The organism is Geobacter grbiciae, assembly GCF_018531165.1.
Classification (GTDB): Bacteria; Desulfobacterota; Desulfuromonadia; order Geobacterales; family Geobacteraceae; genus Geobacter; species Geobacter metallireducens.
Map to the genome: position 1 here is coordinate 114,476 of NZ_JAHDIW010000002.1, position 57,285 is coordinate 171,760.

Sequence of the window (57,285 nt, forward strand, 5' to 3'; positions counted from 1 at the left end):
CGCCTGGTACAGGGGGACGTGGGAAGCGGCAAGACCCTCGTGGCGCTCATGGCGGCCCTGGTGGCGGTGGAGAACGGCTACCAGGTGGCGATCATGGCGCCCACCGAGATCCTGGCCGAGCAGCATTATCTGAATATCCACCGCTGGTGCGACGAACTGGGCATTTCGGTGACGCTCGTTACCTCGTCGTTGAAGGGGAAGGCGAAGAAGGATGCCCTGGAACGGGTCGCCGGTGGGGAGGCACAGATCGTCATCGGCACCCATGCGGTGATCCAGGACAAGGTGGAGTTCCTTCGGCTTGGCCTCGGCATCGTGGACGAGCAGCACCGTTTCGGTGTCCTGCAGCGGGGGCTTCTGAGGAAAAAAGGTGAGAACCCCGACATCCTTGTCATGACCGCCACCCCCATCCCCCGAACCCTTGCCATGACCGTCTTCGGCGACCTTTCACTGTCGGTCATCGATGAATTGCCGCCGGGGCGGACCCCCATCGAGACGCGGATCTGTTTCGAGTCGCGCCGGAAGCAGGTCTACGGCATCATCCGCGACGAGGTGACCAAGGGGCGTCAGGCGTACGTCATCTACCCCCTGGTAGAGGAGTCGGAGAAGTCGGATCTCAAGGCCGCCACCCAGATGGCCGAGCACCTGGCCAACGACATCTTCCCGGAGTTGAGGCTCGGCATCCTTCATGGCCGGATGAAGCCCGAGGAGAAGGAGGCGGTGATGCGCTCCTTCAAGGCGCGGGAGATCGATATCCTGGTGGCCACCACAGTCATCGAGGTGGGGATCGACGTCCCCAATGCCACGGTGATGGTCATCGAGCATGCCGAGCGGTTCGGCCTGTCGCAACTCCACCAGCTGCGGGGAAGGGTGGGGCGGGGGAGCGAGAAATCCCGCTGCATCCTCATGGCCGGCGAGCGCCTTTCCGAGGACGCCGAGAAGCGGCTCCGGGTCATGGAGTCCACCACCGACGGTTTCAGGATTGCCGAGGCCGATCTGGAGATCCGGGGCCCCGGCGATTTCCTCGGCACCCGCCAGGCGGGAATTCCCGATTTTCGCGTCGCCAACATCCTGCGGGACGGTCGTATCCTGGAAGAGGCCCGACAGGAGGCCTTCGCTGTGGTGGATTTGGATTCGGAGCTGCGGTTGCCCCGGCACGAAAAGCTCCGGACGGAGCTGGCCCGGCGTTGGGGAGGCCGGCTTGAACTGGCGGGAATCGCATAAAAAAACAGTGCTGCACCAATTTCAGAATGGAGGAAATATGTCTGAATTCACCAACGTAACCGTAGTCCGGGAGGCAAACGTATTCTTCAATGGCGGCGTCGTGAGCCGCACCGTCATCTTCCCCGACGGCACCAAGAAGACTCTCGGCATCATGCAACCGGGGGAGTATACCTTCAATACCGGCGCCCCGGAGATCATGGAGATCCTCACCGGCGAACTGGATCTCAAGCTTCCCGGCAGCGATCTGTGGGGCCGGATCGGAGGCGGGGAATCCTTCGAGGTGCCGGCCAATTCCTCCTTCACTATGAAGGTCATCTCCCTCACCGATTACTGTTGCTCTTTCCTCGGTTAGGTGTTGTCCGTGCTGTTAGCCCCGTCCCCTAAGGACGGGGTTTTTCGGTCTGTCGACTCATCCGGTGTGCAACCACTGCGATGATGGCCGTGACGCTGAGGGCCACCGTCATGAGGACCAGCGAAGCCAGGGCATTATTCAAGAGGGTCGGCTTCAGCAGGATGACTAGGCCGAGCATGAGCATCATAATGCCGGAGAGGAGCTTCAGGACCCGCCCCTGCCACTCCGTCAGTTTGCGACTGCCGAGTGTCGCGGTAAAGATGGCGACGATGACGGCAAGGGGAATCACATAAATCAGGTTGTAAAAGGCCAGGTAGAGGTAGTATTCGGAGGAGGGGAGGGCGCGCAGGGTCAGAAGCCGGGTGTAGACCATGGGGAATCCGGCGGTGCAGAGAAGTTCGTAACTGTTGGCCGCCACAGCCAGAACCACCGTCCCCGCCAGCATTGAAGGGAGCGTTCCGGTGTGGACGAGATGACGCATCCGCTCGAAGAGTTTTGGCTTTTTCTCCTCAGGGATGACAAGGGATATCCCCTTTTCGAAGAAAAAAAAGTCCTTGATGTTGATGACAGCCACCATGAGGGCGATGATTCCCGCTGCCGTTGTGACAGCGGCCAGGGTGCCGGTCAGCAGGAAGAGGTTGAGCCAGGCTGCCATGAAGAGGAAGTACACGAGCCCCGAGAACAAGACGAAGGTTCCTCCCACAAGCACCATGCGGTTGCGGGAATGGGCGTGGATCATGAGGCTCAGGAGAAAAAGCAGCACGAAGAAGGCGCAGGGGTTGAAGCTGTCAAGGGCCGCGATGACGACGGTGAAGACCGGCAGCGACATGGCGGCAGGGTTCACGGTGCAGATACCGGGGATGGTGATGGTTTCCCCTGCCGGCGGCGAGTTTGTTGCAGGTGGCGCCGTAGCCTCCCGGCCCGCCAACTCTACTGAGACCTTTTGTTCGATGTCCCGCGCTTTTTCTTCGGAGAAGCCAGCAATGACGTGATTGCCGATGATGAAGACAGGGACACCGGTTGCCTCAAATCCCCGCTTCTTGGCCATGTCCATGAGAATATCGACGTTCTTGCGATTGGATAGGACTTCATAGTCGCAAACCTGCAGATCGGGATGTATCCGCCGGAGGCCATCGAGAAATGGTCTTGCCTTGGCACAATGGGGACAACCTTCACCCCAGAAAAAGTAGAGCGTTACCTCGCCTTTGGGGCCGATAGAACCGGCCGCACCGGTGGCGGTCAGGGTCATCAACAGCACGATCAGAACACCGGCCAGTATGAAAAGTCGAACCACTCCTCTCCCCATGGCAGCCTCCTGCCTCAAGTTTATCGCACCTGAAGGGATTCTCATCAAGGGTTGGTCCGTATTCGTATGATGTCTGAACAGATACCTGATAACCGCAGCGTTGTGGGACGCTTCGCCCCGTCTCCCACTGGTCCCCTTCACCTGGGTTCCCTGGTGGCCGCCGTGGGTAGTTATGCCATGGCGAAGCGGGCGGGGGGGCTTTGGCTCCTCCGGATGGAGGATCTGGATACCCCTCGGGTCGTGCCTGGGATGGCGGATGACATGTTCCGCACCCTCGAAGCCCTCGGTTTTGCCTGGGACGGCGAGGTCATGTGGCAGAGCCGCCGGTCTGATGCCTATAGTGCCGCCCTCGAGCGCCTTCTGGCGACCGGCGAGGCCTATCCCTGCGGCTGCTCCCGGGCCGAGATCGCCCGAGCCGCCTCGGCCCCCCACGACGGCGAAGGGGAGGTGGCCTATCCCAATATCTGCCGCAACGGCCTGCAGCCGGGGAAAGAGCCGCGCTCCTACCGCGTGAAGGTGGGGAGCGAACCCATCGTGATACGGGATCTCGTCATGGGGGAGAAGCGGTATGACCTGTCACAAATTTGCGGAGATTTCGTGGTGAAGCGGGCCGACGGGCTTTTCGCCTACCAACTGGCCGTGGTCGTGGACGACGCCGACCAGGGTGTGAACCAGGTGGTGCGGGGGGCAGACCTTCTGTCATCAACTCCGCGGCAGATCCTGCTCCAGAGTCTCCTCGATTACGAAACACCGGTCTACGCCCATCTTCCCCTGGTTACCGCCGCCGGCGGGGGGAAGCTCTCCAAGCGGGACAATGCCGTGTCCCTTGCCACCGGCCTTGACCTGGCCGTCGAAGGGGGGAGGCTTATCCTGGCCGCGTTACGCTTCCTGGGGCAGCGTCCTCCTGAATCCCTCGCAGGATCCAACGGAACGGAGGTTCTTGCCTGGGGGGCGGCCAACTTTGATATCACCCTTGTTCCCACGGCGTCCGCCCCCCTCTCGGTTCAGTCCTGATTACCCTCGCACTGACCAGGAATCCCCAACCAACCGGTGCCGAGAATGCCGAGTAGCGCAGAGGTGATCAGTAGTCCGCCGATGGAGCCGTTGAAGAGGGAAACCATAAGGGTTGCGATGGGGAAAAGAGCGACGTGGAAGAGCATCTCCGCGGTGGACATGGGACGCGTTCCAAAGGAGAGATGAAAGTAGATGTAATAGAGGGGGCCGGACACCCAGATCCCCGTTGCCATGGCCATGGCGGCGCCCATGAGGAGGTCCTGGCAGGAGAAAAGCTTCACCATCTGCCAGAAGGCGCTGCCGCAGGCCACGGGGAGGGCAATACTCTTGACGGTGATCCAGGCCGCCGTGGACCATGTGCCATGGTGCGCCATAACAAGTGCATCAATCCCCCAGAAGAGGATCGCTCCCATCAGGGGAAACACCATCCAGATAAAGGTTTTTTTCATGGTGTCCCACCGGTAACAGAGTAATTACAACACAGTCTACCAGAGAGCGGATCAAAAGTGAACGAGCCTACCGTTCCTCCTCCAGGTACGGCTCATGGAGCTTCACAGGCTTGCCTTTGGCGCGCATCCGCATGTTGAGCATCTCGACCCCCACGGAGAATGCCATGGCGAAATAAATATATCCCTTGGGAATGTGCATTTCGAGTCCGTCTCCGATGAGGGCAACACCGATAAGGATCAGGAAGGAGAGTGCCAGCATTTTTATGGTGGGATGCTTATGCACGAAGGCACTGATGTTTCCCGAGAAGAACATCATGAAGCCCACTGAGATGATGACCGCCAGTACCATGACCGCCAACTTGTTGGCCATGCCGATGGCGGTGATGATGGAGTCGAGGGAGAAGACAATGTCCAGGAGGAGGATCTGGACGATGGTCCCGGCGAAGGACGCCGCGGCCCTGGTCGAGGAGTGGCCTTCGTCGCCTTCCAGTTTTTCGTGAATTTCCATGGTGCTCTTGGCCAGAAGAAACAGGCCGCCGGCGATGAGGATCAGATCGCGGCCCGAAATCTCTCGGCCCACCACGGAGAAGAGTGGTGCCGTGAGCCCCATGAGCCAGGTGAGGGAGAAGAGGAGCCCCACGCGGGTGAACATGGCAAGGGCAAGACCGGTGACGCGGGCTTTTTCCTGCTGCTCACGGGGGAGTTTCCCCGCCAGGATGGAGATAAAAATTATATTGTCGATGCCGAGGACGATCTCGAGTGCAGTAAGGGTTGCAAGGGCAATCCACGCCTGGGGGTCGGTAAGCCATTCCATCTGAAGAACTCCTTGATAGCGTAATGTGAAGGAGCACACATATACCGAGAGGGGTTGGCACTGTCAACCGCAATCTCCCGGAGCGCCGAGAGGTCGTTATCTTTACCGATCAGCTGTTTGTCTCACTAGAGTTAATGATCGCCCTCGTCGCCAGCACCATCCACTTTCCACAACGGCCTCATTGTCAATGAGATCACTTCCGCCGTAACTGCGCGAAGTACCGTCTGAATCTCGGAGAGCATCCCACTGGTTTTCATTTTTGCGAAAAAAAAGAGTTGACTCTCCCGGGGACCGTTTGCTATATAACGGGAACTTGTTGCGCGGGAATAACTCAGTGGTAGAGTGCAACCTTGCCAAGGTTGAAGTCGCGGGTTCGAATCCCGTTTCCCGCTCCATTAAAAACCGACTGCTTTCAAGCGGTTAGCCCCATCCGGCCCTTGTGTCTCACTGAAAGTCTCACTGTGAGTTGCAAGGGCCGAAGCTTTTTCAGGATTCAGGAAGTCCTCCCCGAGATAATCCAGGATCTGCTGCTTCTCCTCCACCAACCCCTCCCGGTAGCGCCCATAGACCTCAAAAATCATCTTCTTGTTGCCGTGGCCCATGAGTTCCACCAGCCGCACCGGGTTTACCCCGATGAGGAGCGACCATTCCGCCAGGGAGTGTCGGGCAGAGTAGGGGACTTTGTTGGTGATCCTGGAGGCTGTTAGCGCCCGATTCCAGACGACCTTGCGGTAGGAACCGAAATCGAAGAGGCTGCCGTCCTGCATGGTAAAGACATACTCGCTCTTCGAGGCCGACATGGCCGCCATGAGCCGTTGCCTGATGGCGGCGGTAATGGGGATGTCCCGTTTGCGGTACTGGGTCTTGAGCGTCCCCTTTTCCTTCCCCTTCACCACGGAACTGCGAACATGGATATACTTGACCGAGATATCTGTTTTCCTAAGCCCCAGGATTTCCGAGGCGATCATGCCGGTCATCAGCATGATCTCCGTCACGGGGTGGTAGAAGCTGTCCATGTTGTCAAGGAACCGCTGCCATTCGTCGAACAGGAAAATTTCCCGCTCTTTCTTCTCCTTTTGCCCCGCATCCTCGCGAATCCGCTTTTTCGCCGCCCGGAACGGGTCCCTTAACTCCCACTGATACTCGTCGCAGGCATCCTCCCAGATGGCCTTCAGCGGAATGAGGATATTGCGCTTTCTGTGGGGCGACAGGGGCTGCCCCTTGTTCTTCCCATCCTTCCACACAAGTCCGTCCACGAATTCCCGCAGCTTCACCCCGGTAATCCGGGCAAAGGGGAGCTTGCTGAAGAAGGGGAGGAGTCGGTACTCGATGTCCTTCTGGTAATCGTCCCGCTTTCCCGCCGAGAACCGGGGCAGGACATCCTTCAGCCACCGTTTGGTATATTGGCCAAAGATTACATGCTCCGGTTCAGGGAGAATCTGCCGCTGCTCTTTTCCCGCAAAAAAGCGTTTCAGCTCGTTGTCGGCACCCGGAAAAGCTTCCGCAAAGCAGAAGGTGCGCTGTTCGATCTTTTCGCCCACCTTGTTCAGGAACTTCGTTAACTTTTCCCGGTTTTCCCTCGTGTCATCAAGGCCGGACGACATCCGGACTCGCCGTTCGTGGTAATAGATGTCCACGTACAGAAACGTGGAGCGCTTCATTTTGACAATGGAGCCGAATAACGGCTTCACGTCCAGGGTTTCCAGATTCATCGTCTTCGTCGGTCTCTTCATTTAGCTTCTCTCCATAGGCATCCTCCTTTCTATCCGGCTTCAGTGCCGGTAAGAGGATGCCACAAGAGTGGTAAAAAGTCAAAAAAGTTAGTATGTTAAGTTTATTGCACCCTGTCCGTTCCGGACAGGGTGCCGCTTATTATTTTCCTCTTGGGCTGGATCGTTCTTGTCCGCCTGTTGCGATTCCAGGCAGTCCTCATGGAGCCGATTAATGAGTTCCGGTCCCCAGGAAAAACGAATGACCCGGTCGATCTGGATGAAATGCCGGCCAGGTTTGAGTCTGCCGATTCTGATCCATTTATGGATCGTTGTTTCAGCTACCTGCATCCGCTCGGCGAAGGTTGCCAAATCAATTATCTCGAGGGGTTGATGATGCATGATGCAATCCTGAGTTTACTGTTCCAGCGCGACCGAGTTCCACGCGCCATTGGCCGGGCGGCTCTATTGCTTTCCCAAGTATGCTGAGGGCGACCTGTCCCGGCCATGCCCGAGCTGCGCCATGATTTCACCTTTGGTGGCTCCATCGGTAGCAAGCTGTCGGGCGTAGATGTGGCGCTCCCCATGCATGTTGGCTGCGGCGCTACGGGTTCCTCCTAGAGCCCGCCAGAGATTTCGCTGGGCGTCATAGGCCTGTTGCAACGACATATCGACGGGAATGATTCTTCCCGTTCCGGACCCCAGTGCTCGCGAGGTTTCCTTGATCAGATTGACTGCCTGCAGTTTGTTGGCGGTATTCACCTCCAACTCCCTTGGCCGCCCTCCCTTGGTGCCTTCCACGACCAGAAACCGTTTACCGTCGCGTTCTACAACGTTTTGTGACATCAGCGACTCCTTCGCCCGAAGCCCAAACGCTTCCCTCAGCGAATCTGCCGCTCTCACCATCATGGCTACCTGATTCCCGGAGGCGGCCCGCCGCTCGATCTCTGCCCTGATCTCAGCCAGTTTGGTGTGATCGACCGGCTGGGGGTTAACTCGCACCCTAAGGATTCCATAGGACTTGTTTTCGCGGTCGACGATGTTCTTCTTGCCAATGGCGTCAGCCACAACTCGGATCGCTGTCAGCTTATCCGCCATGGTGGAGGGCTTCAATCCCCGTGCCTCCAGGTCCTTCAGGTAGGCTTCGATCATCTTAGGTTTGATGTTCTCTATCCGATCGAGACCATAGTTTTTAGCGCAAAATCCCGCAAATTCCCTGATATTGGAATGCAGTTTTTGCCTTGTGAGGGAGCTCTTGCTCCAGTTTTTCCCCACCTTTTCCAGGGCCTGCCTTTCGAGGGGCTTGCCTTCCATAATCTCCTCCCTTTAATCCGTAATTTTTTCCCGTCTGAACGCGACGGCATTCTTGAGTGTCATAAGATGAATGCGCTGGGGGTATGACAAAACAACGGAGGAAGTTTTTAACTTGCCGGAATAGAATAAAAAAAACCCCCTGGAGTGCCTGCTCCCGCGAGGGGAGTACTGGGCGCTCCAGGGGGTTTTCTTCCGGTGGCCGACCGGGGCAATGGATATAGAGGGTCCGAGGGGACGAGAGTGACCGTCTCTCAGACCTGAGCCGCTGCAAAGTTTTTGCTCGTCTCGTCGGGCAGTATGGTTATCAGATTGCGGGTAGCCTTGATGCAGAGCTCCCGGGAATCCGATCCTCACTGCCATCGTGGGTGATATACGTCCAATGGCGCCCCAATCAGTCGAGTGTGGTCCTTTGTGGGCGCCGCTGCTAATTATCGATAATTGTGTGCCTCTCCTCCCTTGTGGCCGCCGCGAGCGACTGGATTAATGGTGAGTGTAAGGGCCGCGCAGCAATCTGTTGCTGCGTCCGAACGACACGCCAGCCCGCAGGCTGGATATCGCGTCGGAGCCATCTCGGTACGCGACCCCGCAGGATCGCGGCGCTCTTTCGAGCGCAAAGATGGTGGCCGTACCGGGTGCCAGGGCAACCCGGTCGCGGTGGGACAGAGTGGTGGGATGGTGGGGGAGGGTCTGGTGGGTGATAGCATTTCCTGTCGCACTAGGATCGCATGCTATAACCCAATCAATGCGCGATAAATCGCGAACTTAGAAGCGCGTCTCTTGCTATGGAGGCAAGAGACGCGCTTGAACGGTGGTTAATGACTGGCCGTTTCCCTAGGTAAGGGACAGTTTAGTTCAGAGGCCAGTCGGGCTGCTCCGCTCATGGTATCCCTTTGCGGGGGGGCAAGAGGGAGCGAGGGTAGTGGTCGCTTCGGAAAGATGGTGTATGGGCGGCAGTGCGTGACGGTGGCGCACGGACCTTTCCGTGACTGCGTGCCATGCCTGCCAGCGACTCATTCCATCTTTCGACCTGGTGATTGTTGGTACAGAGGCTCAAATCTCCAGCGGTGCGGGCTGATTGGGGAGATCTTTGCTCTCTCGTGGGGGAAATTCCCTGACAAGGAGGTGGACGGCCAGAGGGGCAGATGAGGGATGGGCTATACCAAGGTGGGCTTGTGCCTGGGCTCTCCCCAGCGACTACGTACCCTGCCTTGGTTACGGCGGCTCATATCATCTAGTGCTGGCTTGCTGAATAAAAGGCATGAAAAAACCCATCTCGCCTGTGGCGGTATGGGTTAGCGGTGGTCGACGTCTGGGCACAATTCTCCCGTAAACGTACTATTAGGATAGGTGATCGGTTTTGGAAAAAACCTTGGTTCCCAGCAGACAGATTCCCTTGATGTAGACGGGTTTGTCCGCTTCGTTAAGCCGTTTGCCAGACGGGATGAAGACTCCGGGGCGGTGCGGAGAATTTGTCCTCAAATTTGAGGATCGGAGAGAATTATGAGCTTACGTTAGCGAGGTGGATTGGGGTTGTCAAGGATTATTTTGGCTCTTTTACAGTAGATTGCAGGTGGGTTGCAATATTAGCCTTCAAGTTCTTCTACCGCCTTGATGATCTCGGAAGGGGATACGTTCAGGGCTCGGGCGATCTGAAAAATAGTGATGAGGGTCGGTTGTTTACGACCACACTCCAGCAGCGAGATAAAGGACCGATCAAGGTGGCTGTTAAAGGCGAGGGTTTCCTGGGAAAGATGCCTTTCCTTTCGCATCCGTCGTACTACTTGGCCAAATGCATCTTCGATCCCCAATGTTACCCCCTGAATCGTGGGTAACATAGCAGAACAAATACAAATATTCTGTTGACTATAGTCAACAAATAATGTATATTTTAATTAGTCTTGACATTCAGTGAGGTGTCTTTAGTCGAGGTTTGACGAGGCGAATGGGCCTCGATAAAGAGCCGTTATGGCGATCTAGGGGAGGAATAGTGGGAATGTATAAGATTAATAAGCCGTCTGTGGTTGCAATGGCATTATTTCCCATGATTATGACTGGCTGTGGCGGACCGACGTTTGTCCGTAAGGACGCCGCACAAGACCTCGCCCAGGTGAAGCGGTACGGCGTCACGGTGTCGGATTACACTATCAATATCCAAGACGTGAAGGGGGCCAAGGCTGTTATGGTCCATGATCTCCAGCAGGCTGGCACTACAAATGGGCTTGTGGCGAAGGTTCTACCAGAGGACAATTTGGGTAGTGTCCCTGCGCAATATAAGGCCGTACCCGAGAACTGGCGCGGTGTAAAGCAACTCACCGATTCCTCTACTATTGGTGATGTGCAATCGGTCTTTAGTGGGCAAGATATTGATGCTCTTATCTTGCTGACAGGGAGTTCTTCTCTTTGTGGCAACAGATGGGTTGGTACCGCCATGGCGGGGGGGAGTATTGGGCTCACCGCTCTCACTGGCGCCATTATTCCGGTGGTTGGGTGTACGCCAACTACGATTGCTTTTCTTACCGTCATCACCCCTGACGGCAAGATTGTCTACCACGACCGAGAACAGTTTACCCGGAGTGGCAACATGGCGGATCCGGGTGAACGGCAGGCGATGATGAAGAGCCTGGTCGGCCGGTTCGTTAAAACTGTGAAGGAATGATGAAAGGCTGGCTATGCCACCCTTTTATATGTACCAAGGATAACCAGAGGTGTTAATCATGAAAAAACAGATAGTTACAGTTTTTGCCGTTATGGTGACACTTGCAACTTCGGTTCACGCTTCTAGCGAGTTTACCGAAGAGCAGAACCGGCAGATATGCTCCGATGGAGCGGATATTTTTGTGAATGCCATGGGGTTCAAGTGCTTTCCCGCTGGCCACCCTGACCCGGTTGGCAATGCAAAAGCCTATGTTGCCGCGTTCAAGCAAGACACTCGGCGTCTTATTGGCGAAAACGGAATTGCTCAATTCATTCAGTCGGGTATAGCCAGTGCCAATCAGGGGAACTGTTCGGCTCTTGAGCAAAATCCGCACGAAATAGCGCAACAGGTAACCGCGCAGTGCATCAGCCTGTCGCAAACCAAACAATAACAGGTAACGGTGTGTGAGGCGATTTAACCCTGCGTCGGCATTCACTTTGACCACTCTTGGACCGATCACAAATCGCAGGTGGGTCAATACCGACGCCGGTCAACAGGCGAGTCACCATTAAGAAAACCCTAGAAGGCAGCGGACCCCTGCTTTCCGTTGTGAATAAACAGGATTTTCAAAACAGGAGGATACTCAAGTGAAAATTTCGTTTGAAGTGCTTGCGAAAATTGCTGTTGTCTTGTTGATAGTCGGCATTCCTACCGGCTTTACGTACTCTGTTACCGGCAGCTGGGGAAGTGTCAAAATTATGTGGGGATCGATAGGGTTAATGCTTGGCGGGTTTATTTTGTTACAGTCTGCCATGTGGCTCCTGCGCGCTGCCCTGATTTTCCTTGGGATGAGTCCGAATGCACTCGACCGTGAGTATGGATGTTATTACTACGGGCCTAGGCGGAGACGGTAGTAGAGGCGGCGCTTGCTCCGCTCAAACGGGGTTCGGTAAGCAGCGTCCTTACGGCAGAGTTGTTATGTTTAGTTGCTGGAGTAAATACAGGCCAATATTACAGGAGTAAATACCTTTCAACTCCAAAATTGACATTGCCTCCCCAAAATACCGGCCTCGTTGCGGGCAGAGAGAAAGAGATATTTAAGGCCCTCCGCCTCGCAGATCCAGAGGGCTCATCGCCTCCTTCACAGTCCTCACCGGCACGCAGTGGGTGTAAATCATTGTTGTCTTGAGGCTGGCATGCCCAAGCTTTTTCTGGATGGTGCGGATATCATAATTGGACTGCAGCAGGTGGGTCGCGTAGGAATGGCGGAACGTGTGGGCTGTAACCCTCTTGGGTATCCTTGCCTTGCGGACTGCCGTTTACAGAGCTCCCTGGAACAGGGACTCATGGAGATGGTAGCGTCTGAGTTCACCCGTCTCAGTCACCAGACTCAATGACTGCTGTGGAAAGAACCACTGATGGATCAACTCCTTCGGTGCCTGGGGGTACTTCTTCTCCACAGCGTCATCGAGAAACACTCCCAAATAGCCCGTAGCCAGATCCTTCCCATGAAGCTTCCCCACAAACTCCCTCTGGGCCTTCAACTCCGAAAGAATCGCTGCCGGTAGCGGCACAGTTCTGTCCTTCTTCCCCTTGCCGTGCACCGTCAGGATGCCGGCGTCGATATTGAAATCCCGCACCCGCAACTGCAGGCATTCGAAGAGCCTCAGGCCACAACCGAATAATAGATTCACCACTAGGCTGAACGGATGGGACAGATGGCCCAGAATGGCATTGATCTCATCTCGGGAGAGGACCACCGGTACATATAGGGACTTCTTGGCCCGTGGGACATCTTTGTGGATACCGAAGTCGACCTTGAGCGCGTGGCGGTAGAGAAATAGCAACGAATTAAACGCCTGATTCTGGGTCGAGGCCGCAACGTTGCACTTCACCGCCAAATAGTGTTAATCGGCTTTGAAAAATGACCCTACATAGGCAGTGGGTCAATCTTCCTTGGTAGCCTGATATCAAGTAGTTATCAAATGCTGGTGGGTCACCCTTCGACGCCGAAAAGGGTCAAAATTGGATGCCGATCAACACCCGGGCGGGATCGATGCTTTATCCCCAGGTGGATGCCAGTTTCAGCGCCCAACGTCAACGCCTGAATCCGGGCATATTCGGACAAGACGGCAAGTTCCCAAGGCCGGGACATCCCGGCCGATGGTCGCCATCTAGCCGATTCAACGCATCAATCGTCCGCCTGAGTTGCATTCCTGGGGAAGCATAGTACCCTTGGTGCAACATACAATGGAATACAGGTTTGTTACGTGTCCAAGGGGCGCCGAACGTGTTCGGCGCCTAAACTTTTACCTGGAGGAGGTAAGTATAAAAGCCCCACGGATTGACAAGGGAGACTTCATGCAAGGAGGCAGCGGATGCGAATCGAATATGTCAAAGTGGTGCCTGACGTGTACAGAGCGATGATGTGTCTAGAACATCAGGTCGAAAAAAGCGATCTGGAAAGCCCACTGCTCGACCTGATAAAGATGCGGGCATCGCAGATCAATGGTTGTGCCTATTGCATCGACATGCATTCGAAGGATGCCCGGGCGCGAGGTGAAACCGAGCAGCGGCTTTACGAACTGGATGCCTGGCGGGAATCACCGTTTTACACTGAGCGGGAACAGGCCGCATTGGCCTGGACCGAAGCTCTGACGTTAGTCACCAATGGTCATGTATCTGATGGGGTTTATGAGGAAGCCCGGAAACAGTTCACCGATGTTGAGCTTGTTAACCTCACGCTTGCCGTCGTCGCAATAAATGGTTGGAACCGCTTGGGGATCGCCTTTCGTTCTGTCCCTGGCGGGTACCATCCTGCCAGCGGCCTCTCACGGTGAAGTTGTGAGTTTTCATGTTGCGGATGTTCGACCTGTCTTGGCGCGCTACGGCAAGAGTTGCGGTTGCCGGTTTCAGTGATAATGTTCAAAAATAACAATGCATTTCACGACGAAGAACTTTCGCCATGGGGGGAAAATGAAAGGATTCAGGGCGACAATCGACGAGGTAAAAGAACTCTTGGAACGTGGAGGTTGCCATGTTTGTTGTCATAGTTAGCTTTCCGCCAATCAAGGCGGGCAAAGAGACAGAATTCCAGCAGTGGTTTGCGTTGTCGAACCAAGGGTTCTCCGGATTCGAAGGTTTTGTTCGGAGGAGGCTCCTGAAGTCGGTGGAAGGCGAGACCTATGCCGCCATCGTTGAATTTGAAACCCGGGCTGCCTTCCAAGCCATGCACAACAGCCCCGTTCACGACATGTACGGCGAACAAGTCATGCCATTGTTTGATGGTAGACCTGTCCCCGCCTTCTACGAGGTGATCGCTGGATAGCCATAACGAAGCAGCAGAGAAGTTGGAAAGATCGGCTTGATTGAGACAGTCATGCCCGAATGCGGAGGCAGGCAATGGAAAAGAGAGCGACACAGATACTCGAAGAAGAGCACCACCTGATCCAGCAGGTGGTCGGCGCCATGGCCGCGCTGGCTGACCGGGTGTTCGAGGGACAGGTGGCGGAAAAAGAGACACTCGTCAATTTCGTGGACTTCATGCAGGTATTCGTGGAGAAGTGCCATCACGAAAAGGAAGAAAATCACCTCTTCCCCCTCCTGGTAAAGAAAGGAGTGCCGGTAGCGGGGTGCCCGATCGGTGTACTGACTCACGAGCACCAGACTGCCGGCAAACTGACGACCGACTTGGGGGCGGCGGTCGAGGCGTATCTCAAGGATCCCTCGGGAATGGGGCACTTTCTGGTAACGACCCTGCGTGGCGTCGTAGCGCTTTATCCTGGTCATATCTGGAGGGAAAATTACCTCCTGTTTCCCATGACCGACAAGATCCTGGACGATCGTGAACAGGAGGGGCTGGTGGAGCAGTTCGGGGCAGTGGAACGAAAGATAGGCCTTGATGTCCATCAGCGCTTCGAACAGCTGGCTGAGAAAGCTGGGTAGGCGGGACTGCGGATTCTTAAGGCGAAAGGGGAAGATCATGACTGAAAAAACCTGGGAATGGTTTGGAACAACAGCGGCCTTGATTTACATACTGATCATCCTGTTCATCCTCTTCTTTGTCATTTTTTTCTACTTCAGGAAGGGAAAGCCGCCACAGATTGACAAGCAGGCGGGTGACGAAGGAGAAGATTGAGGGGCGGTCCGCGAAGGAGGTGTTTGATGAAGTACGGGTTCGAAATTTCCGCGGCAGAAGTAAAAGCGCTCATGAACGCCGGAGAACAGCTGTTTTTTGTTTACCTCCGGCACCACCAGGACTGGGACCTGGCGGTCATGAAGGTACGGGGCGCATTGCGAATCGACGATGACAAGGTGGAGGCGCATCTGGAGGAAATTCCGCGGGAGCGTACCGTCGTTGTTTATTCAACCTGCCCCGGGGATGAACCGAGCGTCAGGGTGGCCCGGCTGCTTCAGGAGCATGGTTGGAAAGACGCTCATTCCCTGATTGGCGGGTTCAAGGCCTATTGTCAGGAAGGCTTGCCGGTTGAGGAGATTGGCGAGGGAAGCTCTGTGAGAAAAATTATGATGCTCTGAGTCCTTGTCACCTGGAGCCTGATGGCCAACTTGCTCCTGTCTCCATGGGTTTTCGTTCAGGGAGGAACACCATGAAGCATTGGACGCTGAAATCTATTGGCAAAATATCTCTTCTGATAGCTTTTCTCCTGATTTCGCTGATTTTCCTGGGGGGATGCGATGGAAGGGGTAAAACCGAATTCGTGGGGTTCCCCCAATCATTCGCCGATCTCGCTGAAAAAATCAGACCCGCCGTGGTGAACATCAGCACCACATCAACCGTCAAAGTACCCGGCAATCCCTTCAGGCACTTTTTCGGCCCCGAGGAAGAAGGGCCGTTTGGTGATTTCTTCAAGCATTTTTTCGGTGACATGCCCGACCGCGAGCTGAAGCAGCAGAGTCTCGGTTCCGGGATCATCACCGACAAGGACGGGTACATCGTCACCAACAACCACGTGGTGGATAATGCCGAGGAGATAAAGGTCAAGATCTCTGACGGCAGAGAATTCAAGGCCAAGGTTATCGGAAGGGATCCCAAAACCGATCTTGCGCTGATCAAGATATCCTCCCCCTTTAGAAATCTCCCCGTCCTACCCCTCGGCGACTCCGACAAAATGAGAGTAGGTGATTGGGTACTTGCCGTGGGGAACCCGTTCGGTCTCGAACACACCGTGACCCAGGGGATCATCAGCGCCACCGGGAGGGTGATCGGTTCCGGGCCCTATGACAATTTCCTCCAGACCGACGCCCCCATCAACCCTGGCAACAGCGGCGGCCCCCTGGTCAACCTCAAAGGGGAGGTGATCGGGATCAATACCGCCATCGTCCCCGGCGGGCAGGGGCTCGGCTTCGCCATCCCGAGCGGCGTGGCCAAAATGGTGCTCAAGCAGTTGCAGGAGAAGGGGAAAGTGGTGCGGGGATGGCTCGGTGTGACGATCCAGACCGTAACCCCCGACCTGGCCGCCTCCTTTGGCCTCAAGGAGGCGAAGGGGGCCCTCGTCTCCGACGTCATGGAAGGGGGGCCGGCCGCCAAAGGGGGAATCAGGCGGGGAGATATCGTCCTTTCCTTTGACGGGAAAAATGTGACGGACTCCATGGAACTGCCCCGAATCGTAGCGGAAACTCCGGTCGGCAAAGAGGTGGATGTCACGGTGCTCAGGGAAGGGAAAGAGGTGCATTGCAAGGTGAGAGTCGAGGAACTCACGGAGCAGAGAATTACCGCCCAGACCGAGGCGCCGACGGAAAGCTTTGGAATGACGTTTATCGACATTACCCCCAAGGTGCGGCAACAACTCGGGATCAAAGAGAAAGCGGGAGTTGTCGTTGCCGGAGTGGAGCCCGGGAGCATCGCCGAAGATGCGGGTATCCGGGCGGGGGATGTGATCAAGGAAGTGAATCGCAAACCGGTCAGAAACCTGGCGGACTTGAGCAGTGCCTTGGAGAAGTCCGCAAAAGGGCAACCGGTCCTCCTGCTGCTCAAGCGGGGAAGTCAGACTTTCTATGTGACGCTGGAAGCTTCATAGGGGTACGCGGGGGAAGGTCAGTCATACTCAGACACGGCAATAACGGACATGGACCAGCTTGCATATGACGGAGCATTGACTCAAGAAGGAGTAAGGCATGAAACGATCAGCGTTCGTTCTCTTGGCAGTTCTGGCAGGTTACCTCCCATTCTGTCCATCTGCTCCAGCCGAAGCAGTCGATACTCCTTCCGCTGGTCTTTACAGGAGCATAACCCAGCGTGAGGAAGGGGTCATTTCCAGGACCGCGGTCATGGCGCTCCGCTCCATAGTCCAGGCGCGGGCGGACATTCACCAGAAGATGCTGGAAAAGGCCCGTCATGACCTGAACGAGGCAACACTACTCATGGAAACCATCCGGTCCGACCTGTCGACTGCCGTGGCAAGAAACCGCATCTGGATTGCCAGAACACATCTGGAGTATGAAACCGCCCAGAGGGTGATGGGGGATTTACCGCCGATTTTTAGCGCCCTGCGCGATATAGAGGAGTATTTCCCGACAGACAAGGCAAAACGGCATATTGACAACGCCAAAAGGTATCTGGAAAAGGGGGAGAATAAAGGCGCTGAACGGGAATTGCTCTTGGCTGACAACGAACTCGTTGTTGTAGAGGTGGAACTTCCGTTGGCCAAAGCAGAGACATATGTGACCAGGGCGAAGGAGTATCTCGCCCGAAACGATGTCAAGAAGGCCGATGAGGCACTAAAAGTGGCGGAGGAAAAGGCTCAGGCGGTTTCTTTCGGCATGGAGTCTTCGCTTCAAAGGGCACAGAGCAGTTTCTGGAGGGCCTCCCGCTCCTATGCCGCCGGCAAGCTGGCTGAAGCCCGGACGTATATCGAGCAGGCAAGAACGTATCTCGAAAAGGCAGCGAAGACAGGAAACGTCAAGGGGAAGGAAGAGGTTGGCACACTTTCCCGGAGCGTGACCGAACTCGAACAAAAATTGGACAAAAGGGATAAGGCAGCTGAATCCGCTCTGGCGTCAGCCTGGAATAAGAGCAGGGCCCTGGCTGAGAGAGAATCTGAATATCTAGCAGCCCGATGGGAAGAGGCAGAAACGACCCTGTCGGCGGACGATGATCTCATTGAAGCAAAGCTGCACGTCTCGTACGGGGAAACTTACCAGGTAATAACCAGAGAGCCGACAAAAGCCTCAGAAGAGCTCGACAGGGCCGCCGTCTATCTTGACAAGGCCATGAAAAGTTCTCTTCTCGACCAGGCAACCGTAAAGAGAATCGGGGCGATCAGGAAAGAAGTTACATCCCTCAGAGAAGCCCCGGAGCAGAGCGATGAAGCGTGGGAGGATCGTTACGACCAGATCAAGGATGAGATAAACAGCCTGCTGCGACAAGTTTGAATGGAAAAGTGGGATTAGTGCAAAAACGGGCCTGAATCGCCAGGAGCCGATAGGCAGGATGCATAAGCTGCGGGCTCTGCATAAAGACAGCGTGAGGTGAGAGCATGCAACGAAACAACCCCGACAGTTTCGGAAGCCGAGCGATTCTGGCCGTTGGCCAATCCCACTACCACTACCACTCTTTGCCGAAGTTCGCCGAGTCGTTCCGCGCCGATATTTCACGGTTTCCCTACTCCATCAAAATTCTTCTGGAAAACCTTTTGCGCCGCGAGGACGGTGTCACGGTCAAACGCGACGATATCGTGGCGCTCGGTCACTGGCATCCCCGGACTCTCCCGGACCGTGAGATCCAGTTCATGCCGGCCCGGGTTCTGCTCCAGGATTTTACCGGCGTGCCGGCCATCGCCGATCTTGCCGCCATGCGCTCGGCCCTGAAGCGTCTGGGGGGCGATCCGGTTCGGATCAATCCCTTGCAGCCGGCTGACCTCATCATCGACCACTCGGTGCAGGTGGACCGCTACGGCACCAAATCGGCCGCGGCGGCAAATGCCGATTTCGAATTCCGGCGCAACCGTGAACGCTACCAGTTTCTCCGCTGGGGACAGGGGGCGTTCCGCAATTTTCGCGTGATCCCGCCCGATACCGGCATCTGCCATCAGGTCAACCTCGAATACCTTGCCCGGATTGCCATGGTGGCCGAACAGGATGGTGAGGACTGGGTCTATCCCGACACCCTTGTGGGCACCGACTCCCACACCACCATGGTCAACGGCCTCGGCGTCGTGGGGTGGGGCGTGGGGGGGATCGAGGCGGAAGCGGCGCTCCTGGGCCAGCCCTGCTCCATGCTGATCCCCCGGGTGGTGGGGTTCAGATTCCTGGGGAGGCTGCCTCCGGGGGCAACGGCCACGGATCTGGTCCTCACGGTCACCCAGATGCTTCGCAAAAAGGGGGTGGTGGGCGCGTTCGTGGAGTTCTTCGGTCCGGGGCTGGCCTCCCTCACGGTTGCCGACCGCGCCACCATCGGCAACATGGCCCCCGAATACGGGGCGACCATCGGAGTTTTTCCCGTGGACGGACAGACGCTCGGCTATATGCGTCTCACCGGCCGGTCCGCTCTGGTCCCCCTCGTCGAAACCTATTATCGCGCGCAGGGGCTGTGGTACGACGCCGACCAGCCGGAGCCGTGGTATTCGGACACCATCGAGCTGGATCTCGGCACCGTGGAGCCGTGCCTGGCCGGCCCCTCCCGCCCCCAGGACCGGATCCCCCTCAAAGAGGTGCGCGGCTCATTCCGGAAATCCCTGGCAGGGCTCATGCAGAACGAGACGGCCCGTATCGACCGCGGCATCCTGGACCGCTGGTTCGGCGATGGGGGGGCTCCCCGCTATGTGGCCCCGGAGCTTTCAATTTCCCCGCCGGACGAGAAGCTCGGTCCCCTGGAACGGTGCATACCGGTCAGGCAGCCCGACGGCGTGGCGTACAACCTCTGCCACGGCTCCATCGTCATCGCCGCCATCACCAGTTGCACCAACACCTCGAACCCGTCGGTCCTCATGGCCGCCGGGCTTCTGGCCAGAAACGCCGTGCAGCGGGGCCTCCAGGTCAAACCGTGGGTGAAGACCAGCTTCGCCCCGGGCTCCCGGGTCGTGACCGATTATCTCGCCTCCGCCGGGCTCACGGCATACCTGGAAGGGCTCCGCTTCCACCTCGTGGGCTATGGCTGTACCACCTGCATCGGCAACAGTGGGCCGCTCCCCGACCATATCGCTCAGGCCGTTGTGGGCGGCGGTCTTGCCGTAGCGGCGGTCCTGTCGGGAAACCGCAACTTCGAGGGGCGGATCAACAACTATGTCCGGACAAACTACCTTGCCTCGCCTCCCCTGGTGGTGGCCTACGCCCTGGCTGGCAACATCGCCATGGATCTTGCCCGCGATCCGGTCGGCATCGATCCGAACGGCCAGCCGGTCTACCTCAAGGATATCTGGCCCGCCGACGAGGAAGTCGCCGACCTGGTGCGCCGCCACGTCACGCCGGAGCACTTCAGCCGCGGCTACGCCGATATCCTGCGGGGCAACACGGCCTGGGAGGATCTCCCCGTTCCCGCCAGCGAGCTCTACCAATGGGAGGAAACGTCCACCTATCTCAAGGAACCCCCCTTTTTCGCCGATGTCACGGCCGTGCCGGCACCGGTCGACGATATCCGTGGCGCCCGGGTGCTGGCGCTTCTGGGAGACTCGGTCACCACCGACCACATCTCCCCGGCCGGCGCCATCGCCCCGGAGTCCCCGGCCGGCCGCTATCTCGTCTCCCTGGGAGTCAGGCCCGAGGACTTCAACTCCTACGGCTCCCGGCGCGGCAACCATGAAGTAATGGTCCGGGGGACCTTCGCCAACATTCGGATCCGCAACCTGTTGGTGCCGGGGGTCGAGGGGGGCGTGACGAAATACTTCCCAAAAGGGAAGGACAAGGGAGAGACGATGCCCATCTATGACGCGGCCATGGGCTACCGGCAGGACGGCATTCCCCTCATCGTCGTGGCCGGCACCGAGTACGGCACCGGCTCGTCCCGGGACTGGGCCGCCAAGGGGACCAGACTCATGGGGGTTCGCGCGGTGATTGCGCAAAGCTTTGAGCGGATCCATCGCTCCAACCTCATCGGCATGGGGGTTCTGCCGCTCCAGTTCATGGCGGGAGAAAGCCGCGAGACCCACGGCCTCACCGGAGAGGAAACCTATGATATCGAGGGGCTCGCCTCCCTGATTCCCGGCGGGACGCTTCGGGTCACGGCCCGGAGCGCCGGCGGCAGCGTCAGGGAATTTTCAGTGCTGGTCCGCATCGACACCCCCAACGAACTCGATTATTACCGTCATGGCGGGATTCTGCCCTATGTGCTGCGCCAGACATTAGCCTGAAGGTTCAAGAGGGTTTTGGAAAAGCTGGACGGACATCATTCACATCATTCAACTCGGCTGTAGTGCCGGCCAGCATACTCATTTCCCACTACCCGATAATCCTTCTCCGGAGATCAGACGATGATGGCAATAACCTTCAGGACATGGGTGCGAGCAGAATTAGAGACCGTCTGGGCCGTTGTTTTGGACAGTGTTGAGAACCCGCAGAGGTACATGTCAGATGTGGAAGCGATCAGGGTATTGGAACGGCATCAGGGTGGAATTACCAAGGAACTCAAGATACGTGGCATGGAGTCCGCGCCCGGGTGCTTTGATTTTTTCGTGTTCGAAAGGGGAACGCTAAAGGAGATCAAAAGCACGGAAAATGACAACGTGTGCGCCTCCGGAGTGTTCGACTCCTTTGTGTTTGAAAGCTCGATTACCAGGGAGGTCACGGTGCGGGGCGTGCCTTACCGGGAAAGGATTCGGATAAGCAATAAGGAGAGGAAAATTCACCGCGAACTGATCGACCATCCCACCTGTTCCGGAAAGCTAATCGTAAAAGCGGTTCCCAGTTCCGTGCAAAACCCCATGGCTCCTGTTGATCTGCAATTCTTTCTTGAGCTGGAATCCATGAAAGGGGCGAAAGAGGAAAAAGAAGAGATGACCGCAGAAATCAAGAAAGAGCAACAGCGGCTTAAGGAGAAGGCCGAGGAACTGGAAGCAAGTGCTGTGAGGAGAGAAGGCCGATCTCTTAACTAAGCCGGATGGGGAGGAACCCGACATGCAGTTCGCCGCGAAACTCGCCGAAGTCCCCCTCTGGGGGAAAAACTCGTCACCGTCAACGGGGAAGAGGTGGTGCTGATCAACGACAAGGGGAAGATCTACGCCTGCGAGAACTACTGCCCCCACCAGGGGAGCCCCATGCTGGGAGGCGTCGTCAAGGACGGGGTCATTGCCTGTCCGCGGCACGGCTGGCACTATGATCTGGCGGACGGGGGATGCAAGGATTTCCCCGACTATACCCTCAAGACCTACCGAGTCGAGGTGGTGGGCGACGACATCATGATCTATACGTGAGGGAGAGCAGGGGAGCGAGATGAAAACGGTGATTATCGGCGGGGTGGCCGCCGGCCTGTCGGCCGCCAGCCAGATCAAGCGCGCGGATCGGGATGCAGAGGTGCTTGTCCTGGAAAAGTCCGGCGACGTTTCCTATGCCGCCTGCGGCATGCCCTATAACCTCTTCTACCGGGATAATCCGGTGGAGGATCTGTATGCGCTGACCCTCGACGAGATCCGCGGGGGGCGCGGCATCGATTACCGGCTCCGCCACGAAGCGGTTGCCATTGATCCGGCGCGCCAGGAGGTGACAGTCATCGACCGACAGTCGGAGCGCGAGTACCGGGAAACCTACGATTTTCTGGTCTACGCCACCGGCAACCGCCCAATTCCCCTTGAGCTTCCGGGGTTTGACGACCCCGCGGTCTGTTACTTCAAGACCCTCGACGATACCCGGCAGGTGAAGAGTCTCATTTTCGAGAGGGCGCCGTCCCGCTCGCTCCTGGTGGGCGCTGGGTACACCAACCTGGAAGTGGCCGACGTCCTGTACAACATGAAGGTACGGCCGGTCATTGTCGAAAAGGCCCCGACGATCCTTCCCGCCTTTGCCCCGGAGATCCGGGAAAAGGTGCTGGAGAAGATCGCGGAAAAGGGGATCGGGTTTTACCCCGGCGTGGATGTACTGGAGAAGCGCGGCAACGTGGTCCGGACCACCGCCGGCGACTTCGGGGCGGACCTGGTTGTCGTCTCCATCGGGGTGAGGCCCAACACGTCCCTTTTCAGCGCCGCAGGAGGGGAGCTTGGTGTGGCCGGGGCGGTGAAGGTCGACCGGTATCTCCGGACAAGCCTCCCCAATGTCTTTGCGGGGGGGGACTGCGCCGAGCATTACGTCCGGCAGCTCGGCAGAAACGGCTACATGCCCCTCGGACCGGTGGCCAACAAGCAGGGGCGCCTTATCGGCAGTAACATCGTCAACAATCGTGCCATGAAGATGTTTCACGGCATCGACCAGACGGCGGCTTTCAAGTTCTTCGACCTGACGGTGGCCACCACCGGTCTCAGCGAGCGACAGTTGGAGGAACGGGGCGCGGATTACGTGAAAGTTTTCGTGGATACCCCCACCCGGGGGTCGTTTACGGGGGGCGGAACCATGCGGGTGCTGCTGGCCGAAAAGGGGAGCGGGCTCCTTCTCGGTGGCCAGATGGTGGGGCAGGACGTGGTGGCCAAGCGGCTCGACGTCCTCGCCACCGCCATCTACAAACAGATGACGGTGTTCGAGTTGGCCGAGCTTGACCTGAGCTATGCGCCTCCCTACGCGCCGGTGTGGGACCCGCTCCTGGTGGCGGCAAACCAAGCGGTGAAGGCCGTGTGATTGGTGGCTGTTCGTACTGCCCGCCAAGGAAAGGATCGCCGCCATGGAAATCCCGATAGTGTCCAAATCCTTCGCCCCGTGGGAATGCCCCGGGAGGTGCGCCGTGAGCGAATTCGCCATGACGCGAAGAATGCTCGTTGCCATGGTGATCGTGCTGCTGGTTTCCGCCATGCATCCCCGCCAGGGGGCTGCCGGAGAGGGAACAGAGGGGGACGGAAAGGCCCTTTTTCAGGCGAAATGCTCTCCCTGCCACACCATCGGCGGTGGCAGGCTGGTGGGTCCGGACCTCAAGGGGGTGACGGCCCGGCGGGACCGGGGATGGCTCGAACGGTTCATTTCCGCGCCGGACAAGGTGCTGGCAAGCGGGGATCCGGTTGCCGCCAAGCTGTTCCAGGAGTCCAACAAGGTACCGATGCCGAACCTGGGGCTCGACCAGGATCAGGTCAATGTCCTCCTCGACTATCTTTCGGCCCCGGAAGGAATATCTCCATCCAAGTCCACCCCCCCTGCCTCACCCGTTCAGGAGGAGGGAGATCCTTCAAAGGGTGAGAAACTCTTTACCGGCGTGCTCCCCTTCGCACAAGGTGGCACCCCCTGTATCGCCTGTCACCAGGTGGCCGGCATTCCTCCTCTGGGGGGCGGCGCCCTCGGCCCCGACCTGACCGCGATTGCCGCGACGTTCGGTGATGCGGCGCTCTCCTCTGCCCTTGCAACGCTCCCCTTTCCGACCATGAAACCGATCTTCGGCGACCATCCCCTTACCCGCGGGGAGCAGGGGGATTTGCTGGCCTTTTTCAGAAAAGCGGCACCGCGACAGCCGGTGACAGCAACAACGCGTATCGCCCTGTGGGCGGGGGGAGGATTCCTGGGGCTCCTGCTCCTGACCGGTGCCATGGGGCGCCGAAGGCTCAGGAGTGTCCGCAGTGCCCTGGTGGATGAGGCGAATCAGGGGGGGAGGTGAGGTAAGATGGGATGGATCAAGGAGTTGACGGATCCGAAGGCGCGGCGATGGGAGGAATTCTACCGTAACCGCTGGCAGCACGACCGGGTCGTGCGGAGCACCCATGGCGTCAACTGTACCGGGGGGTGCTCGTGGCAGGTCTACGTGAAGGAGGGGATCGTTGTCTGGGAGATGCAGGCGACCGACTACCCGATCCTCGATGGGAACCTACCCCAGTACGAACCGCGCGGCTGTCAGCGGGGGATATCCTTCTCCTGGTACATCTACAGTCCGCTCAGGATCAAGTACCCGTACATCCGCGGGGCGCTGCTTGATCTCTGGCGCACTGCGCGGCAGAAACACGCCGATCCGCTGGCCGCCTGGGAAGCGGTTGTGTCTGACGAAGCCGGACGCCGCAGTTACCAGGAGGCGCGGGGGAAGGGTGGTTTCCGCCGCATCGGCTGGGAGGAGGCGCTGGAGATCGCTGTCGCCGCCAATCTTTCCACCGTCAAACGCTATGGTTCGGACCGGGTGGTTGGTTTCTCGCCCATTCCAGCCATGTCCATGTGCAGCTATGCGGCCGGCACCCGTTACCTCTCCCTGCTGGGCGGTGTGATCCTCAGCTTTTACGACTGGTACGCCGACCTCCCCCCCGCTTCGTCCGAAACCTGGGGAGAGAAGACCGACGTGGCCGAAAGTGCCGACTGGTACAACAGCAAGCTGATCGTGGTGATGGGAACCAACCTCAACATGACCCGCACCCCTGATGTCCATTTCGTCGCCGAAGCCCGCGCCAACGGGAGCCGCCTGGTGGTGCTGTCCCCTGATTTCAGCCAGGCTTCCCGGTACGCGGACTGGTGGCTGCCGGTTACCGCCGGGCACGACGGGGCCTTCTGGATGGCGGTGAACCACGTTATTTTGCAGGAATTTCACGTCAATCGCCAAATCCCTTATTTCACCGACTATCTGCGCCGCTACGCGGATGCACCCTTCCTGGTGGTGCTGGAAAAAAGCGGAGATGGCCTCAGTTTCACCCCTGGTCGTTTTGTCCGCGCAGCCAGCTTCAGCCGTTACTGCGAGGTGGAAAACGGGGAGTGGAAGTTCCTGGTGTTCGACGAAAAGAGCGGTGAACCGCGAATGCCGCGCGGCAGCGTCGGATTCCGCTGGCAGGATCAACCAGGGGAATGGAACTTGGAGATGAAGGACGGTCAGGACGGTGCTGAGATCGTACCACTACTCTCCCTGCTTGAGCACCGGGACGATGTGCTGCCGGTTACGTTCCCCAATTATGCCGGTGACACGATTCCCGGGCGCGGGGTGCCGGTCAGGTATATTGAGACAAAACAAGGGAAGGTGGCGATTGCCACGGTTTTCGATCTCCTCATGGCGCACTGTGGCGTTGGCCGTGGTCTGGATGGCGGCTATCCGTCCGGTTACGACGATGAGGAGGTGCCCTACACACCAGCCTGGCAGGAGCGTTACACCGGGGTTGGGCGGGATACGGTGGTACGTTTCGCCCGGGAGTGGGCCGAGACAGCCATGCGAACCGGCGGGAAATGCACCATCATCGTAGGCTCGGGCGCCAATCACTGGTACCACAGCAATCTCACCTACCGGGCCGGCATCACGGCCCTGATCCTGTGCGGTTGTGTCGGGGTGAACGGCGGCGGCCTCAACCACTACACTGGCCAGGAAAAGGTTCATCCCGAAGCAGCCTGGTCAACCCTTGCCTTTGCCCATGACTGGGGCGCCAAACCCCGGCTCCAGAATACCCCTTCGTTCCATTACGTCCACTCGGACCAGTGGTGCTACGACCAGGGGACGATGAAACAAGAGGTCGGAGGAGACGATGGCCCTGTCGGGAAACACCCTATGGAACTCCAGTCTGACGCGGTGAAGAAGGGATGGCTCCCGTTCAACCCCCAATTCAACCGCAGTCCGGCCGGTCTGGTAACCGAGGCGGAACAGTCCGGTGCGAACAGTGATGAGGAGATTATCGCCTGGGTGACCCGGGAACTGGAAGAAAAGCGCCTCAGCTTCGCCGTCGATGATCCGGACGCGCCGGAAAACTGGCCGCGGGTCTGGCTCATCTGGAGGGGAAACGCCCTTCTTGCAAGCGCCAAGGGTCACGAGTATTTCCTCAAACATTATCTCGGCACTCACCACAACTCCGTTGCCGAAGAGACGTCCGGCGCTACTCTTGACGGGATTGATCGCCATGGTCCCGCTCCACGGGGAAAACTCGATCTGGTAGTGGACATCAACTTTCGCATGGACACCTCGGCCCTCTACTCCGACCTGATTCTCCCCGCTGCCACCTGGTATGAGAAGGACGACCTGAATACCACCGACCTCCACTCCTTCATCCACCCCCTTTCGGCGGCAGTCCCCCCCTGCTGGGAAGCGCGTAGCGATTGGGACATCTTCAAGGCCCTGGCCGAAAAGACCTCCGAGCTGGCCCGCACCCATTTTTCAGTACCCTTTCGTGAGGTTGTCGCAGCACCCCTGCTGCATGACACCCCGGACGAGATCGCTCAAGGAGAAGTAAAAGCGTGGTACCGGGGTGAGTGCCAGGCGATCCCTGGAATTACCATGCCACGGCTCACAGTTGTAGAGCGCGATTACGCGAACCTCTATGAACGTTTCGTCTCTCTCGGATCTCAGCTGCGAGAAGGGATGGCGGATAAGGGTATTCATTGGCCGGTCGCAGACCTTTACGACGAACTCCTCTCGGGTGCGCCGGTGCGGGAGTGGCATGGCGAAACATTCCCGTCTCTGGAAAACGTGGTCGACGCCGCCAACACCATCCTCCACTTCGCCCCGGAAACGAACGGCGAAGCTGCCTGGCGCGCGTTTCAGGCCCTGGAGCGAAAGGTCGGTCTCCCCCTTACCGAGCTGGCTGACGACACCCGGGCCACCCGCCACTCATTCAGCGACCTGATGCAACAGCCGCGCCGGGTCCTTACCTCACCCTTCTGGTCGGGGATCACGAACAACGGGCGACCGTATGCCGCCTTCACTCAGAACATCGAAAGGCTCATACCCTGGCGAACCCTCACCGGGCGGCAGCATTTCTACATAGATCACCAATGGTACCTTGCCTTCGGCGAGCAACTACCCACTTTCAAGGGGAAGATCGGCCCCCGCGACTTCGACGGCCTGAGAAAGAGCGGCCCGGCCGCTAAATCCCTGCTGCTGAATTACCTCACCCCCCACGGCAAGTGGCACATGCACACCACCTATTACGACAACCATCGGATGCTTACCCTGTCCCGGGGCATGGAGCCATTCTGGTTGAACGAACAGGACGCCGCAGAGATTGAGGTGACTGATAATGATTGGGTGGAGGTCTATAACGACCATGGGGTGGTAGTGACCCGGGCAGCGGTCAGCGCCAGGATACCGCGGGGCATCGGCATGTATTATCACGCCCCGGAGCGGACCATCGGCGTCCCCAAATCCGCTTTGCGGGACAACCGGCGGGCCGGCGGCCATAACAGCCTGACCTGCACCCGGTTGAAACCGCTCCTTATGGCCGGCGGCTATGCCCAGATCTGTTATGCCTTCAACGCCTGGGGGCCGACGGGAAGCGATCGCGACACCTACGTGTACATCCACAAGACGGCGGGGAAACCCCGCTACTGAGGAGAACTTTTATGAAGGTACGCGCCCAGACCGCCATGGTCTTCCATCTCGATAAATGCATCGGCTGCCATACCTGCAGCATCGCCTGCAAGAATATCTGGACCGACCGCAGCGGCAGCGAATACATGTGGTGGAACAACGTGGAGACCAAACCGGGCACCGGTTATCCGACCCTCTGGGAAGATCAGTCGAAATACAGTGGCGGCTGGGAGAAACGGGGCAACAAACTCCGCTTGCGGCTTCACAGTCGTGCGAAAGGACTGGCCAACATCTTTCACAACCCTCGTCTTCCCAGTATCGATGACTATTACGAGCCCTGGAATTACCGTTACGGAGATCTGACCAACGCCCCTGCCGGTAACGACCAGCCTGTGGCGCGGCCGGTTTCCATGGTCACCGGCAGGGAGATGGAGATCGAGGCGGGACCCAACTGGGATGACGACCTGGGAGGCTCGGGGATTTACGCCACGAACGACTTCAACCTGGCCGCATTGACCGCGGAGGAGCGGCAACAACTCTTTATCCTGGAACGTCTGGTATTTTTTCATCTCCCTCGCATCTGCAACCATTGCCTTAACCCGGGCTGCGTGGCTGCCTGTCCGACCGGGGCCATCTACAAACGGGGAGAGGATGGGATCGTGCTCGTGAGCCAGGAAAAGTGCCGGGCCTGGCGGATGTGTGTCTCCGGCTGCCCCTACAAGAAGGTTTACTACAACTGGGGCACAGGGAAATCAGAGAAGTGCATCCTCTGTTATCCCCGCCAGGAAACAGGTCAGGCACCGGCCTGTTTCCACTCCTGTGTCGGCCGGATCCGCTATCTGGGAACCCTTCTCTATGATGCGGATCGAATCGGCGAGATGGCTGCCAGGCCCGATCATGAGCTTGTTGATGTCCAACGGGAGTTGATCCTCGATCCGTTTGATCCGGCAGTATGCGCAAAAGCGCGGGAGGACGGGGTCCACGAGGCCATCATCGAAGCGGCAAGGAAATCGCCGGTCTACCGGTTCGTCAAGGAATGGCAGCTGGCGCTGCCGCTCCATCCCGAGTTTCGCACAATCCCCATGCTGTTCTATGTGCCTCCGCTCCTGCCGGTGGCGGCTACCATGGAGAACGGTTGGTATGAGCTCGGTGGCGCTCCGTTTGGCGACCCGGTGGCGGGACGACTCCCCATCCGGTATTTTGCTTCACTGTTTGCCGCCGGCAACGAAAATTCGGTCACAACCGTATACCGAAAGCTCCTCGCGGTGCGACTCCATCGGCGCCAGGAGACCGTGGGCGACATAATGGCGGAGACGATAAAACGGGCCTTGGACGAAGCGGAATCCACCCCGCAAGAGATGGAGGCGATCTATCGCCTGACCTCGCTCTCCGGTTTCGCGGAGCGGCATGTTGTCCCTCCCTTTCAGCGGGAGATGGCCATCGAGACGGTGCTCGATCCGCTGAAACGGAAAGAGGAAACGGGGTTCGGTTTCAGCCGTCCGCCGAAACGGAGCTGGTGAAGGTAATTGCCAAAGAGGGTGAGGGGAAAAGCCCATGAAGGAATATCGCCTGTTTGCCGACATACTCGACTATCCGATGCCGTCCCTGGCCGAGCGGATCGATGAGCTTTTATCGCTTGTCGCCGCTGTCGATGATGCGGCCGGGCAGTTACTGGCTCGATTCAGAGAGTTCGCCGCGGAGACCACGACGGCGAAGATGGAAGAGGTTTACTCCGCCACCTTTGACCTGCAGCCGCTCTGTTACCCGTATGTGGGATACCAGATGTTCGGGGAAGAATACCGTCGCGGCATGTTCATGGCCCGGCTCCGGGAACACTACCGTTCTTGCGGGTTCGCCGCCGGTAGCGATCTGCCGGACCACCTCTGCGTCATCCTCCGATTTCTCTCCGGCCGGGAAGTGGGGGAGGTTGAGCATGAGCTTGTCACGGAATGCCTGGTCCCGGCCCTGAAGAAAATGGAAGCGGGCTTTGCCGAGACGACAAATCCTTATCGAGGGTTACTCCAGGCCCTTATCCTCTTGTTCAGGGAAAGAAGCGGGTCTGATGCTGCAAGAAAATAACGATGCCAGCACAAAGGGGAGTGTTCTTGACGCATCCATTCGCAACCGCTACGCCATGACGGCTATAACTTAGAACTTGAATTCACCTCTTTGTAAGGAGAAATAGTCATGACCCAATTCCAAATAGCAGTTATCGTCGGCAGCCTGCGTCGCGATTCGATCAATCGCAAGTTGGCTAGTGCCCTCGCAAAAATAGCGCCATCGGAATTCTTTTTCAAGCAGTTGGAAATCGGCGATTTACCTCTCTACAACCAGGATGACGATCCAAATCCACCCGCACCAGCGAAGCGGTTGAAAGGAGAAATAATGGCCGCCTCTGGCCTTCTCTTTGTCACGCCTGAATACAACCGCTCAATCCCCGGCGTGCTCAAGAATGCCATTGACCACGCTTCGCGCCCTTGGGTTCAAAATGCTTGGGCTGGCAAGCCGGCAGGGGTATTGGGCGCATCAGACGGCGCCAACGGCACGGCCTTGGCCCAACAGCATTTGCGTAACATTCTCGCCCACGTAGACGCACCGACACTTTGTCAACCAGAAGCATTCATCCAGATAGAGGACGGATTTTTTGATGAGGCCGGCAACATCTCAAGCGAAAGAACTAGGGAATTCCTGAAAGCTTGGATGGACCGCTATATCGCGTGGGTGAAGCTGCACGCTGCTCCTTTTTAACAAAAGCCGAGTCTGAAGTTGCGAGGAGGAATAGCTGTGGTTGATACTTTTTTATATATCGTTTTCCCGTATGTCGCCCTAGTTCTGGCGGTGACTGGCGGTATCTACCGCTATTTCGGCGACCGCTTCTCCTTTTCCAGTCTTTCCTCGCAATTTTTAGAGCATCGGATGCTCTTCTGGGGAGTTGTTCCTTGGCACTACGGGATCGTGTCGATATTACTCGCTCATCTCTTGGCTAGTATAGTTCCTGGTTGGTGGAGCTCTCTCCTTAGCGGGCCGAACAGACTTGCCACCTTGGAGCTGATCGGGATGTCACTGGGGCTGTTGACCCTGACCGGCCTCATCATTTTGGTCTTCCGGCGGCTGGTAAATGCAAAGGCCCGAGCGGTCACCTCAATCATGGACTGGCTCCTGCTCGGGCCCCTTTTTCTGCAAGTGGCACTGGGCGTGTACATTGCTTTCAGTTATCGATGGGGTTCCCTCTGGTATCTCCATACCGCTGTCCCCTGGCTTCGCTCGCTGGCTCTCCTTAACGCCGATTCCGCGACGGTTGTCCATCTGCCGCTGGCGGTGAAGTTCCACTTTGTCAACGGTTTCATCTTAATCCTCCTCTTTCCGTTCACAAGGCTTGTGCATATTTTCACGTTTCCTGTTCGCTATTTGTGGCGCCCTTGGCAGGTGGTGATTTGGAACCGGCAATCTTGCCAGGCACGTCTCGAAAAGAGTTCTGGCAAGGCATGAAATGGGTTCCATTACATTTACCCTGAATCCGCTCCCCCCCTTTCGCCTCGACCTGACTGTCTGGGTTTTACGCCGCCGCCCCGACAATCTTCTCGACCGCTGGGACGGAAGCACATATAAACGAGTCCTTGTGTTGCGTAACGTCGCCACTCTTGCCGCTGTCCGGCAAAGCGGCAGCACCGTTTCACCCCAGCTCCACGTCACACTTTCCGCCTCTCCTCTGACGGCAGAAATGACAAGGGAGGCAACGGCGACATTGGAACTGATGCTCGGTTTGCAGAGCGACCTGAGCGGCTTTTATAAGCTGGCCGCTCATGACGCGAAGCTTGGCGCACTGGCCGAGCGTTTTCAGGGGGTAAAACCGCCGCGCTTCCCGACCATCTTCGAAGGTTTTGTCAATGCTATTGCCTGCCAGCAGTTGACACTCACCTTTGGCATCCAGCTCATCAATCGGCTGGTCGGCGCCTTTGGCCTGCCCTTGACCTCGAAAGAAGGCGCGCCGCATGGCTTCCCGCGCCCGGAGGACGTGGCAGGGCTGGAGCCGGAGGCGTTTCGTGCCCTCGGCTTCAGCCGTCGCAAGGGGGAAACCATGATCGGGCTGGCTCGTACGATGCTGGACGGTGGCCTTCGCGTGGAGGAATTGGAAGCGCTTGATGATGTGTCGGCACTTCGTTCCCTCTGCGCACTGAAAGGCATTGGTCGCTGGTCGGCGGAATATCTCCTGTTGCGTACGCTGGGACGGACAAATGTGTTTCCGGGAGACGACGTGGGAGGACAAAGGAATCTGCAGCGCTGGCTACAGCTTCCGGATCCGCTCGACTATGATGGAATTTGGCAGCACTTGATCCGCTGGCAGCCGTATGGAGGGTTAATCTATTTTCAACTGCTTTTGGACCGGCTAAACGAAGCTGGACAATTATCCTGACGGGGTGTTTTCACAATCCGCTTTCGATGAAGCCTTGCGAAACGATGCGGGCGCATGCATCACCGCTGTAGCATTTACACAAAGAGAACGGGAGAAAGCCCATGATCCAGATCAAGCGAGTTTACGAGCCACCCGATATCGGAGATGGTAAGCGATTCCTTGTGGAACGGCTGTGGCCGCGAGGGATTAAAAAAGTAGACCTACTATTGGATGGCTGGCTGAAAGATGCAGCCCCCAGCGATGCTTTACGTCATTGGTTCGGACATGACCCGGACAAATGGGAAGAATTCAGATGCCGTTACGTAGCAGAACTGGAAAAAAACAGCAGTAGCTGGAAGCCGATTCTGGACGCGACTCTGTATGGAACCGTTACTCTTATTTATAGTGCCCATGACCAAGCGCACAACAACGCCCTGGCACTCAAGAATTTTCTGGATGAACAGATGATGGAAAGGAGTGAACGCAACTCTTGACCGTTCTTGGCAGTTTCTGCCAACTTTTTTGCTGATATCAAAGATCATAAACAATGCCAGGGAAACTTCGACTAAGCATTTTTGTGCGTTAAAATTATATTCAAAAGTCGTTGCACATGATTATTCGCCCGTTTCCCGAGAACGGCAACCCACGCCATCCCTAGTTGTGCAGAGAAAGGAGTAATACCGTGAAGCAAGAACGCTTGGCCGCGCCTCCATCGTCCGAACTGGACGAGCTCTGCATCAATACCATCCGGTTTTTGGCAGTGGATGCAATTCAAAAAGCCAACAGCGGCCATCCGGGGTTGCCGATGGGTGCCGCCCCCATGGCCTACGTCCTCTGGACCCGCTTTTTGCGGCACAACCCCGCCACTCCTGATTGGTTCGACCGCGACCGCTTTGTCCTCTCGGCCGGTCATGGCTCCATGCTCCTCTATGCCCTTCTCCACCTCACCGGCTATGATCTCCCACTCGCGGAAATCAAAAAGTTCCGCCAGTGGGGAAGCAAGACCCCTGGCCACCCCGAGCGGGGAGCAACACCGGGAGTAGAGACGACCACTGGACCGCTTGGTCAGGGATTCAGCAATGCCGTCGGGATGGCAATCGCCGAGGCCTGGCTTTCTGCCCGTTACAACCGGCCAGAGCACTCGGTGATTGACCACTTCACCTATTGTCTCGTCGGTGACGGTGACCTGATGGAAGGGGTCACCGCTGAAGCCGCCTCCCTGGCTGGCCACCTGCGTCTCGGCAAGCTTATCTGCCTGTACGACGATAATCGGATCACCTTGTCCGCTGCAACGGATCTCTCGTTCACCGAGGACCGCGCTGCCCGCTTTGCAGCGTATGGCTGGCACGTGCAGACGGTCAATGATGGCAACGACCTGATAGCCATCCAAGCTGCACTGGAAGCAACACGGACCGAGACGTATCGCCCCTCTCTCATTCTTATCCGGACTCATATCGGCTACGGCTCTCCCCATAAACAGGATACCTTCGAGGCGCACGGCTCACCCCTGGGTGTCGAAGAAGTGCGGCTTACCAAGGAGCATCTCGGCTGGCCTGTTGAGCCTGCGTTCCATATTCCGGATGAAGCACTCCGCCACTTCCGCCTGGCCATCGAGCGTGGTCAGCAAGAGGAGACAGAGTGGAGTGGACGTTTCACCAACTATGAGAGGGCATTTCCGGAACTCGCTGAGGAGCTTCGCCAGGTGATAGCTGGAGAGCTATCCGTCGGATGGGATACTCTGATACCTGTGTTTGCCGCTGACCCGAAGGGGATCGCTACCCGTGTCGCTGCGGGCAAGGTGCTGAACGCCATTGCCGCACAGGTTCCACAGCTCATCGGAGGATCGGCAGATTTGGACCCATCCACGCATACCGCCCTGACCGGGCTGGGGGACTTCCAGAGCCCAACCGTTCACACCGACGATCACCAGGGTGCAACCGGAGGAGCATGGGACTACAGCGGTCGCAACCTCCACTTCGGCGTCCGTGAACATTGCATGGGGGCAATCGTGAACGGTATGGCCGTCCACGGTGGTACCATCCCGTTTGGCGCCACCTTCCTCACCTTTTCCGACTATATGCGTCCCGCACTGCGCCTCGCTGCACTGATGGGACTCCACGTAATCCACGTCTTTACCCACGACAGCATCGCTCTCGGTGAGGACGGTCCCACCCACCAACCGGTGGAACAACTGGCGGCGCTCCGGGCGATCCCGAACCTGGTCGTCATCCGCCCCGGAGACGCCAATGAGGCGGCCGTCGCCTGGCAGGTGGCCCTGGAGATGAACAATCGACCGGTGGCGCTGATACTCTCCCGACAAAACCTTCCCACTCTGGACCGGGCCATCTTTGCCCCGGCAGAGGGTCTACAGCGCGGTGGCTATGTTCTCGCCGACGTTACCGGAGGTCACCCCGATCTCATCATCATTGCCACCGGCTCAGAGCTGGCGCTGGCTCTGGCGGCCAGGGAAAAACTTGACGATCATAACATCCGCACCAGGGTCGTCTCCCTGCCGAGCTGGGAGCTGTTCGACGAACAGCCCCAGGAATATCGCGACGAGGTACTCCCCCCACACTGTGGCAAGCGCATAGCTATAGAGGCAGGTTCTCCTCAGGGGTGGCACCGCTATTTGGGGATACAGGGCGAGGTCATCGGGGTGGACCGGTTCGGCGCCTCGGCCCCCGGTGAAATTGTGCTGCGTGAGTACGGGTTTACTGTGGGGAACGTCTGTGAATGTGTCCTGAAACTGCTGGAGTGGGGAAAGGATTGACAGCCATGCGGATCGGCATTGCCGCCGACCATGGCGGCTTCACCATGAAGGAAAGTTATAACAGCCGCCCTCAGGGAGGCGGGATATGAAGTAATGGACTTCGGGGCCAAGGAACTTTCCCCGGGAGATGATTACCCGGATTTCGTCATCCCCCTGGCAAAAGCCGTGGCAGAACATAAGCTTGATCGGGGCATTGCTCTCTGTTCAAGCGGAGTGGGCGCTTCCATTGCTGCCAACAAAGTTTCCGGCGTGCGGGCAGCAAGCACGGAGAAAGCAGTAATGGGGATCTTACCTGTTTACTACCCAGACCGACTGATTTTGATAAATGAACCGTGAAGGGGGATGAAGTCATGACCTTAACTATAAACCCGCTCACGCAACAGCCATCCTGGCACGCACTGGACGCCCACTATCGGGACATCAACGCTGTTCACCTCAGACAGCTCTTTGCTGACGACCCTCAACGTGGAACTCGTTTCGCAGTCGAAGCGGAGGGTATCTATTTTGACTATTCAAAAAACCGGATCACTGAGGAGACAATACGGCTGCTTCTGGGGTTGGCAGAGTCATCCGGACTTTGCGAACGAATCGATGCCATGTTCCATGGTGACAAGATCAACATTACGGAAGGCCGCGCCGTGCTCCATGTGGCACTGCGCGCAACCCGTAATCAGTCTTTCATGGTCGACGGGAAAAACGTGACCCCTGTAGTGCATGAGGTCCTCGATAAAATGACCCGATTCTCTCATGGAGTAACTAGCGGCCAGTGGAAAGGGTACAGCGGCAAACCGATTCGCAACATCATAAACATCGGCATTGGCGGCTCCGACCTGGGACCGGTCATGGCCTTTGAAGCCTTGCGTCATTATAGCCGGCGTGACATGACCTTCAGATTTATCTCAAATGTGGACGGCACTGACTTTGCCGAGGCGACCCGTGATCTTTGTGCCGATGAAACCTTGTTCATCATTTCTTCAAAGACCTTCACCACACAGGAAACGATGACCAATGCCCATTCAGCGCGTCAATGGGTAGTGCAGACACTCAAAGACGAGGTCGCTGTCGCACGACATTTCGTAGCCGTATCGACCAACGCTGGAGAGGTTGCGAGATTCGGCATCGACACGGCTAACATGTTCGGCTTCTGGGACTGGGTCGGCGGTCGCTACTCGATGGATTCGGCAATAGGTCTGTCAACCATGCTCGCCATCGGTCCTGAAAATTTCCAGTCTTTGCTTGGCGGTTTTCGGGCGATGGACGAGCATTTCCGCACCGCGCCATTTGCCAGAAACCTTCCGGTGCTGATGGGGCTGCTTTCTGTCTGGTACACCAACTTCTTTGGCGCCCAGACCATGGCGGTCCTTCCCTATGACCAGTATCTCAAACGTTTCCCGGCATATCTTCAACAACTGACAATGGAGAGTAACGGCAAGCATGTCACCGTTAACGGCACAACTGTCGATTACCAGACAAGCCCTATAATCTGGGGTGAGCCGGGCACCAACGGCCAGCACTCCTTTTATCAGCTCATTCATCAGGGGACCAAGCTCATCCCCTGTGACTTCATCGGTTTTTGCAGATCACTCAATCCGCTCGGACCGCATCATGACCTGTTGATGGCAAACCTGTTCGCACAGACCGAAGCTTTGGCGTTCGGCAAGACGGTTGAAGAGGTGAGGACGGAAGGAACACCTGACTGGTTGGCGCCACACCGCGCGTTCGAAGGGAATCGACCGACGAATACCATTCTGGTTGAGCAGTTGACGCCGGAAACTCTCGGCAAACTGGTGGCGCTCTACGAACACAGCGTTTTTACTCAGGGAACGATCTGGCAGATCGACTCGTTTGATCAGTGGGGAGTTGAGCTGGGCAAAGTGCTGGCGAAGAGAATCCAGCCTGAGCTGAGTCGGGGCAAAGAGCCGCAGCTGCAGCATGACAGTTCGACCAATGAGCTGATCCAGCGCTACAGAATTGCCGCCGGACCAGGTAAAATGGAGGAATTATCATGAAAGAGAATCCGCTTCTGAAACTCGAATCGTACGGGCAGAGTATCTGGCTCGATTTTATCCGCCGCGGCATGCTTTCCTCCGGAGAGATGGCACGCATGATCGAAGAGGACGGACTCGGCGGTGTAACCTCCAACCCGGCCATCTTCGAAAAGGCCATTGCCGAAACCGGCGACTACGATGACGCCATCCGGACATTGGCCCGCGCCGGCAAAAGCGTCGCGGAAATTTACGATGAGCTTGTTGTGGAAGATATCAGGCTGACCGCTGACCTCTTTCGACCGTTCTACGACCGGACGGAAGGCAAGGACGGTTTCATCAGCCTGGAGGTTTCACCGCATCTGGCCCATGACACCGTCGGCACTCTTACGGAAGCCCGCCGGCTTTGGCAGAGAGTCAACCGGCCGAACGTAATGATCAAGGTTCCCGGCACATTGGAGGGACTTCCCGCCATTAGTCAGCTGATAGGTGAGGGAATCAACGTTAACGTGACGCTTCTTTTCAGCCTTCCTCGCTACCGGGCCGTTTCCGAAGCATACATCGACGGGTTGGAAGAAGCTGTTGCCCAAAAACGGCCGCTGAAGTCAGTGGCGTCTGTGGCCAGTTTCTTCCTGAGCCGCATAGATGTGTTGATCGATGCTCTCCTGGAAAAGAAGGTTGCTGAAAGAGGCCCGGTCGCCGACCTGGCCGGTTCGCTTCGTGGCGAGGTGGCCATTGCCAGCGCCAGGATGGCATACCAGATCTGGAAAGAAATCTTCTCCGGTGAGAGGTTCCAAAGGCTCGCGGCCAGTGGTGCCCATCCTCAGCGGGTCTTGTGGGCGAGCACCAGCACCAAGAACCCCGCCTACAGTGACGTAAAGTACGTGGAAGCGCTGATCGGTCCGCAAACGGTGAATACTCTCCCGTTGGAAACCCTCAGCGCCTACCGGGATCACGGGAACCCGGCATCACGTCTGAAAGAGGGGACAGCAGAGGCTCGTCACTGTTTGCAACGCTTAGCCAAGGCGGGAATCGATCTTGATGCGGTGACCGAGCAGCTGGAAAATGAAGGGGTGGAAAAATTCGTCAAACCATTTGACAGCCTGATGAAGGCGCTGGAGCAGAAGCGTCGCGCTGCGCAGGAATGATCATCTTCACGCCTCGGTTGGAGCCGGAATCATGACTACAGAGATCACAACCATTGGGGGCTATCGCTCTAACGGATTGTGAAAGGACGCCAGCGGGAAAGGAGCTTGATCATGACCAGTGTTGCCTCGGATGCGTTTGTTTTCTTCGGTGCTACTGGCGACCTTGCCCATAAGCAGATATTCCCGGCGTTGCATGCACTGGTCAGGCGCGGCCATCTGGACGTCCCCATCATCTGCGTTGCGCGATCCGGGTGGGATCTGGAAAAACTCAGGGAGCGGATCAGGGATAGCCTGGAAAAGCACGGCGGCTTGAATGAGGAGACGTTTTCGAAGCTCTGCTCTCTGATTCAGTACATTGATGGTGACTATCGTGAACCGTCGACCTACGAGCGGCTCTGCCAGATGCTGGGGAGCTCCGCGCGCCCTCTGTACTACCTGGCAATCCCTCCCAGCATGTTTGCTACTGTCACCCAGGGTCTGGCCGGTGCTGTTTGCACCCGGGCTGCGCGGGTCGTCGTCGAGAAGCCGTTCGGGCGCGATCTGGCCTCGGCCCGGGAGTTGAACGCAATCCTCGAAACCGCCTTTACCCAGGAGGCAATTTTTCGTATCGACCACTTTCTCGGCAAGGAACCGGTGCAGAACATCTATTACACACGCTTTGCGAACTCCATTTTTGAGCCGCTCTGGAACCGGGATCACATCGCCTGTGTGCAGATCACCCTGGCCGAAAATTTCGGGGTGCAGGGGCGGGGCAGTTTCTACGACGAGGTCGGTGCAATCCGTGACGTCTTGCAGAATCACCTGCTGGAGGTCGTTGCCTACCTGGCCATGGACCCATCAACCGGTGATGACCCCGAGGCGATCCGCGAAGAGAGCAGACGGCTGCTCAGGGCGATCAAACCGCTTGATCCTTTGCACATAGTACGAGGCCAGTTCCACGGTTATCGCCAGGAAGCGGGAGTAGCTCCCGACTCGCACGTGGAAACATTTGTTGCGGTGCAGCTCTTTATAGACACCTGGCGCTGGGCAGGGGTGCCTTTTTATGTCCGGGCCGGCAAAGGACTCCCGGTGACGTCCACAACGGTTACCGTAGAATTCAAACGACCGCCCCGGGAGACCTTCGGTGAGATCGTGCCGGCGTTCTCTAACCACCTGCGTTTCCGTCTCAGCCCTGATGTCTCGATTGGGCTGGGAATCCGGGTCAAGATTCCGGGAGAAAGAAGGGTGGGCGAAGACATTGAACTCATCATGGCCCAAAACGAAGGCGATGCGATGGCCCCCTATGAACGACTCCTCGGTGATGCCATTCGTGGAGACGCATCGCTCTTTGCGTTGGAAGGCACGGTCGAGGAGCAGTGGCGGATCATTGATCCGGTCCTCGGGGACATGTCGCCGCTCTACTTTTATGAGCAGAATAGTTGGGGACCGGCTGAAGCAGACCAGGTCATAGCCGATCATGGGGCGTGGTACAACCCGAAGGTGTAATATAAATAGCCGTCCAGGACGGAGACTGAACATGGTTGCCGTGTACACTGATGTCGAAGCCTTGAGTAAGGCCGCTGCCGAACTCTTTGCACAGGAGTCGCTCCGGGCTGTCTCATCACGCGGCCGGTTCGTGGTGCTCCTCTCAGGCGGAGAGACACCCCGGCGCACCTATCAACTCCTGGCTGCCGCACCGTTCAAGGATCAAGTGCCGTGGCCTTCTGTCCACGTCTTCTGGGGAGACGAACGGTATGTCTCTGCTGGCGACCCGCGCAGCAATGCACGGATGGTACAGCAGGAGCTGGTCGATCATGTCCTTGTCCCTGCAGCTCAGGTCCATCCCATCCCATACGGCAGCTCCCCCCGCGAATCCGCTGTTGTTGATGAAAGGAACCTTTGGGTTTCGGAGGTCTACGTTAAAGAGGAGGATCTCTACCGGGTGACTCTTACGGCGCCAATCATCAATCAGGGTGCTCTGGTCGTCTTCCTTGTGGCAGGTGCAGCCAAGGCCCAAATCCTGTTCAAGGTGCTGAATGGGGCGCGCGACCAACGCAAAATTCCCGCCCAACTCATAAAGCCGCTGAACGGTGAGTTATTATGGTTGGTCGATCGGGAGGCTGCTCGCCTGATCAGGCCTGATACGGCAGTAAATTTGCCCAAGGGATTGGGAACGGAGTCTCACGAGAGGTGACCGTATATGGATACAACAAATCGTTACGCACCCGGCTGGCCCGGCATCCCGGCCCGCTGGACCTCCAGCGCCAAGTCGGGCGTGGGCACTGCCCTGGGCAATAAAAGCCATATCTGGTTCACCTTGAGCCATGGAATTTTCAACGAGATTTATTATCCGCGGATCGATCAGGCCTGTGTGCGCGATATGGGATTGATAATCACTGACGGAACGGACTTTTTCTCCGAGGAAAAACGTGATACCAGCACCGAGGTCACCTGGATGGCCGAGGGTGTGCCGGCCTTCAATCTGGTCAACACGTGCCGTCATGGTCGCTACCGTATCGAGAAGCGGATTTTGGCCGACCCCCAACGGGACGCCGTGTTGCAACAAACCCGCTTCTTCGCTCAAGAAGGGCGGTTCTCTGATTATCGACTCCATGTGCTGCTCGCGCCGCACTTGGGCAATCACGGTGCCGATAATTCCGCCTGGATTGGCGAATATAAAGGCCTTCCCCTGTTATTCGCCGAACGGGACGGGAATGCCTTGGCACTGGCATGTTCTGTACCCTGGCTCAAGCGTTCAGTGGGCTTTGTTGGTTTCTCGGACGGCTGGCAGGATTTACTCGCACACAAACAGATGACATGGGACTACACGCGGGCAGAGAACGGTAATGTCGCCCTGACGGCTGAGATTGACTTGCAAGCGGGTCAGGGAGAATTCCTGCTGGCCCTGGGTTTTGGACGTAACGCCGCCGAAGCGGGGAACCGTGCCTGCGCCGCGCTCCAGGACGGCTTCGACACCGCACGGACTGAGTATGTCGGCGAGTGGAAGAGGTGGCAGGATCGACTGTTGCATCTGGACAGGCTCCAGCCAGATGACCGGCAGAACTTTTACCGGGTCAGCACAGCCGTCGTGCGCTCACATGAGGCCTTCAATTTCCCTGGCGGGATCATTGCCAGCCTTTCGATTCCATGGGGATTCAGTAAAGGAGACAATGATTTGGGCGGTTATCACCTGACATGGCCCCGCGACCTGGTGGAGTCGGCCGGTGGTCTCCTGGCAGTGGGGGCAGGTGAGGATGTCCGGCGCGTGCTCTGCTATCTGCAGACAACTCAGGAAGCAGACGGACACTGGGCCCAGAACATGTGGCTGGACGGTTCGCCCTACTGGAACGGGGTCCAGATGGACGAAACGGCCCTGCCAATTCTCCTCGTTGACCTGGCTCGGCGCGAAAAGGCGTTGACCGCGGACGATGTGGCCCGCTTCTGGCCGATGGTGAGACAAGCCGCGGCTTACCTGGTCCGCAACGGACCGGTCAGTCCGCAGGACCGCTGGGAGGAAGATCCCGGATATTCGCCGTTTACGGTTGCATCCGAAATCGCGGCACTCCTGGCGGCGGCGGACCTGGCCGATCTGCACCATGAACCGTCAATTGCAACCTATCTGCGCGAGACTGCCGACGTATGGAACGCATCCATCGATCGCTGGATGTACGTGACCGGTACCGACTGGTGTCGTGAGTTCAAGGTCACGGGGTATTATGTCCGGATCGCTCCGGTCGTGACAGATGAGGGAGTGTCCCGTTTCCAGAAGAGTGTTTGCGTAAAGAACCTGGCCCCAGGGCAGGCCGAAAGACTCGCCAGTCATCTGGTGAGCCCCGATGTTCTGGCGTTGGTCCGTTTTGGCCTGCGCGAAGCAGATGACCAACGCATTCTCAACACGGTTAGGCTGGTTGACGCACTGCTCAAGGTGGAGACGCCACAGGGACCGGTCTGGCGACGTTACAATGGTGACGGCTATGGTGAACATGAGGATGGTGAGCCTTTTGACGGCACCGGGATCGGCCGGGCGTGGCCACTTTTGACCGGGGAACGGGCCCATTTTGAACTGGCGGCAGGCCGGGTCAAGGAAGCCCAGCATCTTCAAACAACGATGGAATCCTTTGCCGGAGCGCAAGGGCTGCTTCCCGAGCAGATCTGGGATGCGCCTGATATGCCGGAGCGGGAACTATATTTAGGTCGGCCATCAGGATCAGCCATGCCCCTCGTATGGGCACACGCAGAATACTTAAAACTGCTGCGATCACTGCACGACGGAAGGGTTTTCGACATGCCTCCGCAAACCGTGCAGCGTTACCTGATGGACAAAAACGAGTCGGCGTGCCTGGTTTGGCGCTTCAATCACAAGATTCGTTTTATACCTGTTGGCAAGACACTGCGCATAGAGACTCTGGCGCGTGCGGTAATTCATTGGAGTGTTGATGAGTGGATCACGGTACTCGATTCGAACACGTGCGATTCCGGGCTGGCAATCCATTTCGTAGACCTAGCGACCGAATCGCTACCGGAAGGTAGACAGGTGAAGTTTACGCTCTACTGGCCGGAAGCGGGCCGTTGGGAAGGTGCTGACTTCGTTGTCAGTGTTGATTCCAGGCAACAGGTTTGTTGATCGCAATGCAGGATAACGTGCCGAGTGACCGGGAGGAAGACGAATGCTGATTCTTGCGGGGGATGTTGGGGGGACTTCCACGCGGCTCGCCTTTTTTGAAGCAGACAACACCGGGCTTGCAGTTGTGGCTGAGATGCATTACCCGAGCAGGCAGCATGGCAGCCTGGCGGAGATTGTCATGCTGTTCATTCAGGAACACAGATTGACGCCTGAACAGGCCTGCTTCGGCATTGCCGGTCCGGTACTTGATGGAAAAGTCATGACCCCCAATCTACCCTGGAGCATTGAGTCGGGCGATCTGGCCCGTGTTATCGGGCTTTCGAGCGTGAAGCTCATCAATGATCTGGATGCCAATGTCTATGGTATTGGAGTCTTGAAAGATGAAGACATGGCAGTTCTCAATCAGGGGAAATCAAACCCCAGCGGTACAATCGCCGTTATTTCAGCCGGGACCGGACTGGGAGAGGCGCTCGCCTACTGGGATGGCGCCTTTCATCGGCCGCTTCCCAGTGAGGCGGGGCACGCTGACTTTGCCCCGCGCTCCAAGATGGAGACCGAGCTTCTGATTTTTCTGCAAGCCGAGTATGGCCGGGTCAGTTACGAGCGGGTAGTCTCAGGTCCGGGCATAGTAAATATCTATCGTTTTTTACGGGATGAGCGACAGCTTTCCGAGACAACTGCTGTCGTTGATGCGATGCTCATGGTCGATCCTGCTCAAGCGATAACTACCGCCGCCATGAATGGCAGCTGTCCATTGTGCAGCACTACCATTGACCTCTTCATCAGTATATACGGGGCCGAGGCAGGCAACGCTGCACTGCGCTTTTTCGCTATCGGTGGCGTTTATATTGGTGGAGGTATCGCACCTCACATCATTGAGAAGCTGCAGGGACCTGATTTCATGAGCGCCTTCACGACCAAAGGGCGTCTAAGTCCCATTTTGGAATCGATTCCGGTAAAGGTCATACTCAATGATCGTGCCGCTCTGCTCGGGGCGGGACGCTGCGCATATCTCCAATCGTAGCCGGGTCATTCAGATATGTGCTAAATATATGAGGCTCTCAATGGCAGAAGAAATAGAGAGGAGTAGACCTTCAACGAGACCAGTGAACTCGGTCGGGATAAACCCGCGTCGGGTTACCTGCCGAGACGTCACGGGGAGACATTCTTGTCAGTGCCCTAATTTGTCTGTATTGGGGGACGTCTGCTGCGGTCTCGAACCATCAAACTTGAATTCTTTCGCAATACTTTCGCAGGTTGGACTGAACTTTAAAGAAATCCACTGTATTTATCTGGACGGATACCACAGGGGAGCCGGATTCATTTGATGGCGGAGCCGGCAGCTTCAGGGGGAGGTCTCCCTCCGCCCCTCTATCGCTTTTCAGAGTTGGTCTACCGGGTCTCATCCGACGGCATCTACGCCATCGACGAAGACAGCGCCGACAAGCCGACCCGCAACACCGTGCAGGCGGTGGCCAATGCTTATCCTCTGGTCCGGGAGGGTGGCGCGGGAGGGGAGCATTGAATGTGCCGAGATGCGTTAATACGTGGTTTGTGGGCGCGGGCGGATTCGGCCACCAGGGGAGGCAGAACGTTTCACAATGCCGGTAGTTCGAGGAGGTGATCGCTATGTACTGTTCCGTGTTTCGCCAGTATGGTCTCCACGGCAAGTCAAAATCATGCCGGAAGTGCGAAGACTGCCCCCGTCATCTGAAGCAGTGAGGGATACTCAACGGGCGTAGAGATGATTGCAGGGGTGAAGACAGAGGACGTCGTCGCCGAACAGTATGGCATGGGTGCAGGCCGGGAAGGATTCAGCCGCAATCCTGCGGTAAAACAGGTTGGTGTTCGGGGTTTTGACGGTCTGGCACTGGTTATGGTCTGGAAATGTTATGGTCATGCAGTAAGGCTAACATGACTATGTGTTATCGATGTGACTTTTGTGCAACGGTTGATTATAACGCTACGAAAAAACCGGACCGGAAAACCCCGATCCGGGTTTTTTCGTTGATGGGATGAAGTAGACCGGAAAATGAGCCAGGTGTCTGCGTTGGCCAGGGATGGTGCAGGGTTGAGCTTTCGGTATAATGAAGCATACCGTTTATTGTTGGGGAGCGGACATGTCAGTCTGTCCCCTTGAGGAACTGGACGGGACGATGCGGTACAGCGTGTCAAAGTCGGGAGAATGTTCCCATGGTAAACGTTAGCGTTAAAAACAGGACGCGCCGGTTCCTCCTGTTCCAGGGAATCCTCCCGGTCGACCGTGCCCAAGTGCCTGCCGATATCATTGCCGGCGTGACGCTGGCGGCCCTTGCCATTCCAGAAGTGATGGGCTACACGAAGATCTCCGGCACCCCGGTGATTACCGGCCTCTACACTATCCTGATCCCGATGGTCCTTTACGCCATTTTCGGATCATCCCGACACTTGGTGGTCGGAGCAGATTCGGCCACGGCTGCCATCCTTGCCTCAGGCATCGCCGGCCTGGCGATTCCCGCGTCGGGTGAGTGGCTTGCCCTGGCCGGTCTGCTGGCGCTCCTGGCGGCGGGGTTTCTGCTGCTGGCCCGAATCGTCCGCTTCGGTTTCCTGTCCGACTTCCTGTCACGCACGGTGCTGGTAGGTTTTCTGTCCGGGGTCGGTATGCAGGTTGCTACCGGAGAATTGGCCGGGATGCTCGATCTTCCCCCCGAGGGGCACAGTACCATCGGCAAACTGGTCTTTACCCTTCGAGAGATCCCCCATGCGAATCTAAACTCGCTCATCGTGGCAGTCTCCATCCTCGTGATCATAGTCGGATCACACCGCATTTCGAAGAAGATCCCGGGTCCCCTGATTGCGGTAAGCGGTGCCATTATCGCCAGTTGGGCACTTGACCTGAAAAGTTACGGGGTCCAGGTCATCGGTCCGGTACCGGGCGGCCTTCCGACGATTGCCCTGCCGGCAGTAAACTTCGACATGGCGCTGATTGAGAAGCTGGTCCCCACGGCCTTTGCAATGTTCGTGGTTATTCTTTCCCAGAGTGCCGCCACCTCACGAGCCTATGCCGTGCACTACAACGAGAGTTTCGACGAGAACGTCGATCTGGTGGGTCTGTGTCTGGCCAATATCGGCGCCGGCCTATCGGGAACCTTTGTCGTCAATGGCAGTCCAACCAAAACCCAGATGGTCGAAAGTGCGGGTGGGAAGAGCCAGCTCTCGCAGCTCACCACCAGTTTCATCGTGCTCATGGTGCTTCTCTTCTTCACTGCTCCGTTGGCCTATCTGCCGAAGGCGGTGCTTTCTGCGGTGGTTTTTCTGATTGGCCTCGAACTGGTCGACGTCAAGGGTATGAAGAAGATCTACGCGGAGCGGCCGTGGGAATTCTGGGTGGCATTGATTACGACGGCGGCGGTCGTTCTGGTTGGGGTCGAACAGAGCATCCTCTTGGCCATAGTCCTTTCGCTCGCGGTCCATACGAGGCATGGCTATCTCGTCAAGAATATGCTGATCGTTCCCGATCAAGCTCTCGGCTGGCGGCAGCGGCCGGTCGGGGACGGGGGGCAGGCCGCGCCCGGCCTGATGATCTATCGCTTCATGCACAGTATGTACTACGCCAACAGTCAGGTGCTCAGCGATGAGATCAGTGAACTTGTCAGAAGAGCCGATCCGCCATTGTCCTGGTTCTGCATTGATGCCGTTGCTGTAGACGATGTGGATTTCACGGCGGCCGAAACGCTGCGTATTATCTACTACAATCTAGCGAAGCACGGGGTCAGGCTCGTGATGTGCGGAGTCGTCGACGAAGTCCGTGCCGAATTCGACCGCTCCCGACTTACTGACCTGTTAGGCGCGGATGCAATTTTCCAGACTGTCGACGCCGTGAGGATCGCCTACGGTCAAAGAAACTCCAACTGCACCGTCAACATTTTAGGGGGCCGCCATGGGCAAGGACGCTGAATCTGACGAAATCAAATGGCTTTCGGACGTGGAAGATCACGACTACTCGGCAGCAGAGTCATACCTGCTTCTCTTGTACGGTGAAAATGAAGTCCGGAAAATCATTTCCGACCTGCGGAAAGCAGAAATCACCCAGTTCAAGGCAAAGGACATTTTCAGGGCGTCAGAGCTATCGTTACTCGGCATCAGCAACTCCCACGTCGATAAAGACCGCAAGAAAATCAAGGCAGGCACGCCGCTTTCTCCCTTGCTTCTGGTCCGGGACGAGAAGAAGGGCAAAGTTGTCATTGCAGACGGCTATCATCGTTTATGCGCAATCTACGGTTTCGATGAAGATGCCTGGATCAAGTGCAAAATCATTTAACAAACCCGGATCGGGGGGGCAATCCCGATCCGGGTTTTACCATTGAGGGAGAAAGGAAATGTCCTAAAATTGCCAAATCGAGCCCCAAATGGTAAGTTTTAGGACATTTCAAGTGATAGATGTCCTAAATTATCAACCGCTATAGCGGATAAATGTATATCAATCAAAGGGTTCAGTCAGTCATGCAGATACATTGGCAACATATATTATCGCCATACAACATCTTCCTGATGATGCTTCAGTTATTCGGTGGCAGGAGAGACTAAAAGGGGAATCCCAGATGCGGTTAGAGGCCATCTTTTTAGTGACCCCTAATATCTAGCCCTCGGTAGGCCAGTTGACCCGTGAGTTTAGAGGCATTCGGCAGACTATAAATGGGCCAGGGGGGAAGCCGGTAATCGAGTAATCATGGTTTCACCAAGGTCTCACTGGGCTCACGGAGGCCAATGCGTTCTGATGCAGTTAAATAAAACCGAAGCCGGATAGAAAATTGGAGTAATTAGTTGAAATTTTAGCGGATTTTATTTTATCGTTTAAAAGCTGAGCCTTTGATTGAGCTGGATTCGAATCCCGTTTCCCGCTCCATCTAACAATAAAGAATCCTTCGGGATTCCTTTTTTGTTGCCCCGACTTTCACCAAAACTTTCACTAAGAGAGTTTTAACTGAAGGCCGGGGCTTTGTTGTTCTGGCTCTAGCTGGAGATAAGAGCCGGGAACCATCGGGTAAATAGTGCCGGGGTATCCCAAGAGGTGGGGCGGTCGCTTTGCCCTAGTTTCCACGAAGTCCCGGCCGAAGTATTCCAGAATCTTCCAGAAGTCCTCCTCCAGTCCGTCGATGTAATCCCCGTAGACCTCATAGACCATTTTCTTGGAACCGTGGCCCATGAGCCGCACCAGCCGGTTGGGATCGATCCGCAAGGTAAGCGCCCAAGCCGCAAAGGAGTGGCGCATGGAGTAGGGCACCTTGTCGGTTATCCCGCTGGCTTTCGCCGCCTTGGTCCAGACATCTTTCAGGAAGTTCGCTGGACGAAACGTTCAGCGACATCAGAAAGGATAGCGGAGCAACCTTTCGGGGAGTGCCCAACCGCGTGCCGATTACCCTGCAGAAGGAATTTATGCACATACGGCACCTTGGTTCTCCTGCCGGACATCCCTGATCTGCCGTTTCCCGGTGCCGGTCGTGAACCAGCCGGCCCTGTCGAAGGTGATGCTCCCCAGCGTCAGCCCCCCCTGCCGGAACAGGGGATCGCTTGATTCGGCGCGCACAAGGGCGGCAACGGCCCCCCTGGCGACCTGTTCTTCCTGCCCCTCGCATGCCTGGAGACAGAGGTTGAGTTGATCCCGGCCGCCGTTATCGGCGATTTCGGCCGTAAAGTTCAGCAGTCCGGGAATCGGAAACAACGCCTCGTCCAGAGTTGCCATGGCGATGCTTGCCCCATCCCTGAGCCTCACGGTCGCCCCGATTCGTCCCTGCACCCTCCCGAGACGTTTCAGCACCGTGCCGCAGGGGCAGGATTCCGGCATCATCCTCGCCAGATCCCCGGTCCGGTACCTCACGAGCGGCATCCCGCTTCGGGTGAGGGTCGTGAAGACCACTTCCCCGAACTCGCCATCGGCTACCGGCCGGCCTGTGGCCGGGTCGACGATTTCCGTATACAGGTCGGCCTCGCGCAGATGGTAGCCGTCCCTTGCCTCACACTCCACGCCTCCCCCCAGCCCGGTTTCCGTCATGCCGTAGTGGGTGAAGACCCGGCAGCCCCAGTTCTGCTTCAGTTCCTCCACGATCGCCGTGGGCACGTAGTCCGTTGAAAGAAGGACGCTCTCCACCCAGCCCCGTGGAATCGCCTCGCCACCCTCACCACGGGCCAGAGAAAGAATCTGGGTCGGTATCCCCACCAGGCAAGGGGAGGGGTGGCGCATAATCTCCGCCCGTGCCGCTATCGGGTCCCGTACCGGGCCAAAGGTTACCGGCCTCACCCCCAGCCGTCTCAATCCCCGCGCCAGCAGGTCACCAACGCTGTCGGGTCGTTCGCCGGGCAGAAAGATGATGACGGTTGCCCCGGCAGCGACCATGGTCGCCATGCCGTGATGGAAGAAATCGACCGTCAGCTCCAGGTCTTCTGCCGTGAAAAATATCCGCTTTGCCTCGCCGCTGGTCCCTGAGGTTTGCAGGGTGACCACCCGTTCGATTTCGTCCTGGGAGGTGCAGAGCATCCGCATCCCCTGGGTTCTCACGTCGTCCGGCGTCGTGAAGGGGAGGCGGCTGAATGCCTGCAGATCCTTCACGTCCAGGTCATCGACTTCGGCGAGAAGGTTCCGGTAGAAGGGGCTCTTTGTCTGGGCATAGGTGACCACCTCCCGCAGTTTTCGTACTTGAAACGTCTCAAGGTCGCTCCGCGTTAGTGCCTGCGTGCCGGGCAGAAGCAGCTTGTCCCGTATCCACCCCTCCAGCGGCGTCCTATTCATCGCGGCACCCCTTTCTTCCATGCTTGTTTCACAGGTGGTAACGGAGTGGTCATTGACCTGTACCGCCCACGGTCGCCAGTATCGACTGGAGTTTCTCCATGGTTGCCAGCAGCAGGTCCGAGCAGGCCCGCTTGTCGGGGCTCGCCTTCAGGATCTCGTCGCAGTTGATCCCGCCGTACTCTTTTTCAGCCTTGACCGAGAACCAGTCCCACAATTCAGCCAGCAGCAGGGGAAACTCCGAGTCCTGCCTCTCCCGCTCCCTCGAACCATCCAGTGCCAGTGACAACGCGCATGACGCACCGGTGAGCACCCCGCAGGTGACGCCGGCGTAAAAACCGTTGCAGAGGGCCGCCATCGACCTGACCAGGTCCGGGTTGTCTCGACCCAGGTCGCGCAACACCAGCTTGACCACGATCTGGCTGCAACAGAGCCCTTGATGCTTCATGAGCAAAATGTCGAGATAGGGGCCATCGAAGGTGATCGTGTTCACTGACTGGTCGTTCATGGTGTTGTTCTCCAGGTGAATCTTTTTTTGGCCTGTTGTCATTCTTGGGCAGACAAGGCACCTTACAGATATTTGCACACTAAGCGAGAATTTTTTGTTTGACAAGTAAAATAGTAATGTAGTACTAATTTACGCAAATAAGCGTGAGCTTATGGTGGAGTTGTAGTAACAGGGTGCGGCAGATGCTTTGCACCGCGAAAATTTAAAACCGTCTCCGAGCTGCGGCGCCTAAAGGGAACATCCCCAGGGCGGTCCGGCCTATGGGTATCGCTGGAAACGGCGTTGCCTTCCTTATGCAAAGGGGACCCAGCGACGCGGAGGTATGTCCGCGACGTTCAGGGGCCTTTCTATCCAGGAGAGCGCCCCTTTTGTTTTTTCCCTCCGAGGCTCTAGTGCGGGCTGTCGGCGGGAAGCGGGACTTGAAAAAATTTAAAACCGTCTCCGAGCCGCGGCGCCTAAAGGGAACATCCCCAGGGCGGTCCGGCCTATGGGTATCGCTGGAAACGGCGTTGCCTTCCTTATGCAAAGGGGACCCAGCGACGCGGAGGTATGTCCGCGACGTTCAGGGGCCTTTCTATCCAGAGAGCGCCCCTTTTGTTTTTTTTGCGGGATAGACCGCGTACCAACGTGTCCGGTGTGATGATGCCGGATTACGACAACAAGTGGTGAGAGGAGGAGGATATGAAATACGAAGAGGTCGGATGTTATCTGGAAATCAATCTGGCAACGGGAACTATCGAACGGGTGGCGCTGGAACCCGAGGTGATGAGAGAGCATCTGGGACGTCCCGGGGCCTGCATCGGGGAAGCGTGCGGGGGATTCTGCCAGCATTCGCTACAGACCTGCCTCCGCATAGAAAATTAGACACAGGGTGTACATCGGGAAAAAGGAGGAAAAATGAGATACGCAGAGGCAGGATATTATCTGGAAGTCGACCTGGCGAAGGGGAACATCGAACGGGTCGCAACCGATCCCAGGCTGATGGAGCTCCATCTCGGGGGGTTGGGAACAAGCGTCAAGCTCCACTGGGACAGGGTACCGCCGGAAACCAGGGCATTCGATCCCGAAAATCTGCTGGTATTTAGTACCGGCCTGCTGAACGGCACGCCGGTGTTTAGCGCCAACCGCACCGTTGTTTCTTTCATTTCGCCCCAATCGGGCACGCTGGCCTATCCGATGATGGGGGGGTTTTTCGCGGCCGAGCTGAAGTATGCCGGCTACGACAAGATCATCTTCAAGAACAAGTCGCCCGACTGGGTCTATCTGTACGTCTCCAATAACAAGGTGGAGCTGCGTGATGCGTCGCATCTGAAGGGGAGGGGGGCGGTTGAGACCCAGGAACTCATCCGGAAGGAGCTGAACGATCCGAAAGCCCAGGTGGCTGCCATCGGTATCGCCGGTGAGAACCGGGTCTTTACGGCTTCCATTGAGCAATCCCGCTCAAGCGCCAGCCGACTCGGCGGCGGCGCGATCATGGGCGACAAGAAGATCAAGGCCGTGGCTGTCCGCGGCACCGGCGATGTCTTCCTTGCCCGGCCGGAAGAGTTCATGAAAGAGTTGCAGGGGGTGACGGATTATATCAAGTACCGATGGGCCAACCCCATTAAGGACGTCATGACCATCCTTTCCGGCATCGGGTCGCCCCAGGAGATGCTCCATACCGATGAAAAATGGCATACGGAGAACTTCGCCTGGGGCAATGCCCGGACCCGGAGAAGGGACTTCTGGACCGAAGAGATCGACGAGTCATGGTCAAAGTCACAGCATGGCGCAGTAAAGCGTCTGATCAGCTGTTACAACTGTCCGACCCATTGCGGGGCGCTTATTTCCCACAAGGATACCCCACGGTATATGGCGAAATGCTTCGGCAAGCTCACCTATGCCATGGCGGCTTATGTGGATGACCTTGATTTCTCCTGGAAGATCCTCCAGCGCGCCACCGAGTACGGGGTTGATTCCTTCTCGACGCCCCAGATTCTTGCCTTTGCCGTTGAGCTCTATGAAGCCGGCATTCTCACTGACAAGGACTTCAAGGGGTGTCCGTCCGACAAGGAAGGGAGATTCTTCTGGCTCCTCGACCGGGTCGCACGTCGTGAGGGGATTGGCGATATCCTGGCCGACGGCGTCTATTTCGCAGCCCGCAAGATCGGCAACGGTGCGGAAGCCTTCGATCACAACACCATCAAGAAGCACGAGCAGCTCCCGGTCAAGCTCGGGACCCTGGATCCGCTCTATTTCCTCATGTATTCCACCAACGAGAAGATCAGCATCACCCAGATGGAAGGACAGTGGCCCCAATCGGCCTTCCCAACCATGGAGCAGCGGGAGGAATTCGTCCGCGACTGGCCCCAGATTCCCGACGAAAAGTTCAAGCAGATCGTGCTGGACTGGGAACTGAGGGGGGAGAAGTCGATTCCCTACTTCCCGACACCGGACATGTGCTCTGAAATCGTGGACTGGATGGAGATGATGCACAACATCGATGACGCCGTGGGGATGTGCTGCGGCATGTCGTCCTTCTGCCTGAAGCCGCCCTATCACATCCACAACTACCCGAAAATAATCTCCGCGGCTACCGGCCTGGATCTGGACGAGTCAGGGCTGAAGCAGATTGCCAACAGGAGCCGGAACCTGCACCGAGCCTACAACAACAGGCTGGGTATCAGGAGAGTTGACGAAAAGCCGCCCGCTGACCACTGGAAGAAACGCTTCCCCGAACTGGAAGAGCAGCTTCTTTCCACCTATTACACGTACAAGGGATGGAACCACGACGGCATTCCCACACGGGAAAAGCTGGAAGAACTGGACCTGGGCTATGTCGCCGACGACCTGGAAAAGAGGGGGATCTTGAAAAATGGCCAAAATTAAACGGAAAGTCAGGACGATCACGGTTGATGCCGACAAGTGCAACGGCTGCCGGACCTGCGAAATCATGTGCTCCGCCTTCCACGCGGTTCCGCCGTACAGCAGCAACAACCCGGCACGGTCGCGCATCCAGGTCATCACCAACCGTCTCGAGGACATCTGGATGCCGGTCTTTGCCGGCGAGTACACCGAATCCGAGTGCATGGGGCGGAACAAGTACATCATCGACGGCAAGGAATACAACGAGTGCGACTCCTGCCGTGCCGCCTGCCCCTCCCGGGACCTCTTCAAGGAACCGGATTCGGGTCTGCCCCTGAAATGCGACATGTGCGACGGCGAAGACGAGCCGGTATGTGTCAAGTGGTGCCTGGTCGATGCCCTGGTCTACGAAGAACGGGAAGTGGAAGTGGATGAGAAGGATATACAAACGACGGTGACCGAGATGGAGGTCGGTCTGGAATCGCTGGTGCGAAAACATGGTTTCGACAAGGTAATGGATACGGTTGCCCGAATGTCGAAGAAGTGATACTACTTCCGGGCGCAAGAACGGGTAGCATGATAGTCCCCCCGGCCCTGCCGGGGGGACCACAACATGCGTCCATCATGGAAGCTGAACGGATTGTGGAGAAGGTGAGATGCCAGACTCAGAGGAAACCCTCCGGATTATTCTTGATAACATAACTCCGCTCGGAGTGGAGCGTGTCGACCTGCAGTCCGCCCTGGGGAGGGTCCTGGCCAGGGATGTGGCGGCACCGTGGGATTTGCCGCTTTTCGACAATTCGGCGAGGGACGGATTCGCCCTAAGAAGTGCGGACTGCACGGGCGAGGGGACCACCCTACGGATTACCGGCTTTATTCCGGCCGGATGCAATGTGTCGGAGCCGGTTCTGGGGGGGTGCGCCGTCCGGATCATGACCGGTGCACCTGTCCCCCACAACTGCGATGCGGTGGTGCCGGGGGAGGATACCCTGGAGACGGACGGCATGGTGACGGTCATGGCGCCGGTCCGTCGCCGGCAGCATATCCGCTTCCGGGGTGAGGATCTGACAGGCGGCGACCTGGTGCTGACGGAGGGGACGGTCATTCAGGCGCAGGAGATAGGCTTGCTGGCCTCATTCGGCCAAGCGGTGGTGCCGGTCTACCGGAAGGCGCGGGTGGCGGTGCTCTCCACCGGCGATGAGTTGATCGAACTGGGAGAGCATCCGTCAAACGGACGCATCATCAACAGCAATGCCCAGTATCTGGCTGCGGCTCTCAGGGAGATCGGCGCCGAGCCGATTCTCCTCTGCATAGGTCGTGACAACCGGGAAAGCCTGAAAGAGCAGCTTCAGACGGGACTGAAGGCCGATGCGCTGATCACTACGGCCGGCGTCTCGGCAGGAGCCCGGGACCTCGTGCGGGATGTGCTGGTTGAGGTGGGGGTCAGGCAGATGCTCGGAAAGATTGACATGAAGTCGGGCGGACCCAAGGCCTTCGGCATGAAGGACGGGATCCCGGTCTTCTCCCTTCCCGGCAATCCGTTGTCGACCATGGTCACGTTCGAGGAATTCGTCAGACCGGGGCTGCTCAGGCTGATGGGGCATCGCCGGACGGTCAGGCCGAACCTCAAGGCACGGCTGCGGGAAGATATCCGCAAGGAGCCCGGCCGGGTCCATTGCCAGTCGGTCCGGGTAGAAGCGGAGAACGGCCGCTACATGGCCACCACGGTCGGAAACCACAAGGCGTGCCGGCTGAGTACCATCCAACGGGCCAATGCCATTGTCATCCTCCCCGAAGGACCGTCGGTGGTGGCGGCAGGGGAAGAGGTGGAGGTACATCTGCTGCGCGGTGACCTGGTCCTGCTGGAAGAACCGAACCTCACTGCCGGTTGCGTACCTGATGACCGTGTGTCGGAAGAGGGGGAGACCTTCGAGAGAAGGGTGCGGGTGGCAACCCGTTAGGGAAGGGGGCAGATATCATGCGACAGGATGGGGGACCGCCAGATGAACGCGTATGAGCAGATCAGTTTGCAGATACCCGGGGAGGTCGAGCGTCTCATGGAGGACCGCTCGATCCTGAGGGAGGATGCGCAGAAGGTCATCCTTCATGCCGAGACCACCAGCAGGAAGCTGCTCAACTCTGCCACCGGCCATTTTCTCGCCTTCCATCGCCCCAAAGCGGTCACCTACTGGGCAGAGTATGTCCGGACCGGTGATGACTATCGGCTGGTCACCGCGTATTCCCACCGGATGGCGATGAAGTCCAGCGGGAGCACGCAGGAGTGGGTAAAATCCGGCAGCGGCAGCGAATGGCTCTGCAATCAGTGCCAGGCCCCCCTGGAGGAGCAAACTGTCAGGCTCCAGTACATGCAGTCCATATTTCCCATCACTCTTCCGGCCTGCTCCGGGTGCGGCTTCATCCTTGTCACTGAGGAGTTGGCAACCGGGAAGCTGGCCGCGGCAGAACAGGCGCTGGAAGACAAGTAACTTTCCGGCGGCACGGTGAACCGATGAACGGTACCGCACTCAACTGGTTGGAGCTCTGTCGCACCGTGGGTCCGTGCCTACGGCCAGGGGGGACCGCGCTTACAGACCGGGCACTGGAGGTCTGCAACCTTTCCGCCGATTCCCTGATTGCCGATGTCGGCTGCGGTGCCGGCGGAACCCTGTATCACCTGGAACGGACCGGTTTCCGCCGCCTGGTGGGGCTCGACCCGTCGGAGCCCCTTCTCGGGGGTACCGCCCCCCGCCTCGAAACGGCCCGCCTTATCCGGGGGGAGGCTGCAACGATCCCCCTCCGGAGCGCCACCGTCGATCTCCTTCTGTGTGAATGCGTCCTTTCCGTCCTCCCTGACCGGTCGGCTCCCCTCCGGGAGTTTGCGCGGGTCGTGAAGGACGGCGGGTATCTGGTAGTGAGCGACGTTTTCAGCACGGCTGGAGACAATGGGGCAGAACAGGCCGGTGGGCTTCTCACCCGCGAGAAACTCCTTGACGCGGTGGCCGGCAATGGCTTCACTCTCCTTCGGTGGGAAACCCACGACCGTTTGCTGAAGGAATTCGCGGTCCGCATGATCCTGGCCGGCGAATGCCTGCCGGATGCGTGGAAGGGTGGTACGGAGAGGAAAGGGGAGGCGGCCCGTGGGGGCCTCGGCTATTTCCTCATGGTGGCCCGAAAGGCTGAAGACCCGCTTCCGTAACAGATAAAGGATAGTGTCATGGAAACAGTGAATCTGGGTGAAACCGAAAGCATCTGCCCCGTCTGCCTGAAAAGGATAGCGGCGACACGACAAGTGCTGGGTGACGAGGTCTTCCAGGTCAAGGAGTGCGACGAGCACGGTTCGTTCAGGACCCTTATCTGGCGCGGAAAGCCGTCACTGGCCGAGTGGCGGAGACCGAAGCCGCCCGTCCACCCCGAGCTCTGCTACGGGACCGTCGAGCAGGGGTGCCCGTTCGACTGCGGCCTCTGCAGTGCCCATGCACAGATGCCCTGTTCGGTGCTACTGGAGGTGACTGACCGGTGCAACCTGCAGTGCGCCGTCTGTTTTGCCGATTCCGGCCGAAAGGATTCCGTGGATACCTCCCTGGACAGGATCACCTGGCTGCTAGAACGGGCCATGGCAGCGGCTGGGCCGTGCAATCTCCAGTTGTCCGGCGGAGAGCCCACACTGCGGGACGATCTGCCGGAGATCGTGGCAGCGGCGCGGCGGATCGGTTTTTCCTTTATCCAGCTCAATACCAACGGCCTGCGCCTTGCCGCCGACGGGAATTATGCCGCCCGGTTGCGGTCGGCGGGGCTTTCGGCAGTCTTTCTCCAGTTCGACGGGGTCGACGACGGCATCTACCGCACCTTGAGGGGAAGTCCGCTTCTGGAGCAGAAGCTCCGGGCCGTCAGGCATGCCGGCGAGGCCGGCCTCGGCGTGATCCTGGTCCCGACAATCGTGAGCGGAGTGAACAGCCATGCCGTCGGCGCCATCGTGCGGCAGGCCCTTCAATTGGCCCCAATCGTGCGGGGGATTCACTTCCAGCCTGTCAGCTATTTTGGCCGTTTCCCTGAGCAGGGCTGCGGCAACCGCTTCACTTTACCCGAACTGATGGGGTGTCTCGAAGAGCAGACCGACGGACTGCTCAGGCTAGCCGATTTCTCTCCTCCCGGCGGGGAACATGCCCACTGTTCCTTTCA

General features: G+C 57.6%; 54 protein-coding genes, 1 tRNA gene, 1 pseudogene and 2 riboswitches (2 of these 58 only partly in view). Of the genes and pseudogenes, 44 read left to right on the plus strand and 12 right to left on the minus strand.

The features are described 5' to 3' along the window. Positions 1-1,221, plus strand: the 3' portion of a protein-coding gene (recG, locus tag KJB29_RS03880; RefSeq protein ID WP_215733471.1) for an ATP-dependent DNA helicase RecG. 1,083 nt of this gene lie to the left of the window's left edge; the window shows 1,221 of its 2,304 coding nt (coding positions 1,084-2,304); its start codon lies off the left edge, out of view; it ends in the stop codon at positions 1,219-1,221. Positions 1,222-1,258: 37 nt separating this feature from the next. Next, on the plus strand, positions 1,259-1,573 hold the full coding sequence (ppnP, locus tag KJB29_RS03885; RefSeq protein WP_215733472.1) for a pyrimidine/purine nucleoside phosphorylase: 315 nt from the start codon (positions 1,259-1,261) through the stop codon (positions 1,571-1,573). Positions 1,574-1,601: 28 nt separating this feature from the next. Here the strand turns inward: ppnP and KJB29_RS03890 are convergent, their stop codons facing one another. Beyond that, positions 1,602-2,879 carry a glutaredoxin family protein gene (locus KJB29_RS03890; RefSeq protein ID WP_215733473.1) on the minus strand — a complete coding sequence of 426 codons (1,278 nt, stop codon included), beginning with the start codon at positions 2,877-2,879 and terminating at the stop codon, positions 1,602-1,604. 69 nt (positions 2,880-2,948) lie between these two features. On the opposite strand from KJB29_RS03890, the gene gluQRS reads away from it, so the two are divergent. Beyond that, complete coding sequence (gluQRS, locus tag KJB29_RS03895; protein ID WP_215733474.1) at positions 2,949-3,893, plus strand: tRNA glutamyl-Q(34) synthetase GluQRS; 945 nt, start codon at positions 2,949-2,951, stop codon at positions 3,891-3,893. On the opposite strand, the gene KJB29_RS03900 is transcribed toward gluQRS, so the two are convergent. After that, on the minus strand, positions 3,884-4,342 hold the full coding sequence (locus KJB29_RS03900; RefSeq protein WP_215733475.1) for a hypothetical protein: 459 nt from the start codon (positions 4,340-4,342) through the stop codon (positions 3,884-3,886). The genes gluQRS and KJB29_RS03900 overlap by 10 nt on opposite strands. Before the next feature lie 67 nt (positions 4,343-4,409). Continuing rightward, positions 4,410-5,156: a TerC family protein gene (locus KJB29_RS03905; protein ID WP_215733476.1), complete on the minus strand. Its 747-nt coding sequence runs from the start codon at positions 5,154-5,156 to the stop codon at positions 4,410-4,412. Positions 5,157-5,476: 320 nt separating this feature from the next. Here KJB29_RS03905 and KJB29_RS03910 point away from each other — a divergent pair. Next, positions 5,477-5,551: transfer RNA gene (locus KJB29_RS03910), tRNA-Gly, on the plus strand. Here KJB29_RS03910 and KJB29_RS03915 read toward each other — a convergent pair. Then, on the minus strand, positions 5,552-6,889 hold the full coding sequence (locus tag KJB29_RS03915; RefSeq protein ID WP_215733477.1) for an Arm DNA-binding domain-containing protein: 1,338 nt from the start codon (positions 6,887-6,889) through the stop codon (positions 5,552-5,554). 198 nt (positions 6,890-7,087) lie between these two features. Here KJB29_RS03915 and KJB29_RS03920 point away from each other — a divergent pair, with 198 nt between their 5' ends. Then, complete coding sequence (locus KJB29_RS03920; protein WP_215733478.1) at positions 7,088-7,354, plus strand: hypothetical protein; 267 nt, start codon at positions 7,088-7,090, stop codon at positions 7,352-7,354. Here KJB29_RS03920 and KJB29_RS03925 read toward each other — a convergent pair. Both KJB29_RS03925 and KJB29_RS03930 read right to left on the minus strand, forming a co-directional pair. Continuing rightward, positions 7,331-8,179 carry an integrase domain-containing protein gene (locus KJB29_RS03925; protein WP_215733479.1) on the minus strand — a complete coding sequence of 283 codons (849 nt, stop codon included), beginning with the start codon at positions 8,177-8,179 and terminating at the stop codon, positions 7,331-7,333. The two genes, KJB29_RS03920 and KJB29_RS03925, sit on opposite strands and share 24 nt — an antisense overlap. A gap of 1,583 nt (positions 8,180-9,762) precedes the next feature. After that, on the minus strand, positions 9,763-9,987 hold the full coding sequence (locus KJB29_RS03930; protein WP_215733480.1) for a helix-turn-helix domain-containing protein: 225 nt from the start codon (positions 9,985-9,987) through the stop codon (positions 9,763-9,765). Between the two features lie 185 nt (positions 9,988-10,172). Between KJB29_RS03930 and KJB29_RS03935 the strand changes: the two genes are divergently transcribed. Continuing rightward, entirely contained in the window at positions 10,173-10,835 is a 663-nt protein-coding gene (locus KJB29_RS03935) for a hypothetical protein (protein ID WP_215733481.1), read from the plus strand. Between the two features lie 58 nt (positions 10,836-10,893). Then, positions 10,894-11,265: a hypothetical protein gene (locus KJB29_RS03940; RefSeq protein ID WP_215733482.1), complete on the plus strand. Its 372-nt coding sequence runs from the start codon at positions 10,894-10,896 to the stop codon at positions 11,263-11,265. A gap of 646 nt (positions 11,266-11,911) precedes the next feature. Here the strand turns inward: KJB29_RS03940 and KJB29_RS19665 are convergent. Further along, positions 11,912-12,118 (minus strand): annotated as a pseudogene (locus KJB29_RS19665) (tyrosine-type recombinase/integrase); the annotation flags it as partial. Positions 12,119-12,133: 15 nt separating this feature from the next. Beyond that, the gene (locus tag KJB29_RS03945) at positions 12,134-12,709 is read right to left on the minus strand and encodes a tyrosine-type recombinase/integrase (protein ID WP_343213535.1); all 576 of its coding nucleotides are present in this window, start codon (positions 12,707-12,709) and stop codon (positions 12,134-12,136) included. A 483-nt stretch (positions 12,710-13,192) separates the two neighbouring features. Here KJB29_RS03945 and KJB29_RS03950 point away from each other — a divergent pair, with 483 nt between their 5' ends. The 28 genes from KJB29_RS03950 to KJB29_RS04085 all read left to right on the plus strand — a co-directional run bounded on the left by KJB29_RS03950 (position 13,193) and on the right by KJB29_RS04085 (position 44,516). Continuing rightward, positions 13,193-13,654 carry a carboxymuconolactone decarboxylase family protein gene (locus tag KJB29_RS03950; RefSeq protein ID WP_215733483.1) on the plus strand — a complete coding sequence of 154 codons (462 nt, stop codon included), beginning with the start codon at positions 13,193-13,195 and terminating at the stop codon, positions 13,652-13,654. 197 nt (positions 13,655-13,851) lie between these two features. Further along, positions 13,852-14,142: an antibiotic biosynthesis monooxygenase family protein gene (locus tag KJB29_RS03955; protein WP_215733484.1), complete on the plus strand. Its 291-nt coding sequence runs from the start codon at positions 13,852-13,854 to the stop codon at positions 14,140-14,142. Between the two features lie 74 nt (positions 14,143-14,216). Continuing rightward, on the plus strand, positions 14,217-14,759 hold the full coding sequence (locus KJB29_RS03960) for a hemerythrin domain-containing protein (RefSeq protein WP_215733485.1): 543 nt from the start codon (positions 14,217-14,219) through the stop codon (positions 14,757-14,759). Between the two features lie 37 nt (positions 14,760-14,796). After that, the gene (locus KJB29_RS03965; RefSeq protein WP_004513183.1) at positions 14,797-14,952 is read left to right on the plus strand and encodes a hypothetical protein; all 156 of its coding nucleotides are present in this window, start codon (positions 14,797-14,799) and stop codon (positions 14,950-14,952) included. A 26-nt stretch (positions 14,953-14,978) separates the two neighbouring features. Further along, positions 14,979-15,350, plus strand: a complete 372-nt coding sequence (locus KJB29_RS03970) for a rhodanese-like domain-containing protein (protein ID WP_215733486.1) — start codon at positions 14,979-14,981, stop codon at positions 15,348-15,350. Between the two features lie 71 nt (positions 15,351-15,421). After that, positions 15,422-16,852, plus strand: a complete 1,431-nt coding sequence (locus KJB29_RS03975; protein ID WP_215733487.1) for a DegQ family serine endoprotease — start codon at positions 15,422-15,424, stop codon at positions 16,850-16,852. A gap of 97 nt (positions 16,853-16,949) precedes the next feature. Next, a complete protein-coding gene (locus tag KJB29_RS03980) occupies positions 16,950-18,206 on the plus strand; it encodes a YfdX family protein (protein ID WP_215733488.1) in 1,257 nt (418 codons plus the stop codon). 104 nt (positions 18,207-18,310) lie between these two features. After that, positions 18,311-21,118 carry an aconitate hydratase AcnA gene (gene acnA, locus KJB29_RS03985; RefSeq protein WP_215733489.1) on the plus strand — a complete coding sequence of 936 codons (2,808 nt, stop codon included), beginning with the start codon at positions 18,311-18,313 and terminating at the stop codon, positions 21,116-21,118. A gap of 120 nt (positions 21,119-21,238) precedes the next feature. Beyond that, positions 21,239-21,859, plus strand: a complete 621-nt coding sequence (locus tag KJB29_RS03990) for a hypothetical protein (protein WP_215733490.1) — start codon at positions 21,239-21,241, stop codon at positions 21,857-21,859. A 96-nt stretch (positions 21,860-21,955) separates the two neighbouring features. Beyond that, positions 21,956-22,177 carry a Rieske (2Fe-2S) protein gene (locus KJB29_RS03995; protein WP_425514105.1) on the plus strand — a complete coding sequence of 74 codons (222 nt, stop codon included), beginning with the start codon at positions 21,956-21,958 and terminating at the stop codon, positions 22,175-22,177. Between the two features lie 19 nt (positions 22,178-22,196). Continuing rightward, on the plus strand, positions 22,197-23,528 hold the full coding sequence (locus KJB29_RS04000; protein WP_215733491.1) for an FAD-dependent oxidoreductase: 1,332 nt from the start codon (positions 22,197-22,199) through the stop codon (positions 23,526-23,528). Positions 23,529-23,631: 103 nt separating this feature from the next. After that, positions 23,632-24,489, plus strand: a complete 858-nt coding sequence (locus KJB29_RS04005; RefSeq protein ID WP_343213536.1) for a c-type cytochrome — start codon at positions 23,632-23,634, stop codon at positions 24,487-24,489. A 6-nt stretch (positions 24,490-24,495) separates the two neighbouring features. After that, a complete protein-coding gene (locus KJB29_RS04010; protein WP_215733492.1) occupies positions 24,496-28,113 on the plus strand; it encodes a nitrate reductase subunit alpha in 3,618 nt (1,205 codons plus the stop codon). An 11-nt stretch (positions 28,114-28,124) separates the two neighbouring features. Then, on the plus strand, positions 28,125-29,612 hold the full coding sequence (gene narH / locus KJB29_RS04015; protein ID WP_215733493.1) for a nitrate reductase subunit beta: 1,488 nt from the start codon (positions 28,125-28,127) through the stop codon (positions 29,610-29,612). 34 nt (positions 29,613-29,646) lie between these two features. Continuing rightward, positions 29,647-30,171, plus strand: a complete 525-nt coding sequence (narJ, locus tag KJB29_RS04020; RefSeq protein ID WP_215733494.1) for a nitrate reductase molybdenum cofactor assembly chaperone — start codon at positions 29,647-29,649, stop codon at positions 30,169-30,171. Positions 30,172-30,279: 108 nt separating this feature from the next. Next, a complete protein-coding gene (locus KJB29_RS04025) occupies positions 30,280-30,840 on the plus strand; it encodes an NADPH-dependent FMN reductase (RefSeq protein ID WP_215733495.1) in 561 nt (186 codons plus the stop codon). A gap of 36 nt (positions 30,841-30,876) precedes the next feature. Next, the gene (gene narI / locus KJB29_RS04030; RefSeq protein ID WP_215733496.1) at positions 30,877-31,581 is read left to right on the plus strand and encodes a respiratory nitrate reductase subunit gamma; all 705 of its coding nucleotides are present in this window, start codon (positions 30,877-30,879) and stop codon (positions 31,579-31,581) included. Between the two features lies 1 nt (position 31,582). Continuing rightward, positions 31,583-32,506, plus strand: coding sequence for a DNA-3-methyladenine glycosylase family protein (locus KJB29_RS04035; protein ID WP_215733497.1), 924 nt, complete (start codon positions 31,583-31,585; stop codon positions 32,504-32,506). Positions 32,507-32,607: 101 nt separating this feature from the next. Then, the gene (locus KJB29_RS04040) at positions 32,608-32,979 is read left to right on the plus strand and encodes a DUF488 domain-containing protein (RefSeq protein ID WP_215733498.1); all 372 of its coding nucleotides are present in this window, start codon (positions 32,608-32,610) and stop codon (positions 32,977-32,979) included. 188 nt (positions 32,980-33,167) lie between these two features. Beyond that, positions 33,168-35,255 carry a transketolase gene (gene tkt, locus KJB29_RS04045; protein ID WP_343213537.1) on the plus strand — a complete coding sequence of 696 codons (2,088 nt, stop codon included), beginning with the start codon at positions 33,168-33,170 and terminating at the stop codon, positions 35,253-35,255. Between the two features lie 93 nt (positions 35,256-35,348). Continuing rightward, on the plus strand, positions 35,349-35,591 hold the full coding sequence (locus KJB29_RS04050; RefSeq protein ID WP_246560337.1) for an RpiB/LacA/LacB family sugar-phosphate isomerase: 243 nt from the start codon (positions 35,349-35,351) through the stop codon (positions 35,589-35,591). A gap of 14 nt (positions 35,592-35,605) precedes the next feature. Then, on the plus strand, positions 35,606-37,264 hold the full coding sequence (pgi, locus tag KJB29_RS04055; RefSeq protein ID WP_215733499.1) for a glucose-6-phosphate isomerase: 1,659 nt from the start codon (positions 35,606-35,608) through the stop codon (positions 37,262-37,264). Next, positions 37,261-38,388, plus strand: coding sequence for a transaldolase (tal, locus tag KJB29_RS04060; protein ID WP_215733500.1), 1,128 nt, complete (start codon positions 37,261-37,263; stop codon positions 38,386-38,388). The genes pgi and tal overlap by 4 nt, the downstream gene beginning before the upstream one ends. 111 nt (positions 38,389-38,499) lie before the next feature. Next, positions 38,500-39,873 (plus strand): glucose-6-phosphate dehydrogenase, encoded by a 1,374-nt coding sequence (gene zwf / locus KJB29_RS04065; protein ID WP_215733501.1) that lies wholly within the window; start codon positions 38,500-38,502, stop codon positions 39,871-39,873. A gap of 31 nt (positions 39,874-39,904) precedes the next feature. Continuing rightward, positions 39,905-40,561 carry a 6-phosphogluconolactonase gene (locus tag KJB29_RS04070; protein ID WP_215733502.1) on the plus strand — a complete coding sequence of 219 codons (657 nt, stop codon included), beginning with the start codon at positions 39,905-39,907 and terminating at the stop codon, positions 40,559-40,561. Positions 40,562-40,567: 6 nt separating this feature from the next. Further along, positions 40,568-42,991: a glucan 1,4-alpha-glucosidase gene (locus KJB29_RS04075; protein WP_215733503.1), complete on the plus strand. Its 2,424-nt coding sequence runs from the start codon at positions 40,568-40,570 to the stop codon at positions 42,989-42,991. 43 nt (positions 42,992-43,034) lie between these two features. Further along, entirely contained in the window at positions 43,035-44,015 is a 981-nt protein-coding gene (glk, locus tag KJB29_RS04080) for a glucokinase (RefSeq protein WP_215733504.1), read from the plus strand. Positions 44,016-44,318: 303 nt separating this feature from the next. Further along, positions 44,319-44,516: a hypothetical protein gene (locus tag KJB29_RS04085; RefSeq protein WP_246560340.1), complete on the plus strand. Its 198-nt coding sequence runs from the start codon at positions 44,319-44,321 to the stop codon at positions 44,514-44,516. 204 nt (positions 44,517-44,720) lie between these two features. Here KJB29_RS04085 and KJB29_RS04090 read toward each other — a convergent pair whose 3' ends face one another. After that, complete coding sequence (locus tag KJB29_RS04090) at positions 44,721-44,891, minus strand: hypothetical protein (protein WP_215733505.1); 171 nt, start codon at positions 44,889-44,891, stop codon at positions 44,721-44,723. A gap of 293 nt (positions 44,892-45,184) precedes the next feature. Between KJB29_RS04090 and KJB29_RS04095 the strand changes: the two genes are divergently transcribed. Together KJB29_RS04095 and KJB29_RS04100 are read left to right on the plus strand one after the other, a co-directional pair. After that, entirely contained in the window at positions 45,185-46,927 is a 1,743-nt protein-coding gene (locus KJB29_RS04095) for a SulP family inorganic anion transporter (protein WP_215733506.1), read from the plus strand. Beyond that, a complete protein-coding gene (locus KJB29_RS04100; RefSeq protein ID WP_215733507.1) occupies positions 46,911-47,291 on the plus strand; it encodes a hypothetical protein in 381 nt (126 codons plus the stop codon). Before KJB29_RS04095 ends, KJB29_RS04100 begins: the two co-directional genes overlap by 17 nt. Positions 47,292-47,939: 648 nt before the next feature. Here KJB29_RS04100 and KJB29_RS04105 read toward each other — a convergent pair. The 3 genes from KJB29_RS04105 to KJB29_RS04115 form a co-directional block, all read right to left on the minus strand. Next, complete coding sequence (locus KJB29_RS04105; protein WP_246560342.1) at positions 47,940-48,254, minus strand: site-specific integrase; 315 nt, start codon at positions 48,252-48,254, stop codon at positions 47,940-47,942. 150 nt (positions 48,255-48,404) lie between these two features. After that, on the minus strand, positions 48,405-49,757 hold the full coding sequence (locus KJB29_RS04110) for a DVU_1553 family AMP-dependent CoA ligase (RefSeq protein WP_215733508.1): 1,353 nt from the start codon (positions 49,755-49,757) through the stop codon (positions 48,405-48,407). 49 nt (positions 49,758-49,806) lie between these two features. Continuing rightward, positions 49,807-50,262 (minus strand): DVU_1555 family C-GCAxxG-C-C protein, encoded by a 456-nt coding sequence (locus KJB29_RS04115; RefSeq protein ID WP_215733509.1) that lies wholly within the window; start codon positions 50,260-50,262, stop codon positions 49,807-49,809. Positions 50,263-50,462: 200 nt separating this feature from the next. Further along, positions 50,463-50,582, plus strand: a riboswitch (molybdenum cofactor riboswitch). Positions 50,583-50,689: 107 nt separating this feature from the next. Beyond that, positions 50,690-50,809, plus strand: a riboswitch (molybdenum cofactor riboswitch). A 134-nt stretch (positions 50,810-50,943) separates the two neighbouring features. Between KJB29_RS04115 and KJB29_RS04120 the strand changes: the two genes are divergently transcribed. The 7 genes from KJB29_RS04120 to trsS form a co-directional block, all read left to right on the plus strand. Next, positions 50,944-51,126: a ferredoxin gene (locus KJB29_RS04120; protein WP_215733510.1), complete on the plus strand. Its 183-nt coding sequence runs from the start codon at positions 50,944-50,946 to the stop codon at positions 51,124-51,126. A 33-nt stretch (positions 51,127-51,159) separates the two neighbouring features. After that, entirely contained in the window at positions 51,160-53,130 is a 1,971-nt protein-coding gene (locus tag KJB29_RS04125; protein ID WP_004512044.1) for an aldehyde ferredoxin oxidoreductase C-terminal domain-containing protein, read from the plus strand. Next, positions 53,117-53,653 (plus strand): 4Fe-4S dicluster domain-containing protein, encoded by a 537-nt coding sequence (locus KJB29_RS04130; RefSeq protein ID WP_215733511.1) that lies wholly within the window; start codon positions 53,117-53,119, stop codon positions 53,651-53,653. The genes KJB29_RS04125 and KJB29_RS04130 overlap by 14 nt, the downstream gene beginning before the upstream one ends. Positions 53,654-53,762: 109 nt before the next feature. Continuing rightward, positions 53,763-55,067, plus strand: coding sequence for a molybdopterin molybdotransferase MoeA (locus KJB29_RS04135; protein WP_215733512.1), 1,305 nt, complete (start codon positions 53,763-53,765; stop codon positions 55,065-55,067). Between the two features lie 42 nt (positions 55,068-55,109). After that, positions 55,110-55,592, plus strand: coding sequence for a DVU_1557 family redox protein (locus KJB29_RS04140; protein ID WP_215733513.1), 483 nt, complete (start codon positions 55,110-55,112; stop codon positions 55,590-55,592). A 23-nt stretch (positions 55,593-55,615) separates the two neighbouring features. Then, positions 55,616-56,302 (plus strand): DVU_1556 family methyltransferase, encoded by a 687-nt coding sequence (trsM, locus tag KJB29_RS04145; RefSeq protein ID WP_215733514.1) that lies wholly within the window; start codon positions 55,616-55,618, stop codon positions 56,300-56,302. Between the two features lie 18 nt (positions 56,303-56,320). Beyond that, positions 56,321-57,285, plus strand: partial view of a radical SAM (seleno)protein TrsS gene (gene trsS / locus KJB29_RS04150; RefSeq protein WP_215733515.1) — the 5' portion only. Its footprint extends 433 nt past the window's final position; 965 of the gene's 1,398 nt are visible here — the first part of the coding sequence; the start codon lies at positions 56,321-56,323; the stop codon falls past the right edge of the window.

What these genes read in the sequence shown, in the direction of transcription:
- KJB29_RS04035 (WP_215733497.1), top strand. Translation starts at nt 31,583, where the DNA reads ATGGGTTCCATTACATTTACCCTGAATCCGCTCCCCCCCTTTCGCCTC.
- KJB29_RS03905 (WP_215733476.1), bottom strand. Translation starts at nt 5,156, where the DNA reads ATGGAATGGCTTACCGACCCCCAGGCGTGGATTGCCCTTGCAACCCTT.
- narJ (WP_215733494.1), top strand. Translation starts at nt 29,647, where the DNA reads ATGAAGGAATATCGCCTGTTTGCCGACATACTCGACTATCCGATGCCG.
- KJB29_RS04070 (WP_215733502.1), top strand. Translation starts at nt 39,905, where the DNA reads ATGGTTGCCGTGTACACTGATGTCGAAGCCTTGAGTAAGGCCGCTGCC.
- narH (WP_215733493.1), top strand. Translation starts at nt 28,125, where the DNA reads ATGAAGGTACGCGCCCAGACCGCCATGGTCTTCCATCTCGATAAATGC.
- KJB29_RS04140 (WP_215733513.1), top strand. Translation starts at nt 55,110, where the DNA reads ATGAACGCGTATGAGCAGATCAGTTTGCAGATACCCGGGGAGGTCGAG.
- KJB29_RS03890 (WP_215733473.1), bottom strand. Translation starts at nt 2,879, where the DNA reads ATGGGGAGAGGAGTGGTTCGACTTTTCATACTGGCCGGTGTTCTGATC.
- KJB29_RS04040 (WP_215733498.1), top strand. Translation starts at nt 32,608, where the DNA reads ATGATCCAGATCAAGCGAGTTTACGAGCCACCCGATATCGGAGATGGT.
- KJB29_RS04085 (WP_246560340.1), top strand. Translation starts at nt 44,319, where the DNA reads ATGGCGGAGCCGGCAGCTTCAGGGGGAGGTCTCCCTCCGCCCCTCTAT.
- KJB29_RS04050 (WP_246560337.1), top strand. Translation starts at nt 35,349, where the DNA reads ATGGACTTCGGGGCCAAGGAACTTTCCCCGGGAGATGATTACCCGGAT.
- KJB29_RS03935 (WP_215733481.1), top strand. Translation starts at nt 10,173, where the DNA reads ATGTATAAGATTAATAAGCCGTCTGTGGTTGCAATGGCATTATTTCCC.
- KJB29_RS03975 (WP_215733487.1), top strand. Translation starts at nt 15,422, where the DNA reads ATGAAGCATTGGACGCTGAAATCTATTGGCAAAATATCTCTTCTGATA.
- KJB29_RS04135 (WP_215733512.1), top strand. Translation starts at nt 53,763, where the DNA reads ATGCCAGACTCAGAGGAAACCCTCCGGATTATTCTTGATAACATAACT.
- KJB29_RS04130 (WP_215733511.1), top strand. Translation starts at nt 53,117, where the DNA reads ATGGCCAAAATTAAACGGAAAGTCAGGACGATCACGGTTGATGCCGAC.
- KJB29_RS03925 (WP_215733479.1), bottom strand. Translation starts at nt 8,179, where the DNA reads ATGGAAGGCAAGCCCCTCGAAAGGCAGGCCCTGGAAAAGGTGGGGAAA.
- KJB29_RS04010 (WP_215733492.1), top strand. Translation starts at nt 24,496, where the DNA reads ATGGGATGGATCAAGGAGTTGACGGATCCGAAGGCGCGGCGATGGGAG.
- KJB29_RS03950 (WP_215733483.1), top strand. Translation starts at nt 13,193, where the DNA reads ATGCGAATCGAATATGTCAAAGTGGTGCCTGACGTGTACAGAGCGATG.
- KJB29_RS04120 (WP_215733510.1), top strand. Translation starts at nt 50,944, where the DNA reads ATGAAATACGAAGAGGTCGGATGTTATCTGGAAATCAATCTGGCAACG.
- KJB29_RS03920 (WP_215733478.1), top strand. Translation starts at nt 7,088, where the DNA reads ATGGAGCCGATTAATGAGTTCCGGTCCCCAGGAAAAACGAATGACCCG.
- KJB29_RS04100 (WP_215733507.1), top strand. Translation starts at nt 46,911, where the DNA reads ATGGGCAAGGACGCTGAATCTGACGAAATCAAATGGCTTTCGGACGTG.
- KJB29_RS03965 (WP_004513183.1), top strand. Translation starts at nt 14,797, where the DNA reads ATGACTGAAAAAACCTGGGAATGGTTTGGAACAACAGCGGCCTTGATT.
- KJB29_RS03955 (WP_215733484.1), top strand. Translation starts at nt 13,852, where the DNA reads ATGTTTGTTGTCATAGTTAGCTTTCCGCCAATCAAGGCGGGCAAAGAG.
- gluQRS (WP_215733474.1), top strand. Translation starts at nt 2,949, where the DNA reads ATGTCTGAACAGATACCTGATAACCGCAGCGTTGTGGGACGCTTCGCC.
- KJB29_RS03900 (WP_215733475.1), bottom strand. Translation starts at nt 4,342, where the DNA reads ATGAAAAAAACCTTTATCTGGATGGTGTTTCCCCTGATGGGAGCGATC.
- KJB29_RS03940 (WP_215733482.1), top strand. Translation starts at nt 10,894, where the DNA reads ATGAAAAAACAGATAGTTACAGTTTTTGCCGTTATGGTGACACTTGCA.
- KJB29_RS04115 (WP_215733509.1), bottom strand. Translation starts at nt 50,262, where the DNA reads ATGAACGACCAGTCAGTGAACACGATCACCTTCGATGGCCCCTATCTC.
- KJB29_RS04025 (WP_215733495.1), top strand. Translation starts at nt 30,280, where the DNA reads ATGACCCAATTCCAAATAGCAGTTATCGTCGGCAGCCTGCGTCGCGAT.
- KJB29_RS04000 (WP_215733491.1), top strand. Translation starts at nt 22,197, where the DNA reads ATGAAAACGGTGATTATCGGCGGGGTGGCCGCCGGCCTGTCGGCCGCC.
- KJB29_RS04095 (WP_215733506.1), top strand. Translation starts at nt 45,185, where the DNA reads ATGGTAAACGTTAGCGTTAAAAACAGGACGCGCCGGTTCCTCCTGTTC.
- trsM (WP_215733514.1), top strand. Translation starts at nt 55,616, where the DNA reads ATGAACGGTACCGCACTCAACTGGTTGGAGCTCTGTCGCACCGTGGGT.
- KJB29_RS03970 (WP_215733486.1), top strand. Translation starts at nt 14,979, where the DNA reads ATGAAGTACGGGTTCGAAATTTCCGCGGCAGAAGTAAAAGCGCTCATG.
- tal (WP_215733500.1), top strand. Translation starts at nt 37,261, where the DNA reads ATGAAAGAGAATCCGCTTCTGAAACTCGAATCGTACGGGCAGAGTATC.
- KJB29_RS04090 (WP_215733505.1), bottom strand. Translation starts at nt 44,891, where the DNA reads ATGACCATAACATTTCCAGACCATAACCAGTGCCAGACCGTCAAAACC.
- acnA (WP_215733489.1), top strand. Translation starts at nt 18,311, where the DNA reads ATGCAACGAAACAACCCCGACAGTTTCGGAAGCCGAGCGATTCTGGCC.
- KJB29_RS03915 (WP_215733477.1), bottom strand. Translation starts at nt 6,889, where the DNA reads ATGAAGAGACCGACGAAGACGATGAATCTGGAAACCCTGGACGTGAAG.
- KJB29_RS04125 (WP_004512044.1), top strand. Translation starts at nt 51,160, where the DNA reads ATGAGATACGCAGAGGCAGGATATTATCTGGAAGTCGACCTGGCGAAG.
- KJB29_RS04110 (WP_215733508.1), bottom strand. Translation starts at nt 49,757, where the DNA reads ATGAATAGGACGCCGCTGGAGGGGTGGATACGGGACAAGCTGCTTCTG.
- KJB29_RS04075 (WP_215733503.1), top strand. Translation starts at nt 40,568, where the DNA reads ATGGATACAACAAATCGTTACGCACCCGGCTGGCCCGGCATCCCGGCC.
- glk (WP_215733504.1), top strand. Translation starts at nt 43,035, where the DNA reads ATGCTGATTCTTGCGGGGGATGTTGGGGGGACTTCCACGCGGCTCGCC.
- KJB29_RS03980 (WP_215733488.1), top strand. Translation starts at nt 16,950, where the DNA reads ATGAAACGATCAGCGTTCGTTCTCTTGGCAGTTCTGGCAGGTTACCTC.
- KJB29_RS03990 (WP_215733490.1), top strand. Translation starts at nt 21,239, where the DNA reads ATGATGGCAATAACCTTCAGGACATGGGTGCGAGCAGAATTAGAGACC.
- zwf (WP_215733501.1), top strand. Translation starts at nt 38,500, where the DNA reads ATGACCAGTGTTGCCTCGGATGCGTTTGTTTTCTTCGGTGCTACTGGC.
- ppnP (WP_215733472.1), top strand. Translation starts at nt 1,259, where the DNA reads ATGTCTGAATTCACCAACGTAACCGTAGTCCGGGAGGCAAACGTATTC.
- KJB29_RS03960 (WP_215733485.1), top strand. Translation starts at nt 14,217, where the DNA reads ATGGAAAAGAGAGCGACACAGATACTCGAAGAAGAGCACCACCTGATC.
- pgi (WP_215733499.1), top strand. Translation starts at nt 35,606, where the DNA reads ATGACCTTAACTATAAACCCGCTCACGCAACAGCCATCCTGGCACGCA.